Annotated in this window: 47 protein-coding genes; 19 read left to right on the top strand and 28 right to left on the bottom strand. The window is 70.4% G+C overall.

Annotation, left to right across the window (positions count from 1 at the left end; genetic code table 11):
* Positions 1–231 precede the first annotated feature (231 nt).
* From BLS95_RS00005 to BLS95_RS00015, 3 genes are all read right to left on the bottom strand, one after another.
* A complete protein-coding gene (locus tag BLS95_RS00005) occupies positions 232–729 on the bottom strand; it encodes a DUF402 domain-containing protein (RefSeq protein ID WP_090927754.1) in 498 nt (165 codons plus the stop codon).
* A 1,179-nt stretch (positions 730–1,908) separates the two neighbouring features.
* On the bottom strand, positions 1,909–3,210 hold the full coding sequence (locus BLS95_RS55300; protein WP_090927756.1) for a hypothetical protein: 1,302 nt from the start codon (positions 3,208–3,210) through the stop codon (positions 1,909–1,911).
* On the bottom strand, positions 3,207–4,478 hold the full coding sequence (locus tag BLS95_RS00015; protein ID WP_342742653.1) for a glucarate dehydratase family protein: 1,272 nt from the start codon (positions 4,476–4,478) through the stop codon (positions 3,207–3,209). The genes BLS95_RS55300 and BLS95_RS00015 overlap by 4 nt, the downstream gene beginning before the upstream one ends.
* 89 nt (positions 4,479–4,567) lie before the next feature.
* Between BLS95_RS00015 and BLS95_RS00020 the strand changes: the two genes are divergently transcribed.
* Positions 4,568–6,037, top strand: coding sequence for an aldehyde dehydrogenase (NADP(+)) (locus BLS95_RS00020; RefSeq protein WP_090927759.1), 1,470 nt, complete (start codon positions 4,568–4,570; stop codon positions 6,035–6,037).
* 552 nt (positions 6,038–6,589) lie between these two features.
* Positions 6,590–7,198 carry a hypothetical protein gene (locus BLS95_RS00025; protein WP_090927761.1) on the top strand — a complete coding sequence of 203 codons (609 nt, stop codon included), beginning with the start codon at positions 6,590–6,592 and terminating at the stop codon, positions 7,196–7,198.
* 380 nt (positions 7,199–7,578) lie between these two features.
* Here the strand turns inward: BLS95_RS00025 and BLS95_RS00030 are convergent, their stop codons facing one another.
* The 5 genes from BLS95_RS00030 to BLS95_RS00050 all read right to left on the bottom strand — a co-directional run bounded on the left by BLS95_RS00030 (position 7,579) and on the right by BLS95_RS00050 (position 12,425).
* The gene (locus BLS95_RS00030) at positions 7,579–8,484 is read right to left on the bottom strand and encodes a 5-dehydro-4-deoxyglucarate dehydratase (RefSeq protein WP_090927763.1); all 906 of its coding nucleotides are present in this window, start codon (positions 8,482–8,484) and stop codon (positions 7,579–7,581) included.
* 12 nt (positions 8,485–8,496) lie between these two features.
* Entirely contained in the window at positions 8,497–9,258 is a 762-nt protein-coding gene (locus BLS95_RS00035; protein ID WP_090927765.1) for an IclR family transcriptional regulator, read from the bottom strand.
* A 70-nt stretch (positions 9,259–9,328) separates the two neighbouring features.
* Positions 9,329–10,189, bottom strand: a complete 861-nt coding sequence (locus BLS95_RS00040) for a carbohydrate ABC transporter permease (RefSeq protein WP_090927767.1) — start codon at positions 10,187–10,189, stop codon at positions 9,329–9,331.
* Positions 10,186–11,118, bottom strand: a complete 933-nt coding sequence (locus BLS95_RS00045; protein ID WP_090927769.1) for a carbohydrate ABC transporter permease — start codon at positions 11,116–11,118, stop codon at positions 10,186–10,188. The genes BLS95_RS00040 and BLS95_RS00045 overlap by 4 nt, the downstream gene beginning before the upstream one ends.
* Positions 11,115–12,425, bottom strand: a complete 1,311-nt coding sequence (locus tag BLS95_RS00050) for an ABC transporter substrate-binding protein (RefSeq protein WP_090927772.1) — start codon at positions 12,423–12,425, stop codon at positions 11,115–11,117. The genes BLS95_RS00045 and BLS95_RS00050 overlap by 4 nt, the downstream gene beginning before the upstream one ends.
* 136 nt (positions 12,426–12,561) lie before the next feature.
* Here BLS95_RS00050 and BLS95_RS00055 point away from each other — a divergent pair, with 136 nt between their 5' ends.
* The 3 genes from BLS95_RS00055 (at position 12,562) to BLS95_RS00065 (ending at position 15,445) form a co-directional block, all read left to right on the top strand.
* Positions 12,562–13,356, top strand: coding sequence for an NAD-dependent epimerase/dehydratase family protein (locus BLS95_RS00055; protein ID WP_245764728.1), 795 nt, complete (start codon positions 12,562–12,564; stop codon positions 13,354–13,356).
* A 197-nt stretch (positions 13,357–13,553) separates the two neighbouring features.
* Positions 13,554–14,516: a LacI family DNA-binding transcriptional regulator gene (locus BLS95_RS00060; protein ID WP_090927776.1), complete on the top strand. Its 963-nt coding sequence runs from the start codon at positions 13,554–13,556 to the stop codon at positions 14,514–14,516.
* On the top strand, positions 14,513–15,445 hold the full coding sequence (locus BLS95_RS00065) for an aldose epimerase family protein (RefSeq protein ID WP_090927778.1): 933 nt from the start codon (positions 14,513–14,515) through the stop codon (positions 15,443–15,445). Before BLS95_RS00060 ends, BLS95_RS00065 begins: the two co-directional genes overlap by 4 nt.
* Here the strand turns inward: BLS95_RS00065 and BLS95_RS00070 are convergent.
* Complete coding sequence (locus tag BLS95_RS00070) at positions 15,438–17,879, bottom strand: SpoIIE family protein phosphatase (RefSeq protein WP_090927780.1); 2,442 nt, start codon at positions 17,877–17,879, stop codon at positions 15,438–15,440. The two genes, BLS95_RS00065 and BLS95_RS00070, sit on opposite strands and share 8 nt — an antisense overlap.
* Before the next feature lie 159 nt (positions 17,880–18,038).
* The gene (locus tag BLS95_RS00075; protein ID WP_245764729.1) at positions 18,039–18,704 is read right to left on the bottom strand and encodes a tyrosine-protein phosphatase; all 666 of its coding nucleotides are present in this window, start codon (positions 18,702–18,704) and stop codon (positions 18,039–18,041) included.
* A gap of 185 nt (positions 18,705–18,889) precedes the next feature.
* Here BLS95_RS00075 and BLS95_RS00080 point away from each other — a divergent pair, with 185 nt between their 5' ends.
* From BLS95_RS00080 to BLS95_RS00105, 6 genes are all read left to right on the top strand, one after another.
* Entirely contained in the window at positions 18,890–21,397 is a 2,508-nt protein-coding gene (locus tag BLS95_RS00080; protein ID WP_090927784.1) for a DNA translocase FtsK, read from the top strand.
* A gap of 101 nt (positions 21,398–21,498) precedes the next feature.
* The gene (locus BLS95_RS00085) at positions 21,499–22,230 is read left to right on the top strand and encodes a helix-turn-helix domain-containing protein (RefSeq protein WP_281249942.1); all 732 of its coding nucleotides are present in this window, start codon (positions 21,499–21,501) and stop codon (positions 22,228–22,230) included.
* Between the two features lie 58 nt (positions 22,231–22,288).
* Positions 22,289–23,698, top strand: coding sequence for a 30S ribosomal protein S12 methylthiotransferase RimO (gene rimO, locus BLS95_RS00090; RefSeq protein WP_090928999.1), 1,410 nt, complete (start codon positions 22,289–22,291; stop codon positions 23,696–23,698).
* Positions 23,695–24,267 (top strand): CDP-diacylglycerol--glycerol-3-phosphate 3-phosphatidyltransferase, encoded by a 573-nt coding sequence (pgsA, locus tag BLS95_RS00095; protein WP_090927787.1) that lies wholly within the window; start codon positions 23,695–23,697, stop codon positions 24,265–24,267. The genes rimO and pgsA overlap by 4 nt, the downstream gene beginning before the upstream one ends.
* A 3-nt stretch (positions 24,268–24,270) precedes the next feature.
* Positions 24,271–24,762: a CinA family protein gene (locus BLS95_RS00100; RefSeq protein WP_090927788.1), complete on the top strand. Its 492-nt coding sequence runs from the start codon at positions 24,271–24,273 to the stop codon at positions 24,760–24,762.
* A 283-nt stretch (positions 24,763–25,045) separates the two neighbouring features.
* On the top strand, positions 25,046–25,402 hold the full coding sequence (locus tag BLS95_RS00105; protein ID WP_090929002.1) for a helix-turn-helix domain-containing protein: 357 nt from the start codon (positions 25,046–25,048) through the stop codon (positions 25,400–25,402).
* On the opposite strand, the gene BLS95_RS00110 is transcribed toward BLS95_RS00105, so the two are convergent.
* The gene (locus BLS95_RS00110; protein WP_090927790.1) at positions 25,399–26,178 is read right to left on the bottom strand and encodes a DNA-formamidopyrimidine glycosylase family protein; all 780 of its coding nucleotides are present in this window, start codon (positions 26,176–26,178) and stop codon (positions 25,399–25,401) included. The two genes, BLS95_RS00105 and BLS95_RS00110, sit on opposite strands and share 4 nt — an antisense overlap.
* A gap of 88 nt (positions 26,179–26,266) precedes the next feature.
* Here BLS95_RS00110 and BLS95_RS00115 point away from each other — a divergent pair, with 88 nt between their 5' ends.
* Positions 26,267–28,162 (top strand): serine/threonine-protein kinase, encoded by a 1,896-nt coding sequence (locus BLS95_RS00115; RefSeq protein ID WP_090927792.1) that lies wholly within the window; start codon positions 26,267–26,269, stop codon positions 28,160–28,162.
* The gene (locus BLS95_RS58810; protein ID WP_176992950.1) at positions 28,159–30,093 is read left to right on the top strand and encodes a protein kinase domain-containing protein; all 1,935 of its coding nucleotides are present in this window, start codon (positions 28,159–28,161) and stop codon (positions 30,091–30,093) included. Before BLS95_RS00115 ends, BLS95_RS58810 begins: the two co-directional genes overlap by 4 nt.
* Before the next feature lie 22 nt (positions 30,094–30,115).
* On the opposite strand, the gene BLS95_RS00125 is transcribed toward BLS95_RS58810, so the two are convergent.
* Positions 30,116–30,565 carry an RrF2 family transcriptional regulator gene (locus BLS95_RS00125; RefSeq protein ID WP_090927795.1) on the bottom strand — a complete coding sequence of 150 codons (450 nt, stop codon included), beginning with the start codon at positions 30,563–30,565 and terminating at the stop codon, positions 30,116–30,118.
* Positions 30,566–30,789: 224 nt separating this feature from the next.
* Between BLS95_RS00125 and BLS95_RS00130 the strand changes: the two genes are divergently transcribed.
* Positions 30,790–31,971, top strand: coding sequence for an ROK family transcriptional regulator (locus BLS95_RS00130; protein ID WP_090929005.1), 1,182 nt, complete (start codon positions 30,790–30,792; stop codon positions 31,969–31,971).
* A gap of 22 nt (positions 31,972–31,993) precedes the next feature.
* Here the strand turns inward: BLS95_RS00130 and BLS95_RS00135 are convergent, their stop codons facing one another.
* From BLS95_RS00135 to BLS95_RS00150, 4 genes are all read right to left on the bottom strand, one after another.
* Positions 31,994–33,433 carry a glycoside hydrolase family 3 protein gene (locus BLS95_RS00135; protein WP_090927797.1) on the bottom strand — a complete coding sequence of 480 codons (1,440 nt, stop codon included), beginning with the start codon at positions 33,431–33,433 and terminating at the stop codon, positions 31,994–31,996.
* A gap of 67 nt (positions 33,434–33,500) precedes the next feature.
* The gene (locus BLS95_RS00140) at positions 33,501–34,352 is read right to left on the bottom strand and encodes a carbohydrate ABC transporter permease (RefSeq protein ID WP_090927799.1); all 852 of its coding nucleotides are present in this window, start codon (positions 34,350–34,352) and stop codon (positions 33,501–33,503) included.
* Positions 34,349–35,362, bottom strand: coding sequence for a carbohydrate ABC transporter permease (locus BLS95_RS00145; protein WP_090927800.1), 1,014 nt, complete (start codon positions 35,360–35,362; stop codon positions 34,349–34,351). The genes BLS95_RS00140 and BLS95_RS00145 overlap by 4 nt, the downstream gene beginning before the upstream one ends.
* A 2-nt stretch (positions 35,363–35,364) precedes the next feature.
* A complete protein-coding gene (locus BLS95_RS00150; RefSeq protein WP_090927802.1) occupies positions 35,365–36,684 on the bottom strand; it encodes an extracellular solute-binding protein in 1,320 nt (439 codons plus the stop codon).
* A gap of 136 nt (positions 36,685–36,820) precedes the next feature.
* Here BLS95_RS00150 and BLS95_RS00155 point away from each other — a divergent pair, with 136 nt between their 5' ends.
* Genes BLS95_RS00155 through BLS95_RS55305 form a run of 3 tightly spaced genes read left to right on the top strand, consistent with a single transcriptional unit; the run spans position 36,821 to position 38,863 of the window.
* Positions 36,821–37,969: an ROK family transcriptional regulator gene (locus BLS95_RS00155; RefSeq protein WP_090927804.1), complete on the top strand. Its 1,149-nt coding sequence runs from the start codon at positions 36,821–36,823 to the stop codon at positions 37,967–37,969.
* 12 nt (positions 37,970–37,981) lie between these two features.
* Entirely contained in the window at positions 37,982–38,644 is a 663-nt protein-coding gene (locus BLS95_RS00160; RefSeq protein ID WP_090927806.1) for a M15 family metallopeptidase, read from the top strand.
* Positions 38,645–38,701: 57 nt separating this feature from the next.
* Complete coding sequence (locus BLS95_RS55305) at positions 38,702–38,863, top strand: hypothetical protein (protein ID WP_176992951.1); 162 nt, start codon at positions 38,702–38,704, stop codon at positions 38,861–38,863.
* Positions 38,864–38,904: 41 nt separating this feature from the next.
* Here the strand turns inward: BLS95_RS55305 and BLS95_RS00165 are convergent, their stop codons facing one another.
* From BLS95_RS00165 to BLS95_RS00220, 12 genes are all read right to left on the bottom strand, one after another.
* Positions 38,905–39,651 (bottom strand): sulfite exporter TauE/SafE family protein, encoded by a 747-nt coding sequence (locus tag BLS95_RS00165; protein WP_090927808.1) that lies wholly within the window; start codon positions 39,649–39,651, stop codon positions 38,905–38,907.
* Positions 39,648–41,435: a gamma-glutamyltransferase family protein gene (locus BLS95_RS00170; RefSeq protein ID WP_218135562.1), complete on the bottom strand. Its 1,788-nt coding sequence runs from the start codon at positions 41,433–41,435 to the stop codon at positions 39,648–39,650. The genes BLS95_RS00165 and BLS95_RS00170 overlap by 4 nt, the downstream gene beginning before the upstream one ends.
* Before the next feature lie 49 nt (positions 41,436–41,484).
* Positions 41,485–42,453, bottom strand: coding sequence for an ABC transporter ATP-binding protein (locus BLS95_RS59475; RefSeq protein WP_176992948.1), 969 nt, complete (start codon positions 42,451–42,453; stop codon positions 41,485–41,487).
* Positions 42,450–43,415, bottom strand: a complete 966-nt coding sequence (locus tag BLS95_RS59480) for an ABC transporter ATP-binding protein (protein WP_143043528.1) — start codon at positions 43,413–43,415, stop codon at positions 42,450–42,452. The genes BLS95_RS59475 and BLS95_RS59480 overlap by 4 nt, the downstream gene beginning before the upstream one ends.
* Positions 43,412–44,281, bottom strand: a complete 870-nt coding sequence (locus tag BLS95_RS00185; RefSeq protein ID WP_090927814.1) for an ABC transporter permease — start codon at positions 44,279–44,281, stop codon at positions 43,412–43,414. The genes BLS95_RS59480 and BLS95_RS00185 overlap by 4 nt, the downstream gene beginning before the upstream one ends.
* Positions 44,274–45,233, bottom strand: a complete 960-nt coding sequence (locus BLS95_RS00190; RefSeq protein ID WP_090927815.1) for an ABC transporter permease — start codon at positions 45,231–45,233, stop codon at positions 44,274–44,276. The genes BLS95_RS00185 and BLS95_RS00190 overlap by 8 nt, the downstream gene beginning before the upstream one ends.
* On the bottom strand, positions 45,233–46,612 hold the full coding sequence (locus BLS95_RS00195) for an ABC transporter substrate-binding protein (RefSeq protein ID WP_176992952.1): 1,380 nt from the start codon (positions 46,610–46,612) through the stop codon (positions 45,233–45,235). The genes BLS95_RS00190 and BLS95_RS00195 overlap by 1 nt, the downstream gene beginning before the upstream one ends.
* Before the next feature lie 327 nt (positions 46,613–46,939).
* On the bottom strand, positions 46,940–47,617 hold the full coding sequence (locus tag BLS95_RS00200) for a GntR family transcriptional regulator (protein WP_090927818.1): 678 nt from the start codon (positions 47,615–47,617) through the stop codon (positions 46,940–46,942).
* Positions 47,618–47,623: 6 nt separating this feature from the next.
* Entirely contained in the window at positions 47,624–49,360 is a 1,737-nt protein-coding gene (locus BLS95_RS00205; RefSeq protein WP_143043529.1) for a hypothetical protein, read from the bottom strand.
* Positions 49,361–49,377: 17 nt separating this feature from the next.
* A complete protein-coding gene (locus BLS95_RS00210) occupies positions 49,378–50,127 on the bottom strand; it encodes an ABC transporter ATP-binding protein (RefSeq protein ID WP_090927822.1) in 750 nt (249 codons plus the stop codon).
* Entirely contained in the window at positions 50,124–50,729 is a 606-nt protein-coding gene (locus BLS95_RS00215; protein ID WP_176992953.1) for a TetR/AcrR family transcriptional regulator, read from the bottom strand. Before BLS95_RS00215 ends, BLS95_RS00210 begins: the two co-directional genes overlap by 4 nt.
* Positions 50,730–51,673: 944 nt before the next feature.
* Positions 51,674–56,590, bottom strand: coding sequence for an Lhr family helicase (locus BLS95_RS00220; protein WP_425434683.1), 4,917 nt, complete (start codon positions 56,588–56,590; stop codon positions 51,674–51,676).
* A 188-nt stretch (positions 56,591–56,778) separates the two neighbouring features.
* On the opposite strand from BLS95_RS00220, the gene BLS95_RS00225 reads away from it, so the two are divergent.
* The gene (locus BLS95_RS00225; protein WP_245764731.1) at positions 56,779–57,165 is read left to right on the top strand and encodes a VOC family protein; all 387 of its coding nucleotides are present in this window, start codon (positions 56,779–56,781) and stop codon (positions 57,163–57,165) included.
* A 255-nt stretch (positions 57,166–57,420) separates the two neighbouring features.
* Entirely contained in the window at positions 57,421–57,615 is a 195-nt protein-coding gene (locus BLS95_RS00230) for a DUF3046 domain-containing protein (RefSeq protein ID WP_090927830.1), read from the top strand.
* Positions 57,616–57,671 lie beyond the last annotated feature (56 nt).

Below are 57,671 nucleotides of genomic sequence, written 5' to 3' on the forward strand. Positions count from 1 at the left end.
GGCTGACGGCGGAGCCAAGCCTGATGGTGGTTCAGGTGGTAGTGATTAGGCGGCAGGCGAGTGAGGGCGACTGGATGCCGCCGGCTTGGTCGGTAATTGTTTGGGTGTCATTTCTTGCAGTGTTGTGTTGGTGATGAATTAGGTGGTGTTCGATTGGTCGGTGCGGTGCGGTGCGGTGCGGTGCGGTGCGGTGGGTTTTGCATTGGTGACTGATTGCGCTTTGTGAGTGCGTCAGGGGTTTTTCGTGAGCCATTGAAGGTGTGCTTCGCCGAAAGGCTCCTTTCTCTGGCCTACCGCGTTGAGTAGCCAGCGGGCGGTGTTCTCTGCTTGGGTGATCAATGATGGGGGATAATTCAGAAGCAGTTGATGTTCGGCGAATTCGTCTTCGTCGTCGAGGATTAGTCGGCCGTCTCGCATTCTGATGACGTCTAGGTCGAGGTCTAGCATGGTAACCTCTCCGTCGCGCCATTCCGGAACGGTGGTGACGTCTACGTATACTTCGCTTTTGTTGGGTGGGCAGTTGAAGGAGGCTGTCCACCAGGCGTCACGTGGGAACAGCATGATTGTGGTTGCCTTCAGTGTGACTGGTGGTCCTTCGCCCTTGCGAGCGATGGTTCCGCCGGGGACTTTCACCCAGATGCCGTGCTGATCTTCGCCGAGTAAGTGGCCGGGGTGGTTCCAATGCAGTGCTCCGCCGTATTTTCGGTACACGATCCGCACTTCGGTCATTTAAAGAACCTTTCGTGTCGAATGTCGTGCGGGGGACACGTGGCCGATGTGGTTCCCTTGGAGATCAGTTGAGTCGGATGGTGCTCGTTTGGGCTGGTGACTGCTGGCCGGTAGCCGGTGACTCTTGGTTGGTGGTTGGTGGTTGGTGGGCGGTGGGTGGTCGTGGACGGTGGTTGAAGGGGAAGCTGCTACTTCCGTCCATCCGCTGAAGATCCGTTCCTCTGCGTGACATCGCGTGTCCTTCGTACGGCATGCGTTTCTCCGTACGGCATTTCGGGGGTTAGCGCGACCTTGGTGGCACGGGAGCATGTCGATACAGCGGCGGCGGTGATTGTGGAACGGCGATGATGTATTCACATCGGCGCTGGTGGCGTTGATTGTCGCACCAACGGCGGTGACGGCATGGAGGGGGCGGCTTCTATGGCCGGGGCCCATGTCATCGCTATTCCCGCTTGCGCCGATATCTATGGCTGGGGCCTATACGCATCCGCCAGCCTATGCAAGGCCTGTATTGGGTTTGTCCTGGTGTCCAGGGCAAACGCCCGTATCCGGCTCGTATCGGGGTCCGGGGCAGGGCTGGTGTCTGGTTCGTTTCGGGTTCAGGGCGGTGCTGGTGTCTGGTGCGTTACTGTGCGTGGCTGCCTGAGTCCCAGCCGTGTTGTTGGTCGTCTCCAGTGGGTGCCCTTGGTGCCCGTGCTTGCGTCCAGCTACGTCGTGTGCTTGATCGTGAGTGTTCGCTGGTCCTTGATCGGGATCGGGATCGGGATCGGGATCGGGATAGGGGTTGGTGCCGAGGTCGGGGCCAGGACCAGGGGGAGGGGCAGCGTCTGTCTTTGTGTGCGTTCGCTCCCTGTGCACGTTCGTGGTCGTGCTGGTCTCCGGGGCTGTGGATTGGTTCAGTGTCCACGTTCGGGCTTGTGCTGTGCACGTGTTTATGTCCGGAGCTGTGGCTGGCTCGGATCCTGGCCATGAGTGTGGTTCGGGTCAGCATCCGTGGGCTGGTCTTCTCTGGCTCGTACCCCATGCCGTGGCCCGTCGGCTCGGGTTCGGGGCTTGTGGCCGTGTCCACGGTTGCGCCTTTGTGGGGGTCGGGGGGTGTGCTGGGTTGGGTTCTCGGTTGGGTTCGTATAGCGGCTGTGGCCACGTCCGTTTTGTGGGCGTGGCCGGGGGTGCCGGGGGCTACGGGTGATGTTGGTGGAGGGCTTCTGCTAGGGCGGTTAGGCGTTGGGGGGAGGCTAGGCCTGCGTGGTACAGGTGAAACTCGGTGGCTCCTGCCTTGGTGTACGTGCTCAGGTGGTCGGCCAGGACGGCTGGGTCGGCGGGGCGGGGTGGGAGGGCCAGGACGTAGGCGCCTATTCGCTGGCCTGGGGTGGAGAGGTCCTTGAGGCGGGCCAGGCGGATGGCGTCCGTGGTGGGGTCGCCCCAGCAGTTGGCGACCAGGACGTCTGCTTCCGGTTCGCCTGCGGGGAGGGGGGCGAAGGCGCCGGCTGCCCAGGGGTCGGGGTTGGCGTGCAGGGTGATGGGGGTGTCGGGGGCGGTGCTTCGGGCCGTGGCGATGAGGCGTTTGCGGAGGGAGGTGGACAGGGCGACGCGGATGGATCTCACCTCGTCGGCCAGGGGGCCTAGGGCCTGGTCGACGGTGTCGGGGGTGGGGTTGGGGGAGGTCCCTCCGAAGGGTGGGAGGTGGGCGGGGCTTGTTCCGGAGGTGGGGGTGGTGGCGGGGGAGGCTGCCCCGGAGGTGCCGGAGGCTGCCGTGGTAGTGGGGGAGGTTGCTCCGGAGGTGGTGGAAGTTGTTCTGGTGGCGGGGGAGGGCGTTTCGGGGGTGGGGGGTGGGGGGTGGTCTATGGCGGTGCGGACTTGGGCTCTGGTGGGGGAGGGGTAGCGGTCGGCGCAGGCCGTGCAGAAGCACAGAGAGAGGAGGTCGGCGTCGGTCGAGGACCAGTCGGCGCCGGCGGTCTTCTCGTGGATGCTCTGGTGGCCGAAGCCCAGCGGGCCGCAGGCCTCCAGGATGAGGCCGTCCGGCTCGCCCACTTCCAGGATCTCGCGTACGAGGCGCTCGCAGTAGTCGACGACGTCCTCATGGGCCGGGCAGAGGGCGTACGGGTACGGGTCGCCGAAGGCGTTCCTGACCACCAGGTCCGGGTGGGCGGTGCCCAGGTGGGAGTTGTGGGTGAGGACGGTCCAGGCGTGGACCTTGAGGCCGGCGGCCTTCAGGGCGTCCCGGGCCTGGAGGTAGGCGTCCGGTGCGGTCCAGGTGGGGGTGGCCGGGACCAGGCGGGACCAGGCCGACGGGCGGACGGGGAGGTAGAACGCCGAGTACGGGACGTCCAGGACGCGGTGCGAGGGGTGGTACGGCGTGGCGGCGCGGGTCGAGTGGTAGCTGGCGGCCAGGGCCACCGCCTCCACACCGAGGGCTGCCAGGCGGTCGGGGGCCGTCGGGTCGCCGACGACGTCCCAGGGATAGACATAGGCGATGTTCACCAGCGGGGTCTCCTAGTGGAGAAGGTCGGGTCGAAGCGTTGCATGTACGTGGTGTCGTCTCTCGCGACGATCCCGCACTTCTCGTATTGCTCGTGCATGCGCGCCAGGGCGTCACGGTCGAGTTCGACGCCCAGGCCCGGACCGGTCGGTACGGGGACGGCGCCGTCCGCGAAACGCAGCGCGCCGGGTGCGACCACGTCCTGGCCGTCCTGCCAGGGGGTGTGGGTGTCGCAGGCGAAGGTGAGGTTCGGGGTGGCGGCCGCCAGGTGGGTCATGGCGGCCAGGCTGATGCCCAGGTGCGAGTTGGAGTGCATGGACAACGCCAGGCCGAACGTGTCGCACAGGGCGGCGATGTGCGACGAACGTACGAGGCCGCCCCAGTAGTGGTGGTCCAGGAGGAGGACGCCGATCGCGCGGGACGCGATGGCGGGAGGGAGGTGTTCGGGGGTCACGACGCACATGTTCGTGGCCAGGGGCATGGGGACGGCGGCCGCCACTTCCGCCATGCCGGGAATTCCGGGTGTGGGGTCCTCCAGATACTGGAGGGTGCCTTCCAACTCCCGGCCCACGCGGATCGACGTCTCCACCGTCCAGGCCGCGTTCGGGTCGAGGCGGAGCGGTACGTCCGGGAACGCCTCGTGCAGGGCCCGAATCCCTGTGATCTCCTGGTCCGGCGGATAGACGCCGCCCTTGAGCTTGATCGACCGGAAGCCGTACTCCTTGATCAGAAGGTCGGCCTGCGCCACCAGGCCCGCTTCGTCCAGCGCCGCGCCGAACCGGTCCGGGTCCTCACCCGGATGCCCAGCCCACTTGTAGAAGAGGTACGCACTGTAGGGCACCGCGTCCCTGACCTGCCCGCCCAGCAGGTCGGAAACCGGTACCCCTGCCGCCTTGCCGCGAATGTCCAGACAGGCCACCTCGAAGGGGGAGAAGACCCGGTCGATGGACTTCTCCTTGGTGGCGACGCCCGTCAAGCCGTGCAGGTCGGTCACCGCGTCGCCGACGATCGCGCTGATCCTGGCGTACATCGCGTGCGTCGCATGCACCTCCAGGCCGACCAGAGCCTGAGCGCACTGCCGCACCTTGCCCAGGTGCTGCAGGTCACCGTAGGTCTCGCCCAACCCGGTCAAACCTTCGTCGGTGACGACCTCGACAATGGTGCGGAGGGCCCACGGTTCGTGGACCCCGGCGGCGTTCAGAAGGGGCGGATCACGGAAAGCCACAGGGGTTACGTGGATCTGCCTGATGATCATTGAATCCCCGTCCATATATGTGAACAATTTCCAGATTTGTGGACAAGTTGCCGCAACTGTAAGAATCAAGCTGAAGCAGTGTCAAGACTCCGAAGGGCCATTCGATGATCTACGGATACGACCCCAGGACCGGCGCCACCGTGGGTGACGCCCTGCCCGAGACTGACAGTGCCGGGGTCGACATGATCGTTTCTGCCGCGGCGGCAGCGGGTGCCGCCTGGCGGGCGACCCCGGCTGCCGAGCGGGCGGCTGCCCTTGAGGCCGTCGCCGACGCGCTCGCCGCCCACGTGGACGAGCTGTGGCAGTTGGCCGACCAGGAGACCGCCCTCGGCGAGGTACGGCTGCGCGGTGAGGTGGCGCGCACGGCCGGGCAGTTCAGGCTCTTCGCCGAGGTGCTCAGGGACGGTGGTTACCTGGAGGCCATCATCGACCACGCCGATCCCTCGCTCGCGCCGCCCCGGCCCGACGTGCGGCGGATGATGCACCCGCTGCCGGGAGTGGTGGCCGTGTTCGCGGCCAGTAACTTCCCGTTCGCCTTCTCCGTGGCCGGTGGCGACACCGCCTCGGCGCTGGCCGCCGGGTGCCCCGTGGTCGTCAAGGCGCACCCCGGGCACCCGAACACCTCCGCGCGGGTGGCCAAGCTCGTGCGCGACGCGCTGCCGTACCCCGATCTGCTGGGGCTGGTGCAGGGCATGCAGGCCGGGATCGACCTGGTGCGGCACCCCGGGGTGGTCGCGGCCGGGTTCACCGGGTCCGTGGCCGGCGGTAAGGCGATCCAGAAGCTGATCGACGAGCGTGAGGTGCCGATCCCGTTCTTCGGCGAGCTCGGCAGCGTCAACCCCGTGGTCGTGCTTCCTTCGGCGCCGGTCAAGGAGGTGGCGACGGGGTTCGCCGGGTCGCTGACGCTCGGGGTCGGGCAGTTCTGTACGAACCCCGGGCTCATGTTCGTCCCCGAGGGCGAGGAGCTGGAGCAGGCGCTGGCGGAGGCCGTCGAGGGGACCAGTGGTGGTCCCATGCTGGCCGAGCGGATCCGGGACGGGTACCTCGGCGGTGTCGAGCGGCTGGGCGAGCTACGGCTGCTGGCCGAGGGCAAGCCCGGTCAGGGGGCGTGGGCGGTCACGCCGAAGGTGTTCATGACGGATCTGGGCTCGTTCGAGGAGAAGCTGCCGCGTATCGCCGAGGAGTGCTTCGGTCCGGCGTCGATCGTCGTGACATATCGGGAGATTTCCGATCTGCGGCCTGTGCTTGAGCGGCTGGAAGGGTCGCTGACCGCCAGCGTCCACGGCACCGACCCCGGGGAGGCCGGGGAGGTCGTCGAGGTGCTGGGCAGGAAGGCCGGGCGGCTGATCTGGAACGGCTGGCCCACCGGGGTCGCGGTGTGCTGGGCGATGCAGCACGGAGGTCCCTGGCCCGCGGCCACCACGACCTCCACGTCGGTCGGCGCCACGGCCATCGGCCGGTGGCTGGCGCCGACGGCGTACCAGGACTGGCCGGAGGAGTTGCTGCCGGAGGAGCTGAAGGACGGCAACCCGCTGTCGATTCCGCGGCGGGTGGATGGGAGCTTGCAGGTCTGAGCCGGCTCTTGGCAGCCCTTTGAGCGATGGCGGGGCAGGTTGGTGGTCGATCTACCGGCCTGTCCCGTTCTGCGATTGTGGGGAGGTCCGGTGTCCGTTGTGGGCTCGCCATTTGGGGGCAATGAGGGCGGGCGGTGTTCTTGGTGGGCTCGCCCATCGGGCATGTGGGGCTTGGGGGTTCCGCCCGTCGGGGCGATGAGGGATTGGTGGGTTCGTCGTCGGGCGTGTGGCCTTCGTGGCTTCGCCCATCGGGGCGTTGGGGGCGGGGCGTGTTTCGGCAGGTTCGCCCCTTGGTCGTGGGCTCGTTGTTGTGGCAGGGGTGGGGTCTTGGCTCCAAGGGTGCCGGTGAGGGAGGGCTTCGCGGGCGCGGGGATGAGGGCTTCTACTCCCACGGTCTTATGCCGGGTGTCTCTACTCTCCGCGTCGCAGATGAAATGCCCTCCTCTGGCCCGACGACATGAACGGCCCTCCAAGCCATGCTCCTCAGCATGAAGGCAGTTCCCGCCGACGTCAGGTGACGTGTCCGTCGCCACTGGAGGAAGGACGAAGCACATGCTGATCATCGAGATCCTCGTGCCCAAGGGCGTGTTCACCGAGGAGCAGCGCCGGGACCTCGCGACGCGGTTGACGGCGCGGCGACTGCTGGCCGACGTCGAGAAAGAGGCGGGTATCGACGCCGGAGTTCTCGAATGGTACGAATCGCTCACCCACGTGGTGGTCCGTGAGCCGGACGTCTGGATCGCGGGCGGGGCGCCCGCCGCCGGCCCTTGCTACCTGGTGAACGTACATGTCGGTGCCTGGGGCAAGGAGATGAGTGAGCACCTGATCTCGCGGATCACGCAGGTGTTGGCGGAGGGGGAGGACGATCCGCAGCGGCTGTTCCGCGAGCCTCAGGCCATCGTCAACGTCATCGGGATCGCGGAGGGGAGCTACGGGCTCTTCGGGCGGGTGCAGCGGTCCACGGACGTTCTGGCGATGATCGAGAAAGCCAAGGCCCCCGTGCCGGTGGAGGTGCCGCCGGGCATGGTCGTGGACCCTGTCTGCGGTGCGGTCCTGCCCCTGGAGAACGCGGTCACGCTGGAACGCGATGGCGAGACGTTCGCGTTCTGCTGCCCGCATTGCCGGGGGCACTTCGCCAAGCGACAGCGCACTCCCGCCTAGGGGCACGGATTCCCCGCCGTCTCCCGGCCGATGGAGTCCGCGCGGCAGGCCGAGCCCGGTGGTTGAGTGCTGCGGCAGGCGACGCTCGGTGGCAGGCAGGGGTCCCGTGGATGGGGGGTGCGGCCCAGCGGCCGGGGCCGGTGGGCCGGGTCGGGACGAGTTGGGGACGGGTGCGCCGCCGGACGGGACGTCCAAGCGCCGGAGCACGGCGTTGGGTCAGGTGCCGGTAGATGGGGTGGGTCAGGTGCCGACCGGCGGGTGGGTCAGGGGTCGGTGGGTGAGGTAGGTCAGGTGCCGGTGGATGGGGTGGGTCAGGGGCTGGTGGGTGAGGTAAATCAGGGCTGGTGGATGGGTGGGTCAGGGGCCGGTCGGCGGGCTGGTCAGGAGCCGGTGATCTCCAGGCCGGTTGCGATGATCTGCTTCAGGGCCGCCTCGTGTTCGGGCGTGGGATCCACCAGCGGCGCCCGAACGCCTCCCACATCCAGCCCCCTCAACCGCACCCCCGCCTTCACCAGCGACACCGCATAACCCGGTACGAGGTCCCGCAACTCCACCAGCGGCACGTAGAAGTCGGTGAGCAGCCGCCGCACCAGCACCTCATCCCCGCCCGTCACCGCCTTGTAGAAGGCCAGCGCGATCTCGGGTGCGAAGGCGAACACCGCGCTCGAGTACAGATTCACCCCGAGCCCCCGATAGGCGGGCACGGTCAGCTCGGCGGTGGGCAGCCCGTTGAAGAAGGTGAACTCCCTGTCCGTCGACCGCCGCACGGCCAGGATGATCCGCTGCAGCAGGTCGAAGTCACCGAGCCCGTCCTTGAACCCGATCACGTTGGGCACCTGGGCCAGCTCGGCGACGGCCGCGGGGGTGAAGCGGGCGGTGCCGCGCTGGTAGATGACGACCGGGAGGCCGGCGGCCTCGGCGACCTCGCGTACGTACCGGACCAGGCCGGTGGGCGGGCCGCTGACCAGGTAGGGAGGCATCAGCAGCAGCCCGTCGGCGCCCTGTTCGGCCGCCGCGCGGGCGATGGTCCTGGCGGTGGGCAGCGGGCCCCCGGCGCCGCCGAAGACGGGCACGCGCCCGGCGGTGGCGGCGACCGACGTGGCCACGACCTTGGTGTAGTCCTCCAGGTCGAGGGCACTGAACTCACCGGTGCCGCATGCGGTGAACACTCCTCCCGCCCCGGCCGCGACCCCCTGGGCGACGTGCCGGGCCAGTACAGGTTCGGCGAGTGCGCCATCGGCCCCGAAGGGGGTCACCGGAAAGAAGAGAACACCATCTAGCCGCATCAACAGTCCTTTCTAGCGGATGCCCTCCCTGCGGAGAGTGGCAGCCAGCTTGCGGGTGTGCTTGATCACCGCGTCGGTGATCCGCTCGACCTCGGCGGGCGCGAGCGCCGCCGGCATCGAGCAGCTGATCGCGTCCGTGGCCGGGATGCGGTAGTCGACCGCCACGGCCACGCACGCCACTCCTGGTGTGCCCTGCTCGCGCTCGTAGGACCAGCCTCTGGTGCGGACCTGGTCGAGCTCCACCGTCAGCTTGGTCAGGTCGATGATGGTGTGCTCGGTCAGCGACGTCAGCGGGTCGGGCAGCAGTGCCACGACCTCGTCGTCCGTGAGCTGGGCGAGCAGCACCTGGCCGAGGGCCGTGACGTGGGCGGGCAGCCGCCGGCCCACCCTGGGGATCACGTGCTCGGCCTCGCGCGAGTCCCTGGTCGCCAGGTAGAGCACGTGTGCCCCGTCCCTGCGGGCGAAGTGCGCGGTCTGCCCGACCTCCGCCCGCAGGTCCTCCAGCGTCTCCTGGGCGAAGGGCAGCGCGGGGTCCTTGTCCAGGTACGCGGTGCCGGTCAGCAGCGCGTGCGGCCCGATGCCGAACGCCGACCTGGCCGAGTCGGTCTCCACCCAGTTGAGCTCCACCAGCGTCCGCATGAGGGCGTGCAGGCTGCTGCGCGGAAACCCGGTGCGCTGCTGGAGCTCCGACAGCGTCAGGCTGTCGTGCGACTGGGCCAGGGCTTCGAGGATGCGTACCGTCCGCTCGGCGGACTTGACCAACTGGGGCTCCATACTCATCCCATCTCGACGGCGGCGGCTTCTGAGTGTCAGGATATGGGATAGCGTCCATATACATGGACACTTAACCCTTCACCGCCCCGCTTGTCAGACCGCGCATGAACTGCCGCTGGAAGGCCAGGAAGGCGATGATCGACGGCAGCAGCGCCAGCAGCGAGGCCGCCAGCAGGACGCCGATGCCGACCTCCTCGTCCGAGCGCAGCGAGCGCAGGGCGATGGGCAGCGTCCACATGTCCGATTCCGGCGCCACGATCAGGGGCAGCAGATACTGGTCCCAGATCATGGTGAAGCCGAACACGCCGATCACTCCGAGTGCCGGACGGCACAGGGGCAGGATGATCGTGGCGAAGATACGCAGTTCGCCCGCGCCGTCGATGCGCGCGGCCTCCTCCAGCTCGACCGGCACCTCCTTCATGAACTCGGTCATGACGAGGATGGAGAAGCCCCAGGCGCCGACCGGCAGGATCATGCCCGCGTACGTGCCGATGAGGTTCACGTGCAGGAGGGGCATGTCGGCCAGGACGAGCGAGAGGGGGATCGCGATGATCTCCTCGGGCAGCATCATCGTGGCGAGCATGATCAGCATCACGAACGCCATGCCTCTGAACTTCTTGCGCGCCAGCGCGTAGGCGGCGAAGACGCTCACCAGCATCTGCAGCAGCAGGCCGAAGCCCACGACCACGAACGAGTTGAACAGGTAGAGGTAGACGTTCTTGTCCCCGGCCTGGATGAAGTTCTCCAGGGTGAACTCGTCGGGCCACAGGGTGAAGGCCGTCGGATCGAGGGTCTTGCTGAACGCGCTGATCAGCAACCCGACCAGCGGCCCGGTGAAGACCACCACCATAAGCCCATAAATCAGGATTTTTCCGGCGATGGCCAGCGGCCCTCTGTGCGCCTCCAGTCCCAGAGCGCTGTCGAACTTCATGATGCCGCCTGCCTTTTGCGCAACGCCTGCACGATCACCGTGAGCACCAACGTGGCCAGGAACAGCACGATCCCGCCCGCCGAGGCCACCCCCAGCTCGTTCTTCTGGAACCCGAGCTTGTAGATCAAGGTCATCAGCACCTCCGACGAACCGTTGGGCCCGCCGTTCGTGAGCACGTAGACCTCGACGAACACGCGCAGCCCGCGGATGGCGGCCAGCGTGAACAGGATCCAGAACACCGGCCGCAGGGCGGGCAGCGTGATGTGCAGCAGCCGCCGCCAGGTGGAGGCGCCGTCCACGGCCGCCGCCTCGTAGAGCGTGCGGTCCACGCCCACGAGCCCGGCCAGGAAGATCATCATGTCGTACGGCGTCCCGCGCCAGATGCTCATCAGCATGATCGACCACAGCGACGAGTGCTCGCTGGCGAGCCAGGGCTGCGGATCGATGCTCACCCAGCCCAGGATGATGTTGAGCATCCCGCTCTCCGCCGGATGGAACATGATCCGCCACACCTCGGCCACGGCGGCCATCGTGGTGACGACCGGCAGGAAGGCCGCGGTCCTGACGAACCACAGATACCTGGCGGGACCCTCGATGAGCAGCGCGAACCCGAGCCCCAGCACGAGCGAGCCGATCGTGGTGCCCAGGGCCAGTACGGCGCTGTGCGTGATGGCCGCGGCGAACTCGTCGTCCGTGATGATCGTCTGGTAGTTCTGGAGACCCACCCATTCGTCACCGAGGAACGTCTGGACCTTGAAGAGGCTCTTCCACAGGCCCACGAACATCGGGATGAACTTGAAGTACAGAAACAGGATCAACGCGGGCGCCAGGAACAGCCAGGCGATCAGCGTCCCCCGCCACCGCGCCGATCTGGGGCGGTGGCCGGGAGGAGCCGACCGGCTGCGGGCCGGCGTCAGGGTGGAGGTCATGACGCTTTCTGGCTCTGCAGTTCCTGGGTGAGCTTGGCGTTCAGCTCATCCATCTTCGTCTTGACGTCGGCTGCGCAGTCGGCCCAGACGGCGTTGATGGAGTCCGCGGAGTCCTGGCGGATCGGCGTCCAGCTCGGCACCGGCGGGGCGTAGACGGCGTGCGCGTAGGAGTCCTGGAACACCTTCCAGCGCGGGTCCTGCCGCTCGGCGGCCATGTCCACCGTGGTGTTGACCGGCAGGCGGACGATGGCGCCGTCGGCGTCCTTGTTCATGCCGATCCTCTGGCCCTCGGGAGAGATCGCGAACTCGGCGAACTTCTTCTGCGCGTCCTCCATCGTGGACCCGGCCATCATGTAGACGTTCTCGCCCTCGCCGAGGGTGCCGGGGCCGCCGGAGGGGCCCTTGGGCACCGGCAGGACCTCGATCTTGTCGGTGCCGATGCCCTTCACGAACCTGGCCAGCACGTACGGGCCGACGACGTAGATGCCGCCCTGGCCCTTCTCGAACACCTCGTGCGTGACCGTGGTGTCGTTGCTGACCGCGCCCGGGTTGACGGTCTTGGTCTTGCAGAACTGGTCCTGCAGGTACTGGACGGCCTCCACGAACTTGGGGTCGTTGGCGGTGGGCACGTACTTGCCGGGGCCGTTGGCCTTGAGGAAGTCGGAGCCGTTGGCGTAGATGAACGAGGAGGCGTACCAGGAGGCGTAGCCCCGCTTGGTGCCGGCCGGGGCGACGAAGCCGCTGGTGTCCTTCTGGCCGTTGCCGTCGGGGTCGTTCTCGGTGAACGCGGTGGCCAGCTTCGCCAGGTCCTCCCAGGTCTGGGGAGGCTCCATGCCCACCTTCTCGCGCCAGTCCTTGCGCACGATCATCGCGAACGCCTGGCCGGAGAACGGCGCGCCGTAGTATTTGCCGTCACTGCCCTGCGCGGCCGTCCAGGCCCGGTCCGCCAGCTGGTCCCCGCCGGCCAGGGCCGCCTTGTCCACCTCGCGCAGCCAGCCCTGGGTCTGCATGGTGCCGAGCTGGGCGGTGTCATTGATGACGATGTCGGGAAGCTGTTTCTGGGCGGCCTGCTGGTTCAACTTGGTCTCGAAGTCGTCGAAAAGCGCCACGACTTTGGTTTGCACCCCGCTGGCCTTGGTAAATGCGTCAGCGAGCTTCTTGGCCGTCTTGGCGGAAGCCGATTCCGGCGGCTGCCGGATCCAGATCTCCAGGGTGTTGTCCGACGAGCCCGATCCTGCGGAGCCACAGCCGGTCAGCGTTGCGGCCAGAGCCGCTGTTAACGCGACCCCCAGCAGACGACGTGACATCAGACCGCCTCCCGTTCACATACGTGGACATGAGTCGTGCACTTGGATACGTGCCTGTGAACGTAACTACTCGCATGCGGCGCGGTCAATATTCAAGTATGTGAATTTCGATCAGAATCGTGTACAAGGTTGATGCATGCGCATTCTCATGACAGGAGCCGCCGGGAAGGTCGGCACGCTGCTCCGCCCGCGGCTCGCCCGCGAGGGTCGTACGCTGCGGCTTTCCGACATCGTGCCGGTGGAGCCGGGGGCGGGCGAGGAGTGGGTGGCGGGAGATCTGGCCGACCCGGCCGCCATGGCCGCGGCGATGAAGGGCGTGGACGCGATTCTCCACCTGGGCGGCCAGAGCAGGGAGCATCCCTGGGCCGACATCGTGCAGGCCAACATCAACGGCACGCAGGTGTTGCTGGAGGCGGCCCGCGAGGCGGGGGTGGAGCACGTCGTCCTCATGGGCAGCCACCACGCGGCCGGCTTCCACACCCGGCCCGCGGACGGCTCCGACCTGCCCGACTACGTCTTTCCGCGGCCCGACACGTTCTACGGTGTGAGCAAGGTCGTCATGGAGGCGCTCGGCAGCCTCTACCACGACCGTTTCGGCATGAACGTCACCGTGGTCAGGCTCGGCACCTGCAACGAGGGCTCGGCCGACACGCGCGGGCTGGCCACCTGGATCTCCCCGGACGACCTGACCCGTCTGGTCGAGGCGGCGTTCGTGGCGCCCGGTTTCCACGTGGTCTGGGGTGTCTCGGACAACGCCCGCCGCTGGTGGTCGCTGGAGGAGGCCCGCGCGATCGGGTACGTCTCCCAGGACGACTCCGAGTCCCAGGCCGCCGCGCTCATCGCCGAGCAGGGCGAGCCCGACCTGACCGAGCCCCTGCACCACCGGGCGGGCGGCGTCTTCACCCTCAGGGAACTGGGCGGCTCCTGGTAACACCCCGCCCCGGCCGGTGCCCGCGTGCGAGACTCGCGTCGGCGGCGCCTTCGGCACGGCCCGCGTCCGCGGTCCCGGCCGCGTTTCGGCGCGAGTTGGGGAGGGGACCTGGATGGCAACCGGTTGCAAGAACCTTGACGACCGAAGGCATGAAGGTCAAGGTTTGATCTGGCAACCGTTTGCAAGGGAGGGTGGCGATGGCGGCGACGATCAAGGATGTGGCGCGCGCCTGCGGCGTGCACGTGTCCACCGTGTCCCGCACCTTCTCCGCGCCGCACCTGGTCAATCCCGCCACCAGGAGCCGCGTGCTGGCCGCCGCCGACGACCTGGGCTACCGGCCCAACCGGGCGGCCAGGGCGCTCACGACGGGGCGGACGTACAACATGGGGCTGATCGTCGCGGACATCGCCAACCCGTTCTTCCCGCCGCTCATCAAGGCCGCCCAGGCGCAGGCCAGGGGCCGCGACTACCACGTGTTCGTGGCCGACACCGACGAGGACCCGCGGGTCGAGGAGGAGCTGATCAGGACGCTCACCAAGCAGGTGGACGGCGTCCTGCTGTGCAGCCCCCGGCTGTCCAACCGGATGATCGAGCGGCTGGCGGAGGACGTGCCGTTCGTCGTGGTCAACCGGCGGATCAAGGGCATGCCCGCGGTGCTCATGAACGTCGCCCAGGGCGCCAAGCTCGCGCTGGACCACCTGGCCGGGCTCGGCCACCGCAAGATCGCGCTCGTGTCCGGGCCGATCGGCTCGTGGACCAGCAACGAGATGCAGGGCGTGGCCGCCGAGACGCCCGGCCTCGACCTGGTCTTCTTCGGCCCCAACCAGCCGACCGAGACGGGCGGCCTGGCCGTGGCCGCCGACGTGGCGGCCTGCGGGGCCACGGCGGTGCTCGCCTACAACGACCTCGTCGCTCTTGGCCTCATCGAGGGCTTGGCGGCGATGGAGATAGGGGTACCAGACCAGATAAGTGTGGTCGGGTTCGACGACATCCTGCCGGGGCGGCTCAACCGGCCCAAGCTGACGACGGTCGCCATGCCGGCCGTGGCCGCCGGGAGGATGGCCGTCGATCTGCTGCTGCAGTCGGGGGGCGAGGGCGCGACAGTGACCCTCGACACCGCCCTCATCGTCCGCGAGTCCACGGGAAGGGCCCAAAAATGATCTTCGGAACGCTGCCGTCAGGCGAGCAGGTGGAGCGCGTCGAGTTGGCGTCGGGGCGGCTGCGCGCCGAGGTCCTCACCTACGGCGCCGTCGTGCGCTCGCTGGAGGTCTCGGGCGTCAACGTCGTGCTCGGGCTGGACACGCTGGAGGACTACCTGACCCGCAGCCGCTATTTCGGCGCCGTGGTCGGCAGGTACGGCAACCGCATCGCGGGCGGCCGCTTCGTCCTCGACGGGGTCGAGTTCCGCCTGCCCGTCAACAACGGCCCCAACAGCCTGCACGGCGGCACCGAGGGCTTCGACGGCAAGGTCTGGACGATCGCCGATCGCTCCGGCTCGTCGGTCACGCTCACGCTGACCAGCCCGGACGGCGACCAGGGCTACCCGGGCAAGCTGACCGCCTCGGTCACGTACACGCTGGCGGAGGACACCCTCCGCATCGACTACGCGGCCGAGACCGACGCGCCGACCGTGGTCAACCTGACCAACCACTCCTACTTCAACCTCGCCGGCGGCGGCGACGTGCTGGACCACGTCGTCCAGATGGAGGCCGAGCACTACCTGCCGGTGGACGACGACAAGATCCCCACCGGGGAGCTCGCGCCGGTCAAGGGCACGCCGTTCGACTTCACCGAGCCGCACGCCGTGGGCGAGCGCTACGCCGGCGCCTACGACCACTGCTTCGTGCTCGACGGCATCGCCCGGGTGACGGCCGGCGACCTCACCATGGAGGTCACGACCACCGAGCCCGGCGTGCAGTTCTACGCCGGCGGCATGCTGGACGGGACCGCGACGCCGTACGGGCCGTTCGCCGGGTTGTGCCTGGAGACCCAGCACTTCCCCGACTCGCCCAACCAGCCGCAGTTCCCCACGACCGTGCTCCGGCCGGGCGAGCGCCGCACCTCGACCACGAGCTACCGCTTCATCTGACCGCGCGCAGGGCGGCCGACGCCTTGATCACCAGCAGGGCCACGTCGTCCTGCGACGGCTCGGCGGCGAACGACTCGACCGCGTGGCGCACCCGTTCGGCCACCGCGTGGGCGCTCAGCCCCGCGCAGCCGGACAGCAGCGTCGACAGCCCGTCGCCGTCGTCGAGCAGCCGGCCGCCGTTGCGCCGCTCGGTCACGCCGTCGGTGACGCACAGCAGCAACTCCTCCGGCGCCAGCTCGAACTGCTCGACGTAGAACCTGGCGCCGGAGTCCACCCCCAGCAGCAGCTGCGGGCTGGCCACCGGCTCGACCAGTCCGTTCGCCCGCAGCAGCAGGGGCGGGGGATGACCGGCAGAGGCGATCGTGCACAGCGCGCCGCCCTGCGGCAGCGGGGTCAGCTCACCGCACAGCAGGCTCAGGAACCTGCCCTCCTCGTCCTCCTCCAGCAGCGCCTGGTTGAGCCGGTCGAAGATGTCGGCCACCGTGTAACGCTCCTTGGCCAGCAGGCGTACGGCGTGCCGGGCCAGCCCGGTGATCGCGGCCGCCTCCGGCCCGCTGCCGCACACGTCGCCCAGCGCGAAGCACCAGTGGTCGGCCACCGTGAACAGGTCGTAGAAGTCGCCGCCGACGTCCGCGCCCTCCTCGGCGGGCTCGTAGACCACCGCGGACTCCAGGCCGGGCATGGGCGCCACCCGCATCGGCAGCAGACTGCGTTGCAGCACCCGCGACGTGGTCGCCTGCTTGGCGTACAGCATGGCCGTGTGCAGGTGGAGCGCCACCAGGCGGCACAGGTCCGACAGCAGGTCGGCCAGCTCCAGCGGCAGCGTCGGCTCGGCCCGGCCGATCACCAGCGCGCCGTGCGACCTGCCCTGCGTGACCAGCGGGAACGACAGCACGGTCTCGGGGCCGACGGGCCAGCTCGCCTCGTTGAGCGTCGCGCGTGGGATGGTGGGCAGCGACTTGCGCAGGGTGGCGTTGTGCCGCTCCTCGCGGTGCCAGACGTGGGCCAGCCTGGTCATCCCGGTCAGGTCGGTCAGGTAGACGGCCGCCCAGGTCGCGATCTTGGGCACCACGAGCTGCGCGGTCAGCGCCGCGATGAGCTCCTCGTCGTGCACGCCGGCCAGCAGCTCGCCCGCCTCGGCCAGGAACGACAGCCGGCCGCGGTGCGCCCTGTCCTGCTCGGCCAGCCGCTCGCGCTGCACGGGCATGGCCACCTGGTCGGCGATGTGCTGCAGGCTGACCGTCAGCTCCTCGTCGAAGAGGCCGGGCTGCGCGGCCGTCACCACGAGATAGCCGGTCACCTCGCCGGTCACCAGCAGCGGCGCGCACGCCAGCGACCGGGCCCGCAACTGCTGGGCCAGCTCGACGTCGCGGGCGAGCAGGTCCTCGATCATCGTCGGCGTCGTGGCGTCGGCGCCGAACACGCCCGTGGCCAGCACTCCCACCAGCCCCGCCGTCGCGCCCGCGCCCGCCGCCACGCCGAACCGGTTGCCGCCGTCGGCGGCCAGCAGCACGTACGCGGCGTCGCCGCCGCTGGACACCTGCACCATCTGGGCGATCGTGCCGAGCAGCTCGGCGAAGGGCATCTCCTGGTCGAGCAGGTCCTTGACGCGCCGGCCCGCCTCCCTGCGCAGCGGCACGGGCGGCGGCGTGAGGACGTAGCGGTGCTCGTTGCCCACCACCATCCAGATCAGCCGGCGTTCCTGGAGGCGTCCCTTGGTGCGCAGGTGGGAGACGTAGACGGGGACCAGCCGGCCGTCGACGTGCCGCATGCGGGCCTCGCCCCGCCAGCGGCCCAGGCCGAGCGTGTCGGCGAACGACAGCGCGTACGGGCCGTGGCCGCGCCAGGCCACGATGCGCTCCAGCTCCGTCCCGACGACCTGCTCGGGCCGCCAGCCGAGCAGGTGCTCCGCCTCGGAGTTCCACGACCGCACCACCCCGTCCCGGTCGCAGACCACGACGCCGACGTGCAGCGAGTCGGCGAGCTTGGCCGGGACGGGCGGGGGCGGCGCCTCCACCGGTTCGCAGCCGTCCGCCAGCTCCATGCGCACCCACACGCGCTTGGCGGTCTTGGTGTAGGTGACGCCCCAGGCGTCGGCCAACAGGCCCGCCAGCGCGAGCCCGCGCCCCGAGGTGCGCAGCGTGTCCGTCGGCATGCCCTCCTCCGCCAGGATCGTCCTGGTGGGATGGTGATCGTCGACCTCGATCTCCAGCTTGGCCGGGTCGGCGTCCACGTCCAGCCGGCAGGTCAGCTCGATGCCGGTGCCCGCGTGCACGACGGCGTTGGTCACGAGCTCGCTGGCCAGCAGGACGGCGTCCTCCGCCAGGTGGTTCAGGCGCCATTCGCCCAGCACCTGGCGGACGAACTTGCGCGCGTGCGCCGGCGCGTGGGGTGTGCCGTCGAAGGCCGTGCTCGACACCCGGGTCGTGTCCACTTCTGCGTCCTAGAACATCACTCGATGTGGCAGTTCGGTCACTCCAGAGTGACAGAACTGCGCCGTTGATACCTCCGGTTGTGAAGAAGGCAGAGGAACTTCCGCGCACCTAGGTGGCACACGAGGTGAACGGGCGCGGCGGGGCGACCACGGCCCGGGTCAGGGGAGGAGGGCGGTGCGGAGGCGATCGGCGTGGGCGCGGGTGAGGCCGTTGGCCAGCAGGAGCCGCTCGGCGCCGCCCTGCGTGGCCAGCGCCGCCAGGAAGGTGCGCATGGCGCTCTCCGGCGCCTCCAGCAGCGTGGGCGGCATGCCGGGCGAGGCCATCAGGTCGAGCATGGCCAGCACGTCGGGCAGTTCCTTGGCGGTGAGCGCGTAGTCGCGCACGATCGCCTCGTGGTCCACGCCCAGCAGGTCCAGGATCAGGGCCACGACGATGCCGGTGCGGTCCTTGCCCGCGGCGCAGTGGATGAGCGCGGGCAGCCCGTCGGCGATCTCCGCGATGACCCCGGCGAACCAGGCCGTCCGCTGCTGGAGGATTCCCACGTACAGGTCGCCCAGGTCCAGGTCCGGCGGCAGGGCCGCGAGCTGGGCGGGGGAGGAGGTGGAGCCGGCGCCGAGCGGCGCGTGCCGCACGGCCCCGCCCAGGGCGAGCGCCCAGTCGCCGGGGGCGCGCTCGTCGTCGCCGCGCAGGTCGGCGATCAGCCGCAGGCTCGCGACCAGCTCGGCGTCCGCCTGGGTGAGGGTGTGCGGTTGCGCGGAGCGGTAGAGAACGCCGGGGCGCAGCGCGGTCTCCGCCGCGACGTCCCTGAGGTTCAGGAGAGGCATAGGACATGTATACGAACGACCTGTGAGGCGAAATAGGGCCTTTATCTGGACACCGGATGAACCTCTCATCACCTTTGAGGGGGCCATGTCCTCAGAACGTCCGCCGAACCTTTTGTGGAGGTCATGTCCTCCGCGACGGCGAGCCTCCACGCGTTCAGCGGTGTCTCCGACGTACCTTTGGCATCATGGCCACCCGTACGCCGAAAAGCGCATCGAAGGGGCCGGCGAAGCGGTCGACCTCGCCTCGTTCGACCCCTGCCAAGCGCGCTACCGCGTCGGCGGGGCGCTCCCGGGCGAAGGGGACCGCTTCCGGCCGTAAGCCCTCGATGACCCACCATGATCCCATCACCTGGGTGTTCACGATGATCGGCAAGCTGATCGTCGGCCTGTGGATGTTGCTCGCCAACGGCATCGGCAGCACAGCCCGCGCCCTGGGCAAGAACGCCCGCGAGCTCGATCCCGCGCACCGGCGCGACGGGGTCGGCCTGACGGTGCTGGCGGGCGCGATCGTGCTCGCCGCCATGACGTGGCGCGACTCCGCCGGCGCGGTGGCGGGCGTGGTCAACGCGGCCGTGCACGGCGTGTTCGGCTCGCTGGCCTGGGCGCTGCCGCTGCTGCTGGGCCTGCTGGCCTGGCGCTACCTGCGCCACCCCGACCAGAACGCCGACACCGGCCGCATGGTGATCGGCTGGGTCGCGCTGCTGGTGGGCGTGCTCGGTGTCATCCACGTGGCCAACGGCACCCCCTACCCGGCCGGCGAGGGCCAGGGCATGGACAAGGTGTCGCAGGCCGGAGGCATGATCGGGTTCCTCGTGTCGGCGCCGCCGATGAGCATCCTGCCCTCGTGGGTCACGATCCCGCTGCTGCTGATCCTGTCCGGGTTCGGGGTGCTGGTGATCACCGCCACCCCGGTGCACCGCATCCCCGAGCGGCTGTCCGAGCTCAAGCACCTGCTGTTCGAGCGGCACGCCGAGCCGGACCCGCGCGAGCCGGCGAAAAGGCGGGTCAGGGGGGCCAAGAAGCCCGCCGCGGAGGGCGGCGACCTGGTCAAGCCCTATGACACGCCGGTGATCTCCGAGAAGGACAAGCGGGCCGACCACTCGCCGGAGATCGTCCCCGGGCTGACGGAGGAGGAAGAACCGCCCGCTCCCGAGGCTGAGCGCAAGCCTGAGCCCCCGCAGCCGACGCCCGCGCCCCGGAAGGTGGAGCAGCTCGTCCTGTCGCCGCAGGCGGGACCGTACAGCCTGCCGGACCTGCAGTTCCTCAAGCCGGGCACCGCGCCCAAGCCGCAGACCAAGGCCAACACCACCGTGGTCAACGCGCTGACCAGCGTGCTGGAGCAGTTCACCATCGACGCGCAGGTGATCGGGTTCACCCGGGGGCCGACGGTCACCCGCTACGAGATCGAGCTGGGGCCCGCGGTCAAGGTGGAGAAGGTCACGGCGCTCACGAAGAACATCGCGTACGCCGTCAAATCCGCAGATGTCAGGATCCTGTCGCCGATCCCCGGCAAGTCGGCGATCGGGGTGGAGATCCCGAACGCGGACAAGGACCTCGTGGCGCTCGGCGACGTGCTGCGGGCCCAGGTGGCGCAGGCCGACCACCACCCGATGATCGTGGGCCTGGGCAAGGACGTCGAGGGCCGCACCATCGTCGCGAACCTCGCCAAGATGCCCCACCTGCTCATCGCGGGCGCCACGGGCGCCGGTAAGTCGGTCTGCGTCAACGGACTGATCACCAGCATCCTGATGCGGGCCACGCCGGACGAGGTGCGGATGGTGCTGGTGGACCCCAAGCGGGTCGAGCTCAGCGTGTACGAGGGCATCCCCCACCTGATCACCCCGATCATCACGAACCCGAAGAAGGCCGCCGAGGCCCTGGAATGGGTCGTGGGGGAGATGGACCGGCGCTACGACGACCTGGCGGCGTCGGGGTTCCGGCACGTGGACGAGTTCAACAAGGCCGTGCGGGCGGGCAAGCTGCAGCCGCCCCCTGGCAGCGAGCGGGTCTACCAGCCCTACCCGTACCTGCTGGTGATCGTGGACGAGCTGGCCGACCTGATGATGGTGGCCCCGCGCGACGTCGAGGACTCGATCGTGCGCATCACGCAGCTGGCCCGCGCGGCGGGGATCCACCTGGTGATCGCCACCCAGCGTCCCAGCGTGGACGTGGTCACCGGTCTGATCAAGGCGAACGTGCCGTCCCGGCTGGCGTTCGCGGTCTCCTCCCTCACCGACTCGCGGGTCATCCTCGACCAGCCGGGCGCCGACAAGCTGGTCGGCCAGGGCGACGCGCTGTTCCTGCCGATGGGCGCGAGCAAGCCCATCCGGATCCAGAACGCGTTCGTCTCGGAGAAGGAGATCGCCGAGATCGTCGGCCACTGCAAGCAGCAGATGAAGGTCGAATACCGGGACGACGTGGCGGCGGCGCCGGTCAAGAAGGAGATCGACGAGGACATCGGCGACGATCTCGACCTGCTGATCCAGGCCGCGGAGCTGATCGTGACCACCCAGTTCGGCTCGACCTCGATGCTCCAGCGCAAACTGCGGGTCGGGTTCGCGAAGGCGGGGCGGCTCATGGACCTGCTCGAAAGCCGCAATGTCGTGGGCCCCAGCGAAGGTTCCAAGGCGCGCGAAGTGCTGGTGAAACCGGATGATCTGCCGGGATTGCTGGCCGACCTGCGTGGCGAATGACCCCAATGCGTGATCGCACGGCGGTTACTGGTTGAATATGAACCACTACGCAACGTCGTGCTGGGGAGGCGTTCGCTGTGCAGGAGCAGAGCATCGGATCCATGCTGGCCGCGGCCAGACAGTCCGCCGGACTGTCGGTCCCGCAGGTCAGCGCGGCCACAAGGGTCCGCGAGACGATCATCCATCGCATGGAACAGGATGACTACGGTCAATGCGGTGGCCTTTTCTATGCCAGGGGCCATGTCAGATCCGTGGCCAAGGCCGTGGGCCTCGATCCCGAGGCCATGGTTCACCTATTCGACCAGCAGCACGGCGGGGCGCCGGTGCCGGTCAGGGCGGCGGCCGTGTTCCAGGCCGACCGGACGATCAACCTGCCGCAGCGGCGGGGGACCAACTGGACGATGGCGCTGGGGGTGGCGCTGGCGATCGTCGTGGTCTTCGGCATGATGCGGGTGCTGGGGGACGCGAGCGACCAGGCGAAGACCGGTGACGGGCGAGTGGCCTCCGCCCGTCCCGTGGTGCCGCCCAACACGCCGATCACCGAGTCGCCGCAGCCGGCGGCGACGGCGGAGAAGGGCATGGTGACCCTGCAGATCAGGGGGAAGCGGACGTCGTACGTCAACGTGCGCGACGCCGAGGGGCGCAAGCTCTTCGCCGGGACTCTCGAGGCCGGAAAGACTTCGACGTGGCAGGCCGCGGAGAAGGTGCACGTGCTCCTGGCCGACGCCTCGGCCGTGTCACTGCAGGTCAACGGCAAGAAGGTGCGGGGACTCGGCGGTCGCGGGGAGATGGTGCAGCGCTCGTTCGGGCCGCCCAAACCGAAGTCACGGTAGTCACGCGGGTAGCCCGTGCATCGGGTGGTGGCCAACTCCCGATACCGTAGTGTTCACCATGTCATCCCGCCGAACCGCATCGCTGATCACTCTGGGCTGCGCACGCAACGAGGTCGACTCCGAGGAGCTGGCCGCGCGACTCGAGGCTGCCGGCTGGCAGCTGGGCGACGACGACCCCGATGTCGTCGTCGTCAACACGTGTGGCTTCATCGAGTCCGCCAAGAAGGACTCCATCGACACGCTGCTGGCCGCCGCGGACTCCGGCGCGAAGGTGGTCGCCGCGGGCTGCATGGCCGAGCGCTATGGCAACGAGCTGGCCGACGCGCTGCCCGAGGCGAGCGCCGTCCTGTCCTTCGACGACTACACGGAGATCGGCGGCCGCCTCGACGACGTGCTCGAGGGCCGGCCGCTCAAGCCGCACACGCCACGCGACCGCCGTACGCTGCTGCCCATCACGCCGGTGGATCGTGCCACCGCACCCAAGACGAGCATCCCCGGCCACGGGGACCTGCCGCCCGGCGTGGCGCCGGTCAGCGGGCCCCGGGTGCTGCGCAAACGGCTCGACGAGAGCCCGGTGGCCGCGCTCAAGCTGGCCTCGGGCTGCGACCGGCGCTGCACCTTCTGCGCCATCCCGGCCTTCCGCGGCGCCTACGTCTCGCGCGACCCCGAGGAGTTGCTGGCCGAGGCCGACTGGCTGGCCCACCGGGGCGTGCGCGAGCTCGTCCTGGTCAGCGAAAACTCCACCTCCTACGGCAAGGACCTGGGCGACCTGCGGGCGCTGGAGAAGCTGCTGCCGCGGCTGGCGGCCGTCGAGGGCGTCTCCAGGGTGCGGGTCAGCTACCTGCAGCCGGCCGAGCTGCGCCCCGGGCTGATCGAGACGATCACCGGCACCGAGGGCGTGGCCTCCTACTTCGACCTGTCGTTCCAGCACGCCAGCGGCACGGTGCTGCGCCGGATGCGCCGCTTCGGCGACCCCGAGCGCTTCCTGGGCCTGCTGCGGACCGTGCGTGAGCGGGCGCCGGAGGCGGGCGTGCGCTCCAACTTCATCGTGGGCTTCCCCGGCGAGACCGAGGAGGAGTTCGGCGAGCTGGTCGGGTTCCTGGAGCAGGCCAGGCTCGACGTCGTCGGCGTGTTCGGCTACTCCGACGAGGAGGGCACCGAGGCCGCCGCGCTGCCGGGCAAGCTGGACCAGGAGGTCGTGGACGAGCGCGTGCGCGTGCTCACCGAGCTGGCGGAGGAGCTGACGGCGCAGCGCGCGGAAGAGCGGATAGGCACCGAGGTGGACGTGCTGATCGATGAAGACCTGGGCGACGGCGGCTATGAGGGCAGGGCCGCCCACCAGGGTCCCGAGGTCGACGGTTCCGTCACGGTGCAGGGCATCGGCCTGGTCAGGGGGCAGGTCGTGCGCGCGGTGGTGGTCGACTCCGAAGGGGTCGATCTGATCGCGCGCATCAAGGCCGGTCCATGAAGCGGGACGAGCGCCGGGTGGTCAGCCCGTGGAACATCGCCAACGTGCTCACGGTCCTCCGGTTGGCGCTCGTCCCCTTCTTCGTCGTCTGCCTGTTCCTGCCGGGCCCGGGGTGGCGGGTGGCCGCGCTGGCGGTGTTCGCCGTGGCCTCGATCACCGATCACCTCGACGGCGAGCTGGCCAGGCGCTACGGCCTCATCACCGACTTCGGCAAGATCGCCGACCCGATCGCGGACAAGGCGCTCACCGGCGCGGCGCTGGTGTGCCTGTCGATCCTGGGCGAGCTGCCGTGGTGGGTCACGGTCGTGATCCTCGGCAGGGAGCTGGGCATCACGGCCCTCAGGTTCGTGCTGCTGCGGCACGCGGTCATCCCGGCCAGCTACGGCGGCAAGGTCAAGACCGTGCTGCAGATCGCCGCGATCGTGCTCTATCTGCTGCCCTGGGTGCCCGGTCCCGTCCGGTGGGTGGTGATGGGGGCGGCGGTGCTGATCACTGTGGGCACCGGTGTCGACTATGTCATCCGGGCGGTCAAGCTCCGCGGCGTCGCCAGGCAGGCGCGGGGGGAGTGATCGATGGTGGACGTGGCCGAGGTGCTGGCGATGCTGGTGGACCGGTCGGCGACGGTGGCCGTGGCCGAGTCGCTGACCGGGGGGATGATCGGGGCGGCGATCACGGCGGTCTCCGGGTCGTCCAAGGCGTTCCGGGGCGGGGTGATCTCCTACGCCACCGATCTCAAGCGGGAACTGCTGGGCGTGCCGGGGGAGCTGCTGCGGCGCGAGGGGGCCGTGCACCCCGAGGTGGCCGCGGCCATGGCCGCCGGGGTGGCGCGGTTGTGCGGGGCGACCTACGGCCTGGCGGTGACGGGGGTGGCCGGCCCTGAGCCGCAGGACGGCAAGCCGGTCGGCCTCGTCTACGCCGCCGTGTGCGGGCCGGAAGGACGGGTTTGGGCCCGGGAATTGAGCCTTCGAGGGTCGCGCGAACGTATCAGGGTAGAGACGGTGGACGAGGCAGTCGATCTACTGTCAGGTGTGCTGAAGGCGAACATAGGGGAACATTCCGGGTGATTACCGTGTTACGTCCCGAGCGAACATGCGTTGCACGGTCTGACGCGGTGTCGGTCGATACGGGTACGGTGGAGCTGTGAGTGAGGTCCGTGAGCCAACTGCAAGCACCGATCGCCCGGCAGGCGGGCCTGATGAGTCACGCGACGAGACACCAGCGGTGGTTTCGAAGCGGCGGCGCCCCATGATGACGGCGAGGAGTATGTACGAAGCTAAGAAGACCAATGTGCGGCACGATCCGATCGCGCGAGGCGTGGTGAAATCCGCGCCGGGGAGGGAGCGACAGATGATTCTGCTGCGTCAGCTGCTCGGTGACGTGCTGAGGCGGTTGCGGGTGCGGCAGGGACGCACGCTACGTGAGGTGTCCACCCTCGCGCGGGTTTCCCTTGGTTACCTGTCGGAGGTGGAGCGTGGCCAGAAGGAGGCCTCGTCCGAGTTGCTCGCGTCCATCTGTGGCGCGCTCGGAGTGCCGCTTTCGCAGGTGTTGCGTGAGGTGTCCGACCAGTTCGCGCTGGCGGAGCTTCAGGCTGCCCCCGTGCTCGCCGACGTGCCGGAGCACGAGCGTCTCCCCCTTTCGGAGACGGTGCCCGGATCGATCTCCGATTCCGTGTTCCCCGAAGTCAAGGACATGGTGGCTGCCTAAGGCGGTTGGCAGCCATCACACCACAGGATCAGCCGTTCCTGTGGTTGTGCCCCCATCTCCCCGCGGCTGATGCGGGTGCCGCAACGGCGACAGGGCCTCCCCGCCCTGCCATAGACCCAGGTCTGGTTCGCCGGGCGGCGATCACCTGTGGTCACCGTGCCCGCATGACCTTTGTTGGCCTCCAGGAGCCGCTGGGCCAATGACACGAGCCCGTTGAGATCCTCGATCTCCCCGACCTTCCTCCACGGCCAGATCCCGCGCAGGAACAGGGTCTCGGTGCGATAGATCGTGCCTATCCCCGCCAGGTTGCGCTGATCGAGCAGCGCTTCCCCGATGGTCCTGTCGGGCACAGCTCGCAACCTCCGCACGGCCTCTTCCGGGTCCCAGTCCGGGCCGAGCAGGTCCGGTCCCAGGTGGCCGACCAGGCGCGCCTCGTCCGCTGTCCTGACGAGATCGACCATGCCCAGCCTCACCCCCACCGCCTGCCACTGCGCGTTCGCCAGGACCAGCCTGACCCGGTCGCCCGGGGCGGTGCGCCGGCCCGCGGGCATGACCTGCCAGCTCCCCTCCATCCGCAGGTGGGTGTGCACGGTCAGCTCACCCTCGACACGGGTGAGCAGGTGCTTGCCGCGCGAGAGCGTGGTGATGACGGCCCGTCCGCTGAGGTCGGCCGTGGCATGCCGGGGGACGCGGAAGTCCGAGCGGGTGAGCACGCGACCGTCCAGCGCACCGCGCAGCCGGGCCGCCGTACGGTAGACGGCGTCTCCTTCGGGCATCCTTCCAGTCTAAGAAGGTGCCGCGAATGCCGCGTCGTCGCCCATAATGATGATCGATGAGCGAACCTGGCCTGGAGGCTGAGCGGGGATGCCCGAGATCAGTGCTTTACGCGGGGACGAGCCCACCGAGATCGCCGGTTACCGGCTGACCGGGCGCCTCGGCTCCGGCCTCTACGCCGCCCGCTCGCCCTCCGGGGAGGACGTGGTCGTCCGGGTGCTGCCGCCGGACGTCCAGCCCGAGCCGTTCCTGCACGCGATCGAGCCGCTGCGGGGTGTCTCGGCCGTCAGCACCGCGCAGGTCCTGACGACCGGCGTGTTCGACGGGCAGGCCTACGTCGTCAGCGAATACGTCGACGGCCCCACGCTGGAGGAGACCGGCGGGACGCCGGACGCGGTGACCCTCTACCGGCTGGCCGTGGGCACGATCACCGCGCTGGTCGCCATCCACCAGGCGGGGCTGGTCCACGGCGACATCCGGCCCGGCAACGTACTGCTCGGTCCCGACGGCCCCAGGGTGGTCGACGCCGGGCTGGAGCGGGCGCTGGCCGAGACCACGGTGTCCACCCGCAAGGTCGCCGTCCCGGCCTACACCGCGCCAGAACGGCTGCGCGGCGCCGAGCCCGAGCCGCCCGCGGACCTGTTCGCGTGGGCGGCGACCATGGTGTTCGCGGCGGGCGGGTCCTCGCCCTTCGACGGCGGATCGCCGGCCGCGACGGTCGCCCGCATCAAGGACGGCGAGCCGGAGCTGCCGGAGCTGGGCGAGCTGCACGGGCTGATCGCGGCCTGCCTGGCCAAGGACCCGGCCGCCCGGCCCACGGCCAGCGAGGTGCTGCTGTGGCTGGTGGGGCAGACCTCGCTGCTGACCGGCCAGGTGCCGCGCCAGGCGGAGACCGCCCCGTCGCAGCGGCGCCGTACGAGCCTGCTCGCGCTGGTGGCGGCGTTCGTCGTGGGGGCGCTCGTGTCCGGCGCGGGCGTGTACGCGGTGACCGGCACCCGCACACCCGCCAGGGTCGCGGCCGCCGTGACCACGACCCCGCCCGCCACCCCCACGATCACCTCGGAGCACACGGCGGCGCCGCTGGCGAAGGTGGAGAAGAAGGCGACTGCGGACGTCGAGCTGCCTGCCATCGGCGTCACCCTGCACGAGCACCCCAACGATCCGGTACGCGTGGCGTCCTACCTGGAGTCCTCGGGCACATACACGTCCTACGCCAGGGACCGGAGCGGCGCGTTCAAGGCCGTGAGCACGACCGAGCAGCCCGCCGTCGCGCCCGGCGGCGACTGGGTGGCGCTCAACCCCATGATCAAGTTCCAGAGCTCCGAGGTGGACCAGATCAAGTTCACCAGGTTGTCCACCGGCGAGTCATTCGTCGTCAGCACGGTCAGGCGGCCCCTGCAGACGATGATCCCCGTCTGGTCCAGGGACGGCGGCAAGCTGCTCCTGTCGGTCTACGACGACAGCGAGCAGCGGCGGCTGGTGGGCTTCGTGGTCGTCGACGTCACCACCAGGAAGGCCGTGTACGTCGAGACCGAATACCTCGACGACGCCTCACTGAACTACGTCTTCGCCCCGGACGGCACGATCAGCCGGGGATACTGGGACGGCAAGCGGGGCGGGATCGAGTTCTACGACATGTCCGGACAGGTCACCAAGACGATGCACTGGGTGGGCCTGCCGCGCGGCAGCGACTGGTTCGCCCCGGACGGCAAGCGGTTCGCCACCCTCTGCCCGAGCGGCAAGGAGTTCTGCGTCTGGGACCTCCGGACCGGCGCCCGGCGGGCGACGGTGCCTCTCGGGGACCCCGGTGGCCACTTCCTCGGATGGTTCAACGACCAGCATCTGATGATGCAGGATCCGGGCAAGAAGAAGGGCACCCAGGTCATCAAGGTCATCGACCTCTCCGGTGCCACCCAGCGGGTGCTGGCCGACCTCGCGACGACGAAAGCCACCCTCCTGCAGTTCGCCCGCGTGCCCGGCTCATGAAACCGCTGATCGCGACCGACCCCGTCCGGGTCGAGGGCCACCGGATCCTGGGGCGGCTGGGCGAGGGCGGGCAGGGGGTGGTCTACCTCGGCGAGGCCGCCGACGGCAGGCGGGTCGCGATCAAGATGCTGGGCGCGGGGCTGGACGACCCGGACGCGCGGGTGCGCTTCCGGCAGGAGATCGAGTACGCGCGGCGGGTCAAGGCGTTCTGCACGGCTCAGGTGCTGGCCAGCGGGGAGGCCGGCGGGACTCCGTACGTGGTGAGCGAGTTCGTGGACGGGCCGTCCCTGGCGCAGGTGATCGCGGAGCGGGGGGCGCTGCGCGGGGCGGAGCTGCGCCGGCTGGCGATCGGGACGCTGACCGCGCTGGCCGCGATCCACCAGGCGGGGGTCGTGCACCGGGACTTCAAGCCGGGCAACGTGCTGCTCAGCAGGGACGGGCCGCGGGTGATCGACTTCGGCATCTCGCGGGCGCTGGAGGAGGCCGAGCCGGGCGGGGACCACCTGGTGGGGACGCCGCCGTATATGGCTCCTGAGCAGTTCGGCGGGCAGCAGGCGGGGCCGCGGGCCGACATGTTCGCCTGGGCCGCGACCATGGTGGCAGCGGCGAACGGGAGCCCGCCGTTCGGGACGGGAGACGTGCCCGCGCTGATCAACCGGATCATGACCGCCGAGCCGGTGCTCGGCGAGCTCGACGGCGAGCTGCGCGAGCTGGCCGTGCGCTGCCTGGCCAAGGACCCGCGGGAGCGGCCCACCGCGCCGCGGGCGCTGCTGACGCTGCTGGGACACCGCGTGCCGGAGGGGGCGCTGCGAGGCACCGGCGAGCATCGGCTGCTGGCCGAGGGACAGCAGTCCGCCGCTCCTCCCGCGAAAGAGCCCGGGGCGGCCGTGGCCCGGCGGAGGTGGCCGCTGGTGGCCGGGACGGCGGGTCTCGCCGTGGCCGTCACGGCCGCCGTGCTGCTGCTGCGGCCCTCTCCCGCGCCGCCCGCGCCGGTGGCCGCGCCCACGCCGCCGCCGGCCCCGCCGCCGGCCCCGCGGCCGGGTCCGCTGCCGCTCACCTCGACGTCGGAGACGCGGCTCCCCGACACCCGGATCACGCTCCACGAGAACCCCGCCGACCCGGTCTGGGTCTCCTCCTATCACGACCACCGCAAGAGCGGCACGTTCCCCTCCTACGTCCGGGACGCGACCGGCCGGTTCGCGTTCTTCGGCAACCTGGAGGAGCCCATCGTCTCGCCCGGCGGCGGCTACGTGGCCTCCCTGTCGGCCACCCGGTTCCAGCGGACGGGCTTCGAGACCGTCAGGATCCGCGAGCCCGCCACCGGCCGGGACCGCGAGGTACGCACCGTGGACAAGCCCGTCACCCTGTGGGAGCCGGTCTGGTCGCCCGACGGGCGGCGGCTGGTGGCCACCGCCATGGACGTCGGCGGGCAGGAACGCGCCGTGGGCTTCACGGTGGTGGACCCGGCCGCCGGGACCGCCAGGACGGTCAAGGTGGCGGGGGCGGAGTCGGCCAGATACGCCTGGGGGGCCGACGGGGCGAGCCTGGTGCACGGGGCGGCCGGCGGTGCGGTGCGGGTGGTGGATCTGGACGGCCGGCCGCTGCGTACGTTCCGGGGCGTGGGGCAGTTGGCGCCGGGTGGGGTGGAACGCACAGAGCTCGGAACAGTCTTTTCTACGAAATGTCCGGACGACACGAGAAACGTTTGCTTCTGGGACGGGCAGAGCGGCACCAGGAAGGGTATGGCCCGGCTGCCGGCCGGCGGCGACTTCCGGGGCTGGCTCGACGAGGGCCACTTCCTGGCCACCGTCCCCGACGGCCGCGACACCGACGTGGTCCTCATGGGCCTGGACGGCAAGGCCGTGCGCACCCTGGCCACCGGCCCCAGGGCCGAGATCGACGAGATCTCGCTCTGGTTCACCCGGCGCTGACCCGGCCGGTCGGGCGGAGCTATCAGTCCCAGGCCGCGGGGTCGGCGGCGAGCTCGCGGATGCGCTCGGGCAGTGCCCCCGTGGCCACCTGGTCGAGCGTGACCTCCTCCAGGATGGAGCGCTCGGTCGCCCGCAACGCGATCCACACCTGCTGCAACGACTCGGCGGGCCCCCGGTAGCCGACGTGCTCGGGGCGTTCGCCGCGCACGTTGGCCAGCGGCCCGTCCACGGCCCTGATCACGTCGGCCAGCGAGATGTCGGTGGCGGCCCTGGCCAGCACGTAGCCGCCCTCGGGCCCGCGCTGCCCGCGCACCAGCCCGGCGCGGCGCATCTGGAGCAGGATGTTCTCCAGGTATTTGGGAGGCATGTCCTGTTCCTTGGCAAGCTCACCCACCGTGGTCGGGCCGGCACCGGCGGCGGCGAGTTCGGCGGCGGCTCGGAGGGCGTAGTCGACGCGAGCGGAGAGGCGCATGTTCTCGATTATCCCTCCTGGTCAACACTGGTTAGCCGCAAGGTCGTCAGAAGGGACAGCTGGTGGCATTCCGGTGCGACGTGGTTCGGCCGGCGGGACGGCGGGGCTTCGGCCGGGGTGACCACCAGGAATCCTCGTTCACCTGCCGCGGGACGTAAGGTCCAGAGCGCTAAACTTCCAACAACCTTTCCGATAAGCGGTTCGATGTGACGGCGGGATTCAGCGTGGAGCGACGCCCTGGTGTGCCCAGATTGCTCAGGGAGATCAACGACCGGGCCGCGCTGGAGCTACTGCTGGCAACCGGTCCCATGACTCGCGGTCAGATCGGCGATCTGACCGGCCTGTCCAAGGTCACGGCCTCGCAGACGCTGGCCAGGCTGGAGGAGCGCGGCCTGGTCGAGGTGGTGGGCACGCAGGCCGGTGGGCGCGGCCCCAACGCGGCCCTCTACTCGGTGATCCCCTCCAGCGCGTACGTGGCCGGGCTGGAGGTCGGCCCCGAGCTGATCTCCACCGCCGTGGCCGACATCCACGGCCGCACGATCGCCGAGGTCACCGTCGATCCCGGCGGTCATGACGACCCGGTCTCCGTGGTGCACGGCGCGATCGTCAAGGCGTGCCGCAGCGCCAAGGTCAGCCTCGCCAAGCTGCGCGGCGTCGTCATCGGCACCCCGGGCGTGGTGGATCCGCGCAGTGGGGACGTGCGCTTCTCCTTCGACCTGCCCGGCTGGCACGAGGGCATCCACGAGGCCCTGGCAGGCGACCTGCGGCGCGAGGTGACGATCGAGAACGACGTCAACCTCGCCGCCATCGCCGAGCGCGCCGACGGGGCCGCCCGCGGGATCGACGACTTCGTGCTGCTGTGGTCCAGCCGCGGTCTGGGCATGGCCGTCATGCTCGGGGGCAAGCTGCACCGGGGGCGTTCGGGCAGCGCGGGCGAGATCGGCTACCTGCCGGTGCCCGGAGTGCCGTTGCCCGAGGACATCCGTACGATGCCGGGGCGGCTGCCCTCGCTGGCGGGTGGCCTGCAGTCGCTGGTCAGCGCCGAGGCGGTGGCCGAGCTGGCCCAGACGTACGGCTTCGCGGCCGGCAGCGCCGGCGAGTGCGTCAAGGTCGCGATGGCCGCGGGCGCCGCGGGCGAGCCACTGCTGGCCGAGATCGCCCACCGGCTCGCCCTGGGGGTGGCCGCGGTGTGCGTGATCCTCGACCCCGGCCTGGTGGTGCTGGCGGGGGAGGTCGGGCACGCCGGCGGCGCCGCGCTCACCTCCCGCGTGGAGGAGGCCGTCGCCCGGATCTGCCCGGTGCGGCCCCAGGTGGTCACCACGACGGTGACCGACGGGAACCCGGTGCTGCGCGGCGCCGTACTGGCCGCGTTGGACCAGGCGCGCGAGGAGCTGCTCGCGCCTTGAGGAGCTGCTTTGCGGAGCCGGCTCAGGCCGTGAGCAGCTCCACGGCGGCCTGGGCGTTGGCCCTGGCGGCCCCGTACGTGGCGATGTAGGCGGCGCTGGCGGGCCGCCAGACGGGCAGCCCCATCTCGATCACGGTCGTGTCGGGGCGCGCCGCCAGCAGCGCGGAGACCAGGTCCTGGCTCGCCGGATGGCGGTGCGCGTCCTTGACCACGACGACCAGCGACCGGTTCGCGGCCTTGGCCAGCAGGCCCAGGACGTCGGCGTCGGCGGGCCGCATCCGGACGATCTCCGCGTCCGGCAGCCACGGGCCCACTCCCCACGGCACGTCGCCCACGGCGATCGTCGGCGGGGTGTCCACCTCGATCACCAGCGGTGCGACCAGCGGCCCCGGCGCGCCGGTCAGCCGCACGGCGCGGCGCGCGGCGTGCAGGCCGACCCCGTTCTGCTCGGCGGCGACCTCCTGAGGCGCGCCGAACCAGTCCCGCAGCGCCGCCACCCGCGCCGCGGACTCCTCCAGCCGCGCCGCCGGCAGCCGGCCCTCGCGCACCGCGGTGATGATCTCCGCGATGATGTGCCGCACGTCGTCGTGGTCCGGCATCGGGCCCAGGCAGAGCAGGTCGGCCCCGGCCGCGAGGGTCAGCACGGCGCCGCCGGACAGGCCCACGCTCTTGGTGATCGCGTGCATGTCCATGGCGTCGGTGACGACCACGCCGTCGTAACCGAGCTCGCCCCTGAGGAGCCCGGTCAGCGCGGCGGGTGACAGCGTGGCGGGCGCGTCGCCCGTCAGCACCGGCACCGCGACGTGCGCGGTCATCACCGACTTGGCCCCGGCCTCGATCGCCGCGCGGAACGGCGCCAGCTCCCGCGCCCGCAGCACGTCCATGCCGACGTCCACGACGGGGATGGCCAGGTGGGAGTCCACCCGGGTGGCGCCGTGGCCGGGGAAGTGCTTGACGCAGGCGGCCACGTTCGCCGCCTGCAGGCCCAGTACGGCCGCCACGGTGTGCCGGGCGACCAGCTCAGGATCGGTCCCGAACGACCGGGTACCGATGACCGGATTGTCGGCCTCGGTATTGATGTCGGCGCTCGGCGCCATGTCCAGGTTGACGCCGCACGCGGCCAGCTCGGAGGCGATGGCGCGATAGACCCGGCGGGTCAGCTCGACGTCGTCCACCGCGCCCAGCGCCGCGTTCCCCGGGTACGGGCTGCCGACGTGGTACGCCAGCCGCGTCACGTCACCGCCCTCCTCGTCGAGCGAGATGACGGCCTCACCGGCTCCCCGCAGTGCGGTGGTCAGCTCCCGCACCTGGTCGCGGTCGGCGACGTTGAAACCGAAGAGTGTGACGCCCCCCAGGCCGTCCTCCAGCTCCCGCAGCACCCACTCGGGCGCCGTGGTGCCCTGGAAGGCGACGAGCAGCGTGCCGGCCGCAAGACGGCGCAGCCCCCGATCACTCTGACTCATGACTCCCCATCAATTCTGTGCATGGTCAGGCACGGCACCCACGTGCCGTCGCGAGACCGTGTGGTTGTCAGCCCTTCACGGCTCCGGCGACCAGGCCGGAGACCATGCGGCGCTGGACGAGCAGGAAGAAGATAACGACCGGAATCGTCATCAGGGTGGAGCCGGCCATGATGGCGCCCCAGTCGACGCCCTTCTGACCGAAGAAGTACTGCAGGGCGACGGGCATCGTGTACCCCTCCGAGCCCGACATGAGGTAGAGCGCGAACACCAGGTCGTTCCAGGCGGTGATGAACGAGAAGATGCTCGTGGCCACCAGGCCGGGCGCGACCAGCGGGAAGAGCACCTTCCAGAAGGTGGTCATGCGGCTCGCGCCATCGATCCAGGCCGCCTCCTCCAGCGTCTTGGGCACCGCGGCGACGAACGTCCGCAACATCCAGACGCCGAACGGCAACGTCAGCGCGACCTGGGTGATGATCAGACCGATGAGCTGGTCGCCGAGCCCGACCCGCTTGACCATCATGTAGAGCGGGATGAGCAGGCCCTCCGAGGGCAGCATCTGCACGATCAGCAGGGTGACGAGGAAGGCGCCGCGGCCCTTGAACCTGAAGCGGGCGATGGCGGTGGCCGACAGCAGGGCGAAGGCCGAGCCGACGAGCACGGTGCCGAGCGCCACGATCGCGCTGTTGCGCATGTAGAGCCAGATGGAGTTGTTCGCGACGCCCTCGGTCAGCACCTTGGCGAAGTGCTCGAAGGTGAAGTGCGTCGGGAAGGGGATGAACTCCGTGGTGAAGATCTGGTCGTTCGCCTTGAAGCCGGTCGAGACCATCCAGTAGACGGGGAAGACGGCGTACAGGAAGACCAGGACGCCGGCCGTGTTCAGGAGGATCTTGCCGAGCCTCTTGCGTGCGAGCGGGGTCACATCTCCTCCTGCTTCACGATCTGCCTGACGTACACGACGGTGATGACGAGCAGGATGATCGTCAGCACCACCGAGATCGCCGCGCCGGTGCCCAGCTTCTGCGGGGGGCGGAACGCCTCGGCCACGGCGTACATGGACAGGTTGAAGCCGTCACGGTTGGTCGGCCCGTTCATCAGCACGTAGAGCTGGCTGAACACCTTGAAGTCCCAGATGATCGACAGGATCGTCAGGACCGCGAACACCGGCTTGAGCAGCGGCAAGGTGATCTTCCTGAACGTGCGCCACGGCCCGGAGCCGTCCACCCTGGCGGCCTCGTACAACTCTGCGGGGATGCCCTTGAGCCCGGCCAGCACGGAGACCGCGATGAACGGGAAGCCCGCCCAGACCACGCACACGATCAGCGCGACGTAGAGGGAGATGGTGTCGTTGAGCCAGGGCGTGCCGGTCCAGCTCGCCTGGCCGTCCGGCGGGGCGGCCAGCCAGTCGGGCAGCAGGTTCAGAGCCCAGTTGATGATGCCGGCCTCGGCGTCGAAGAGAGAGCGCCAGATGACGCCCTGCGCCACGGGCGGTACGGCCCAGGCGAACATGCAGCCGATGACCACGAAGAGCGACATCTTCTTGCCTAGCCGGTGCAGCAGCACGCCGACCGCGGTCCCCACGACCAGGGTGAGGCTGACGGCGACGAAGGCGAACACCACGGTGTTGCGCAGCGCCGACCAGAAGATGTCGTTGCCGAGGATCCTCTCGAAGTTGTCCAGGCCCACCCATTCGGCCGGCCTGGTTCCTCTGATCTGCGCCAGGCCCACCCGCTGGAAGGCCATGACGCCCAGCTGGAACATCGGGTACAGCAGCAGCGCCGCGATGACCAGCAGGCCGGGGATGAGCAGGACGTACGGGATGCTCCAGACCGGTAGCCCGCTGGCCCGCGCCCGCCCGGCGTTCTGTTTGCGCCGGTGCCCCGGGGCGGGGGAGGAGCCCCCGCCCCGGGCGACCGTAGTCGTGTCCGCCATCGTTACTGGTTCAGGATCTCTTCGAGCTCCTTGTTGGCGTCAGCGAGGGCGGCGGCGGTGTCCTTCTTGCCCTCGATGACGGCCCGCGCCGCGTTCTGCAGCACGGCCTTGGTCGCGTCGGCCTCGGCCCAGTTGGGGTCCGCGGGGAAGGCCCTGGCCTGGGCGAACGCCTGGGCGAACGGGCCCTGGGCCGGGTCCTCGTTGAGCGCGGAGAGCGTGTCGGGGTAGACCGGGAGCAGGCCGCCCTCCTTGGCGTAGCGGTCGGCCCAGGTCTTGCTGGTGGCCAGCTTGATGTACTCCTTGCCGAGGTCGGCCTCCTTGGTGCCGCCCCACAGCGCGATGTCGTTGCCGCCGAAGAAGGACGGCGCCACGCCGCCGGTCTTGGCGGGCAGCGGGAAGAAGCCGAGCTTGTCGCCCTTCAGCTTGCCCTTGGAGTCCTCCTCGATGCCCGGCAGGTCCCAGGCCGCGGTGAGGTACATGGCCACCTTGTCATTGGCGAAGCGCGTGCGGATGTCGACCGTGTTCTGCGTCAGGTTCGCCTTGCCGGACAGGCCGCTGGTGACCAGCCCGGTGTAGGTCTCGAAGCCCTTGGTGAAGCCGGGCTCGGTGAGCTTGCCGACCCACTTGTCGCCTTCCTTGACGGCGTAGTCGCCGCCCTCCGACCAGGCGAAGGCGGCCAGCAGGTGGTTGGCGTCCGAGCCGCCGTTGAAGGCGAAGCCGTCCACCCCCTCGCCCTTCTCCTTCTGGATCTTCTTCGCGGCGGCGACGAGCTCGTCCCAGGTCTTCGGGACCTCGATCTTGAGCTCCTCGAACCAGTCCTTGCGGTAGAGCACCGCGCGGGCGCCGGCGCCCCACGGCACGGCGTAGATCTCGTTGTCCACGGTCTCGTAGCCATAGAGGTTCTGAGGGATCTGCGACCGGTCGCCCTCGCGGGCGATGTCCGTGATCGGCGTCAGCGCGTCCTGGCTCTGCCACATCGGCACCTGGTCGTTGCCGATCTCGGTCACGTCCGGCCCCGTGCCGGTCGCGGCGGCGGCGAACTTGTCGGCCACCTGCGGCCACGGGATCCACTCGAGCTTGACGTCAGCGCCGGTCTGCGTCTTGAACTCGGCGTTGAGCTCTTCCATGTACTTGGCCGCGGCCGGGTTGCTGTCACCTAGACGCCAGACGCTCAGCGTCTTGCCCGCGAATTTGGGGCCGGAGGCGGCGGGGGCCGCCGCGCTGGGTGAGGATGTGGGGGCTCCACCGGACCCACAGGCGGCCAGGCCCACGGCCAGCGCGGCCGTGGTGACCGTAGTGGCTGTGATCTTCGCGATCCTCACAGGGTTCTCCCTTCCCGGGTGCTGGCCTACGGTCCGCACCAGGCTGATCGTCAATGCCGAACGATGCTGCTAAACTAACAAGAAACTTTCTTAAAAAAAACGCTTGTTAGCCGATCGTGACGAGAGGGGCGCGTGCATGAGCCGAGACCCGGGAATCCCCCGGTTGCTGCGTCGGCTGAACGATCGTGCGGCACTCGAACTGCTTCTCGGGGACGGCCCTCTCACCCGCGCCGAGCTTGGCGAGCGGACCGGCCTGTCAAAGGTAACCGCAGGTCAGCTCCTGTCTCGACTGGAGGAGCGGGGGCTGGTGGAGGTCGCGGGGGAGCGGGCGGGCGGCAGGGGGCCGCATGCCGCCCTCTACGCCGTGGTCCCGTCCAGCGCGTACGTCGCCGGGCTCGAAGTCCTGCCCGACATCCTCAGGGTCGGTGTGGCGGACATCACAGGCCGGGTCGTCGTCGAGATCACCCTCAACCCCTCGGACGGCGCCGATCTGGTCAAGGCGGTGCCCGCGGCGCTGCGCCGGGCCTGCGAGGCGGCCGACGTGAGCCTGTCGCGGCTGCGCTCGTTCGTCATCGGCACCCGCGGCGTGGTCGATCCGGCCAGCGGCGACGTGCGCTGGTCGTACGACCTGCCGGCCTGGCACGTCGGCGTGCTGGCCGGCCTGCGCGACACCATCGACGTCCCCGTGACCATCGAGAACGACGTCAACCTGGTGGCCCTCGCCGAGCACCGGCACGGCGCCGCCGTCGGCCACGACGACTTCGTGGTCCTCTGGGCGGGCATCGGCCAGGGCATGGGCGTCATGCTGGGCGGCCGGCTGCACCGCGGCATCACCGGGGGAGCGGGCGAGATCGGCTGGCTGCCGGTCCCGGGCGAGCCGCTGCCCGCCGACGTCTCTCAACCGCAGTCGGGCTCGTTCCAGCGCCTGGTCGGCCATGACGCGCTGCGTGGCCTGGCCGAGGAGCACGGCGTCGCCGGCAAAACGGTGCCCGACCTGGTGCGCGGCGGCCACGAGGACTATCTGGACGCGGTCGCGGCCCGGCTGGCCGTGGGCGCGGCGGCGGTGACCGTCGTGCTCGACCCCGGGCTGATCGTGCTGAGCGGTGAGATCGGCCGGGCCGGGGGCGACCGCCTGGCCGCCAAGGTGCAGGAGGCGGTGGCCCGCGTGTGCCCGAGCCGGCCCACCGTGGTCGCGACCAGGGTCACGGGCAACCCGGTGTTGCGCGGCGCCCTGGTGGCGGCACTGGACCAGGCCCGGGAAGAGGTCTTCTCCGACACTGTGTGAGAATCACTGCCCATGTGGCAGACCCCCGACGACGTCGTGCTCATCTCCGACCCGCGCGTGACCTCCATCCCCGTGATCGAATCCGGCGAGCCACTGGCGGACGTGCGCGGACGGCTGCGCGTGGACAAGCGCCTGGCCGACGCCGCGGGAGCATACGCGCACCTGCGCTCGGGGCTGCTCGACCGGCTGGTGGCCGCCGAGCGCCGGCTGCCGGACGGCTACCATCTGCTGATCGTCGAGGGTTACCGCCCGATCACCGTGCAGCGCCGCATCTTCGACGGGTACCGGGCGGAGCTCCACACCACATTCCCCGAAATGTCTCCCGACGAGTCATATATCGCGGCAAGTCGGTACGTGTCCCCGGTCGAGGTCGCCCCGCACACCGCCGGCGCGGCCGTGGACCTGACCCTGTGCGCCCCCGACGGCACCGAACACGACATGGGCACCCAGGTCAACGACAACCCGGAGGAGAGCCACGGCGCCTGCTACACGGCCGCCCCCGGCATCCCGGCCGCGGCCCGCGAGCACCGCGACCTGCTGGCCTCCGTCCTGGAGCCCGCCGGCCTGGTCAACTACCCGACCGAATGGTGGCACTGGTCGTACGGCGACCGCTACTGGGCCATGTCCACGCGCTCCCCGCACGCCCACTACGGCCCTGTTGAGTTCGCGGGCTGACAACCCTTTGTCCACGTCGCTCCCCGCGCGGCCGAGGTCCTGGCCGCGGTCACGGACGTGCTGGACGTGGTGCAAGAAGCCACCAGATTCCAGGTGGAGGTGCGCACGCCGCCCTCCGCCGACCTGGGCGAGCTCGGCTCGCGACAGGCCCATAAGGACGTGGCGGGCGCCGCCCGGTCGCGCCGCCTCCTGGAGCACGTACGGAGGCGGGCGACCTGACCTTCATCGAGGCGACCGTGGCCTGATCACGGGCAGTCCCTCTAGTGCAGGGCCAGCGCGGCGGCCACCCCCAGCCCGAAGGTGACCACGACGCCGCGCAGCACGGCCGGCGGCATGAGCCGGGCCAGCCGGGTGCCGAGGAAGCCGCCCGCCAGACTGGCCGGCGCGATGACCGCCACCGCCTGCCACTGCACGGGACCGAACAGGGAGAAGGCGACGACCGACACCGTGCTGATGACCAGCGAGAGCATGGCCCGTACGGCGTTGACGCGGTGCAGGTTGTCGTGCAGGAACATGCCGAGCACGGTCAGCAGCAGCACGCCCATGCCGCCGTTGAAGTAGGCGCCGTAGCACCCGCCGAGGAACACCCCGGCGTACACCATCTTGCTGGTCGGCCCGCCGGCCTCGCCGCCGAACCGGCGGCGCAGCCACGGCTGGGCCAGCAGCGCCAGGCTGGCGAAGGCCACCAGCCACGGCACCAGCGACTCGAACAACCTGCTTGGCGTGAGCAGCAATAACGCACTCCCCACGGCCGCCCCGAGCACGGCCGTGAGGGACAGTACCGTCGCGCGGCGCCGCTGGCCGCGCAGCTCGGCCTGGTAGCCGAGCACGCCGCCCAGGTAGCCGGGCCACAGCGCGACCGCGTTCGTCACGGACGCGGTCAGGCTGGGATATCCGAGCGCCACCAGGGCGGGGAAGGAAATGAGCGTGCCGCCGCCGGCCAGGGCGTTGACCACCCCGGCCAGCAGACCGGCCCCTACCAGGAAGAAGAGGTCGGCGAAGGTCATCGTCCGACCGCGTACCCCTGGGCGCCGCGTGGATTGGCGGCGGCCTTGAGGAAGGCGCCGTCACGGGCCACCGCGCTGAGCCTGCCGAGCGTCCAGGAGTCCTGGACCTCGACCTCGTGGCCGCGCCGGCGCAGCTCGGCCAGCACGCCCGGGTCCACCCGGTCCTCGACGTGCAGGACACCGGGGCGGGAGGCGCGCGGGAAGAACGAGCTGGGGAAGTGCTCGGTGTGGAACATGGGGGCGTCGATGGCTTCCTGCAGGTTCAGCTTGCCGTGCACGACGGCCAGGAAGAAGTTCGGGCTCCACTGGTCCTGCTGGTCGCCGCCCGGCGTGCCGAAGGCCAGCCAGGGCTTGCCGTCCCTGAGCGCGAACGACGGCGACAGCGTCGTACGCGGGCGCGTGCCCGGGCGCAGGGCGGCGGCCACGCCCTCCTGCAGCCAGAACATCTGCCCCCGCGTGCCCAGGCAGAAGCCCAGCTCGGGGATGGTGGGCGAGCTCTGCAGCCAGCCGCCGCTGGGAGTGGCGGAGACCATGTTGCCGTGCCGGTCCACCACGTCGAGGTGACAGGTGTCGCCCTTGACCCGCCCGTCGGGGGAGACCACCTGCTCGCCGGTGTTCCTGCCTACCGTGGGCTCGCCGACGCCCTGCGGGGCACGCCGGCCGCCCGAGATGCCGGGCGCGTCGCTGGCCGTGCCGGGCGCGGGGAAGTCGGGCAGCCGGGGCGTGCGCCCGCCGGGGGCGCCGGGGCGCAGCTCGAAGCTGGCCTCCGCGCCGATCAGCCGCCGCCGCTCGGCGTTGTAGGCCGGGTCGAGCAGGTCGGACATGGGGACGTCGGTGTCGCCGTACCAGGCTTCGCGGTCGGCGAAGGCGAGCTTGGCGGCCTCGGTCACCGTGTGGATGTAGTCGGCGCTGAGGTGACCCATCGCGCCCAGGTCGGAGTCCGCCAGCAGCGCGAGCTGCTGCAGGAACGTCGGCCCCTGGCCCCAGGGACCGGTCTTGGCCACGGTGTAGCCGTGGTAGTCGAAGGTCACCGGCTCCTCGACCGTGGCCGACCAGCCGGCCAGGTCGTCGCCGGTGAGCAGGCCGCCGTGCACCTCGCCGGAGCTGTCACGCCAGGCCGTCTTGGCGCTGAAGTCGGCGATGGCCTCGGCGACGAAGCCCTCGTACCAGGCCTTCCTGGCGGCGGCGAGCTGCCCTTCGCGGGTGCTCGACGCGGCCTCGGCCTCGGCGACCAGCTTGCGGTAGGTGGCGGCCAGCACGGGGTTGGCCAGCTTCGAGCCCGGCTCGGGCACGTGGCCGCCCGGCAGCCAGGTCGCCGCCGAGGTGGGCCAGTCCTCCTTGAACATCCCCGCGACGGACTCGATCGTGGCCGAGATCCGCTCCAGCGCCGGCACGCCGTGCTCGGCGTAGTGGATCACGGGCGCCAGCACGTCGGCCAGCTTCCAGGTGCCCCAGCGCTCCAGCATGAGCATCCAGCCACCGAACGCCCCCGGCACCGTCGCCGCCAGCAACCCGGTGCCGGGCACGATGTCCAGGCCCAGCTCGTCGGTGAAACGTTCGATGGTGGCCGCGGCCGGGGCCACGCCCTGGCCGCAGACGACGGAGACCTTCTGCTCGGCCTCGCTCCACAGCAGGATCGGCACCTCGCCGCCGGGGCCGTTCAGATGCGGCTCGGCGACCTGCAGGACGAATCCGGCCGCCACCGCCGCGTCGAAGGCGTTCCCGCCGCGTTCCAGCACGCTCATGCCGGTGGCCGAGGCCAGCCAGTGCGTGCTGGCGACCATGCCGAAGTCGCCCGACAGCTCGGGCCTGGTGGTGAACAAAATCTCTCCTTCATCGATGTGCGGCCGCGTCAGGGACGCGGTCCGCGGTTACCAGATGGCACGCGGCCGGATGGCCGTTGCCACGTGGGTCGTGCAGGGGTGGCTCCTCGGTACGGCAGGCGTCGTACGCCAGCGGGCACCGCGTGTGGAAGCGGCACCCGGCCGGCGGGTCGACCGGGCTCGGCACGTCGCCGCCGAGCACGATCCTGCGCCGGTCCCGCTGCCTGACGGGATCGGCCACCGGCGCCGCCGACAGCAGGGCCTGCGTGTACGGGTGCCGCGGCTCGGCGAAGATCTCGGCCGTCGGCCCCGACTCGACGATCTTGCCCAGGTACATGACGGCGACCCGGTCGGCCAGGAACTCCACGACCGACAGGTCATGCGTGATGAACAGGCACGAGAACCCCATGTCCCGCTGCAGGTCGGTGATCAGGTTGAGCACCGACGCCTGCACCGACACGTCGAGCGCGGAGACGGGTTCGTCGGCCACGACCAGCCTGGGCTCCAGGATCAGCGCCCTGGCCAGCCCCACCCGCTGCCGCTGCCCGCCGGACAGCTCGTGCGGGTAGCGCGAGGCCATCTCCTGGCGCAGCCCCACCTTCTCCAGCATGGCCGACACGCGCCCGGAGACCGTACGCCGGTCGGCCACCTTGTGCCGCAGCAGCGGCTCGCCGACGATCTGCCCGATGGTGAAGCGCGGGTTGAGCGAGGAGTAGGGGTCCTGGAAGACCATGTGGACGTCCCGGCGCAGCGGGCGCATGGCCCGCCGCGACAGGTGGGTGATGTCGCGCCCGTCCAGCTCGATGGCGCCGGCCGTGGGCTCGGTCAGCCGCAGCACACACTTGCCGACCGTGGACTTGCCGCTGCCGGACTCGCCGACCAGGCCGAGCACCTCGCCCTGGCCGATCTCCAGCGACAGGCCGTCCACGGCGCGTACCGGGCCGTAGTGCTTGACCAGGTTGTCGATGCGCAGGATCACGACTTCCCTCCCGGATGGAAGCAGGCGGCCAGGTGCTCCGGCGCGTGCCGTTCGAGCGAGGGCCTGGACAGGCGGCAGTCCGCCTGGGCGCGCGGGCAGCGGGCCTGGAAGGCGCACTCGTCGGGGTCCGACAGCGGCGAGGGCACCATGCCGGGGATCTCGGCCAGGCGGCCGTTCACGGCGGCGGAGGGCAGGGCGTTCATCAGACCCAGCGTGTACGGGTGCCGCGGGTTCGCGAACAACTCGGTCACCGGGGCCTGCTCGACGGCGCGGCCCGCGTACATGACCACGGCCCGGTCGGCGATGTCGGCCACCACGCCCAGGTCGTGCGTGATCAGGATGATCGCGGTGCCGAGCCGGTCGCGCAGGTCGCGGAACACGTCCAGCACGCCCGCCTGGATCGTCACGTCGAGCGCCGTGGTGGGCTCGTCGGCGATCAGCACCCGGGGCGAGCAGGCCACCGCGATGGCGATCATCACGCGCTGGCGCATGCCGCCGGAGAGCTGGTGCGGATACTCCTTCATGCGGCGCTGCGGCGCCGGGATGCCGACTAGCTCCAGCAGCTCGACGGCGCGCCTGCCGGCCGCCTGGCGCGACAGGCCCTCGTGCCGGCGCAGCACCTCGGAGATCTGGTAACCGACGGTGAACGACGGGTTCAGCGAGGTCATCGGCTCCTGGAAGACGACCGACACCTCCTTGCCGCGTACCTGGCGCATCTGCGATTCGGGCAGCGTGGTCAGTTCGCGGCCGTCCAGCTTCACCGAGCCGGACAGGCGGGTCGTGTCGGGCGGCAGCAGCCGGGGCACCGACATCGCGGTGACCGACTTGCCGCAGCCCGACTCGCCGCACAGCGCCAGGATCTCGCCCTCGTCCAGGGTGAGCGAGATGTCCCTGACCGCCTGCACCAGACCGTCCTCGGTGTCGAAGTCGACGGTCAGGTCGCTGATCTCCAGCAGACTCATCGGGCGCTCCTCGGGTCGAGAACGTCGCGCAGCCCGTCGCCGAGCAGGTTGAAGCCGAGCGTGGCCAGCGCGATCATCAGTCCGGGCCAGATGGCCAGCCAGGGCGCGTCACTGAGGTACTGCTGCGCGGTCGTCAGCATCACGCCCCACGACGGCGTCGGCGGTTGCACGCCGAGGCCCAGGAACGACAGCGTGGACTCGCCGATGATGGCGGTCGGGATCGCCACCGTGGCCTGCACGATGAGGGGGCTGGCGCAGTTCGGGAGCACGTATCGGAAGATGATGTGCCCGTCGCCCGCGCCGTCGGCGATGGCGGCGGCCACGTAGTCCATCTCCCTGATCGCCAGCACCTCGCCGCGGGTGATCCGGATGATGGCGGGGAGTTGGGCGAAGCCCAGCGCGATCACCACGCCCTTGAGCGAGGGGCCGATGATGGCCGCCAGGCCCACCGCGAACACCAGGAACGGGAAGGCCAGCGTCACGTCCACCAGGCGCATCACGATCGGGTCCAGCCAGCGCCGGTAGAACCCGGCGACCAGGCCGATCGGGATGCCCACGACCATCGCCAGCAGCATGGACAGCACGCCGGCCTGGAGGGAGACCTGGGCGCCGTGCGCGATCCTGGCGAACGCGTCCCTGCCCAGGTCGTCGGTGCCCATCGGATGCGCGCCGGACGGGGGCGCGAGCGTGGCGAGGTAGTCCTGCTGGGCGGGGTCGCCGGTGACCAGCGGCCCGATCAGCGCCAGCAGCAGGAAGGCGACCACCAGCACCAGCCCGGCCATGGGCATCGGCCGCCGCCGGAAGCGCCGCCACATCCGGCCGCGCCGGGCGGACACGGGTGCGGGAACGGCGAGGGTCTCAGTCATGGCGGGCTCCCGAGAGCCGGATGCGGGGGTTGAGCAGTGCGTACGCGATGTCGACCAGCAGGTTGACCAGCACGTAGCCGACCACCGTGACCAGCACCACCGCCTGGATGACGGGGTAGTTCCTGGTCAGCACGGCGTCCACGGTCAGTTTGCCGAACCCCGGGATGACGAAGATCTGCTCCGTCACCACGGCGCCGCTGATCAGCGCGCCGAGTTGCAGGCCGAGCACGGTGATCACGGTCGTCAGGCTGTTGCGCAGCGCGTGCGCGCCCACGACCTTGACCTCCGACAGGCCCTTGGACCTGGCGGTCCTGACGTAGTCGGCCGACAGCGCGCCCAGCATGGCCGAGCGGGTCTGCCGCATCAGGATGGCCGCGAAGCCGGCGCCGAGCACGAGGGCGGGCAGGATCATGCGCTGGAGGTTCTGGCCGGGGTCCTCGGTGAAGGGGACGTACCCGGAGGCGGGCAGGATCCGCCAGGTGACCGCGAACAGCAGGATGCCCAGCAGGCCCAGCCAGAAGTGCGGGACCGACAGCCCGGCCAGGCCGAAGCCGGTGGCCACGTAGTCGGCGAACCTGCCGCGCCGGACGGCCGCCACGATGCCCGCGCCGACGCCGATGACGATCGCGATCAGCATGGCCAGGGCCGACAGCTCCAGTGTCACCGGCAGGCGCTGGGCGATGATGTCGATCACCGGGAGCTGGTCCTGCGTCGAGCGGCCGAGGTTGCCGCTGAGGGTTTGCGTGACGTAGTCGACGTACTGGGCGGGTAGCGGTTTGTCCAGACCGAACTCGTGCCTGATGGCCTCGACCACGGCGGGCGAGGCCTCCTGACCGGCCATGACCACGGCCGGGTCGCCGGGCAGCGCCCTGATCCCAAGAAAGATCAGGACGCTTCCGAGGAACAGCACGATCACTGCGGAGCCGCAGCGTCGAAGGATGAACCAGAGCATTACGCCGCGAATCCGGCGGTGACGAAGCGCGGCAGGCCGTCCTCGAAGTACTGGATGCCGGCCACGTTCTTCTGCGTGCCCAGGTAGTACTTGTTGTGGTACAGGTAAAGGACCCCCCGCACCTCGGCGGCCTTCTTCATCGCACTGGCGTAGAGCTCGGTCCGCTTGGCCTGGTCGGACTCGGCGGCGGCCTGCTTGATCGGGTCGTCGATGCCCGGGTCGGACATGCCGCTGTAGTTGTTGGTGCCCTTGCTGGTGATCAGGTTGGTCAGGTTGCCGTCCAGGTCCACCCGGCCCGACCAGCCGTTCAGCAGGGTGTCGAACTTGCCGGCCTTGCCCTGCTCCAGCGCGCTGACGAACTCCATGGTCTGCACCTTGACGTCGAAGCCCGCCTCCTTGGTCATCTGCTGGATGACCTGCGCCAGGCGGATGTTGGTGGCGTCGTTGGGAGTGGTGAGCGTCACCGGGATCGGCGTCGGCACTCCGGAGGCCTGCACGAGCTGCTTGGCCTTGGCGATGTCCCGCTTCGCGCACTGCAGGTCAGCGGCGCGGAACGGGCTGTTCATCGGCACCGGCCAGCAGTCCGGCTCGTAGAGGCCGTTGTAGACGGTCTTGTTGATCACGTCGCGGTCGAGGGCCAGGTCGAACGCCTCACGCAGTTCGGGGCTCTTGGCCAGCGGGGTGTCGACCTTGCCGGGCTCCTCGGTGGAGCCGTTGGCGTTGCCGGTGTTGATCGTCAGGCCGTAGTAGCCCAGGCCGCCGCCGGACACGACGGACAGGTTGGGGTCGGACTGCACGCTCTTCACCGTGGTGGTGGCGAGCTGGTCGGCCACCTGCACGTCGCCGGACTTCAGGTTGGCGGCGCGGACGTTGGGGTCGACGATGATTTTGTATACCAGCTTGTCCAGCTTGACCTTGGCCGCGTCGTAGTAGTCCGGGGCCTTGTCCAGCACGATCTCGCTGCCGGACGTGCGGCTGACGAACTTGAACGGCCCGACGCACACCGGGTTGGCGCCGAAGTTGTCACCCTCGGCGTCCAGCGCCTTGGGCGACATGATCATTCCGGCGCGGTCGGCGAGCTGGGCCGTCAGCGGCGTGAACGCCTGCGTCAGCGTGAGCTTCACGGTCGCGGGGTCGACCACGGTCACCTTGGACACCGCGGCCAGGTCGGCCTGCCGCGCGGACTTCTCCCACGTCCGGTGCCGGTCGAGCGACTTCTTGACCGCCTCGGCGTCGAACGGCGTGCCGTCGTTGAACTTCACACCCTCGCGCAGCTTGATCGTCACGTCCTTGCCGTCCTCGGACACCTCGGGCAGGGCCGAGGCGAGCTGCGGGACGAGCGCGGAGTTGGCGTCAATGTCGTAAAGCTTCTCACACATGCTCGCGAACACTTCGCGGCCAACCAGCGTGGTCGCACTGCTCGGATCGAGCGCGTCCGGATCGGCATTGAGCGCGACGTTGAGCGTGCCACCCGCCTTGACCGGTCGGTTGTCAGCCGAGGCGTCGGCAATAGAGGGAGGGGCGGCGGGCGTACTGCTCGTGCCGCCTCCACCGCAAGCCGCCAAGGCTAGGGGGAGAACGGCGAGCACCGCGACAAGCCTGGGGGACGGTCTCATGGGGCCTCCGAAGAAAGGTTTAGGAGACTGTATACAAGACCAGACATTTCAGTGGTGTTTCATGGCACTGTGTTGTTATCTGAGCGTTTTCTAATCGTTCGGGTGTTTCACTGTACGCCCCACCGCGGCGAGGAAGGACCGCCTGGCCGAGGCCACGTGGGCGACCGCCCTGGCCTGTGCCTCGTCCTCGTCACCTGCGATGATGGCCTCGCACAGGCTCACGTGTTCGGTCCAGGAGTGAGGGCCGCGGGCGGCGGCCGTCTGGCTGAAGATCCACTGGGCCCGCTGCAGCATCGGCTTCATCATCAGGCTGAGGTAGGAGTTGCCCGCAGCCTCGCCCACGGCCAGGTGGAACGCGGTGTTGAACTCGGCCACCGCCTCCAGCCGGCCGCCGTCCACCGCCTGCCTGGCCTGGTCCAGCACCTGCCGCAGCCGGGCGGCGGAGTCGGGGGAGCGCTTGCGGGCCGCCAGCCGGGCGGCGAGCCCCTCGATCGCCATGCGGACGTCGAAGAGCTCCTCGCCCTCCTCGGTGGACAGGGTGGCGACGGTGGCGCCGAGCCGGGGGACTACCTGGACGAAACCCTCGGCGGCCAGCACCCTGATGGACTCGCGCACGGGGTTGCGCGACACCCCGAGGGAGGCGGCCAGCCGGTCCTCGACCAGCCGGGTCCCCTGGGCGAGCTCGCCGGACAGGATGCGGCGCCGCAGCTCTTTGGTGACCTCGTCGCGTAAGGTCCGGTGGGCCGCGCCCAGCGTCAGATCAGTCATATCGGACTAATCGTATACAGGGGGAAGCTCCGGCTCCTTCTCCCGCTGCTTCGCCCGCATGTAGAGCCAGGCCCCCGTGCCCATCGCCGCCAGGCCGATGAGCATCATCAGGATGGCCGTGGGCCAGCGCAGCCCCGGGGGCATGTACGTGGCCAGGAACCACGAGTGCCTGAGCTGTCCGTTGGACACGAACACCGCCGCGAGAATCCCCTGCGGGATCAGCGGGATGGCGCCGAACGACCAGCAGAGCATGACGATGACCTCGTGCGTCTTGGACATCTTCGGCATCTTCCATGCCGACGTGCCGCCCTCCGGCGGGCGTCCCGTACGCATCAGCTGCAGCAGCTCCGGGCCCTGCGCCGCCAGCCGCCGCTCCGCCAGCAGGCCGAGGCCCCAGTACCAGAGCACGCCGGTCACGATCCCGATCGGCACGCCCCACCAGCCGAACAGCACCGCCGCCACCACCGCGGGGGCCGCCGTCAGCGCCACCAGGAGCAGCATGAGGTAGGCCATTCCGGTGATCGAGCCCTCGTCCTCGGTCGTGCGCAGCGGGTTGCCGCCGCGGTTGCGCGGGTCGATGCCGGGGATGAGCCCGTACACCGAGACCAGCGGCACCATCCCGGCGCCCCCGCCGAGCAGCGCGCACATCGCGGCCAGGACCAGCGGCCAGGGCCCGCCGGCGGCCAGCGTGAACGCCACCGTCACCAGCACCGCGAGCGGCCCGACCGCGACCAGCCAGGCCAGTTGCCGTCCCCGGACGTCGGAGGCGCCCGGCGTCATCAGCGTGAGCCAGTGGGCGGTGCCGTCGACGCCGTAGGAGTTCGCGGTCATGGCCGCCGACATCGCGATGAAGATCGGCCCCGCCAGCGGCAGCATGGCCGGGATCCCCAGGAGGAGCGGCGTGGCCGCGAAGAACACCCCGTAGGCCAGCGCGAACGTGATCTGGTGGTTGCGCACCAGGTCCCGGGTCCAGGTGCGCAGCTCCTTGGCCATCACCGCCTGCCGCGCCGTGCCGGCCCGCATCGGCCGGCGCCCCCGGGCCGAGCGCCGGTTCGCGCCCGCCCGCCTGGTCAGCAGTGCCGCCCAGGCCGCCAGCAGCAGCACGATCAGTACGGCCATCGCGGCCAGCGCCAGGTAGTCCCCCTGGACGGCGAGCAGCCCCCACCCGGAGGGCAGGTAGCGGACGAACTCCGGAATCTGCCCGCCCTGTCCGAACGCCACCGCGATGACCCAGCTCTGCCCCAGCAGGGCCAGGATGAACCCGTTGAGCACGCCGGTGCCGATCGCGCCGAGCCTGGAGCCCAGCGCGATGCCCAGGGCCGCCACGGTCACCTTCGACAGCAGCACGAACACGGCGACCTGCAGCACCATCGCGGGCACGGCGACCAACGCCGCCACGACGCCGTCCCGCGCCCCCGCGACGACCAGCGCGGCCAGCGCGAGCAGGCTGATCACCGGGGCCAGCCCGGCGAACGCGGCCGCCAGCAGCCCGGTCGCCAGCCGCCCGGGTCCGAGCCCGAGCAGCGAGAAGTATTCGGGGCGCAGCGTCTCGTCGCCGCCGGAGAAGATCGGGCCGACGATCCAGCCGAGCATCCACGCGGCCAGCGCGACGGCCAGCCAGTCGCCCTCCAGGAAGGCCAGGTAGATCGTGCCGGCCGCGAGCAGCACGCCGAGGCTACCTGCCGAGGCCATCATGCTGCCCCGCGGGCCCCTGATCGAGTGCCGCAGGATCGCGATCTTCATCTGGACCATGGTGGCCGCTACAGCCATGACAGCCCCCTGGCGGTGGTGGACTCCGCGCCGACCAGCTCCACGAACCTGTCCTCAAGCGTCGCCGCGCCGCGTACCTCCGCCAGCGGCCCCGCCGCCGCCACGCGGCCCTTGTCGATCACTCCCACGTGGTCACAGAGCTGCTCCACCAGCGCCATCACATGGCTGGAGAGCACGATCGAGCCGCCGCCCGCCACGAAGCCGCGCAGGATCATCTTGATCGTCGCCGCCGACACCGGGTCCACCGCCTCGAACGGCTCGTCCAGCACGAGCAGCCGGGGCGCGTGCAGCAGCGCCGTGGCCAGACCGATCTTCTTGCGCATGCCGGTGGAGTACTCGATGACGAGCGTCTTCTCAGCATCGTCCAGCTCCAGCACCGACAGCAGCTCCTCGGCCCGCTCGGCCACCACCTGCTTGCTCATCCCGCGTAACAGGCCCAGGTACGTCAGCACCTCGCGGCCCGTGAGCCGCTCGGGCATCGCCATCCCGTCGGGCAGCACGCCGACCAGTTGCTTGGCCTTGGCGGGATCCGCCCACACGTCGGCCCCGAAGATCTGCGCCGTGCCGGCGTCGGGCCTGAGCAGGCCGACGGCCATGGACAGCGTGGTCGTCTTGCCCGCGCCGTTCTGTCCCACCAGGCCGTAGAACGACCCCTGCGGGATGGTGAGATCAACGCGGTCCACGGCGATGTTGTCACCGAACGTCTTGGCCAGACCCCGGATCTCTAAGGCGGCTGTCATGCTTGTCTCCTGGTGGCGAGGGCGAAGATGGTGACCAGTTCGCGGGCGAGCAGGTCGAGGTCGAAGTTGGGGTCGTGGAGGAGTCGCCCGGGGACGGCGTCGATCGCGCCCCGGATGGCGATGGCCATGCTGCGCTGGTCGAAGTCGCGGAACTCACCGGCCAGCCGGCCCCACTCCAGCAGCTTCTCCAGGTCGGTGATGGCGACCTCGGACTGCGCCGAATAGGGCCCCGGTCCGCCCTCCTCACCCGGGACGTGGGTGATGATCTCCACCAGGGCCAGCAGGGGCTTGCGGTGGAGCCGCATGAACTCCAGGTTGCTCTCGATGTAGGCCCTGAGGCCCTCGGTCGCGGTGGGCTGGGCGAGGATGCGCGGCAGCATCAGGTCGGTGGCCAGCTTGGCCACCTCAGCGACGACTGCCTCGATGAGCTGCTGCTTACCACCGAAGTGGTACGAGATCACGCCAGTGCTGATCTTCGCCTGCTTGGCGATTCTGGCCAGCGTGGTGTGGGGGTATCCCCGGTCGGCGAGCACTTCGATGGCACAGGTGATGATCTGGGCGCGCCGCGCCTCCTCAATGAAGGTCCGACTTTCTGATGACACCATCAGAATCTTAAACGCCCGTTCAAACCCCTGTGAAGCCCCCCACCCAACCAATCTCCCCACCGCTGGCGGAACCCCCCTTCCGGCTGCAATCCGGACCATGCGGACCGGTCCTGGGCGTCCGTGGGAGAGTCGCGTCGTCCGGCGCGCGATCCGGCCTGCCGCCCAGTCCCAGGGCATGCGCGCTGCTCCCAGCAGCCGCAGCCCAGAGGCCACCCCGTTCCGTCGCTACGGCTGCCGTCAGGAAACCCCCGCAGCTCGGCCCACGCCCCACGACATGCCACGCCCTCGCCTGACCGAGACAGCGCCGGAACGGCAACCGTGGCCGGGGGAGCAGCTACGCCCGACGGACCCCGCGTAGGGCTCGCCGGTCCGACCGCACGTGCAGCTGCGCCCGGACCCCGTCGGGACACCGCGTAGGGCTTGCCGGCTCGACCGCACACGGAGCTCAGCCCCTGCTGCGGCCGGACACCTTACGGGCCTATGGGCTTGACCGCACGCGGAGCTGCACCCCCGACCTGGACTGGAGATCACGCGAGCCTCCCGGCTTGACAGCACGCCGACTGCGCCCCTGCCGCGACCGGACACCATGCGGTCCTGCCGACCCAACCCGCGGGCGGAGTTCCGCCCCGGCCCCGGCCGGACACTTCTCAGGGGCCTCCCGCCCCGATCGCAGAGCTCCGCCCCGCGACCGGACACCGCTCAGGGCCTGCCGACCCGACCGCGTGGGCTGCGCACCGGCCCCGGCCGGACACCGCGCGGGCACGCCAGCCCCACCACACGTGGAGTTGCGCCCCCGGCCCCGACCGGACACTATGCGGTGCTGCTGGCCCGACCACGCGCGGAACTGCGCCTCCGGCCAGACCGGACACCACGCGGGCCTGCCGGCCCGACCGCACGCGGAACCACTGGGTCGGACCGAGGACCACCGAGTTACCGCGTGGTCAGGCGCGTAGGCGGAGGCCGCGCGGTGTTGGGTGGAATCCGGCCGCCTCCAAGGCCGCCGCCAGTGGCGAGTCGACGATGGACGCGCCGTCGGCCCGCTCCACGGTCAGTTTCCCGAGCGCCCCGTCCCGTACGGCCAGGGCCAGCGCGTCCACGGCCGGCTGCAACCGCTCATCGTCGGCGAACGACAGCAGAGTCTTGCCGCCCCGCTCGACATAGAGCACCAGGTAGCCATCCACGAGCACGACCAGCGATCCGGCCTTCCTGCCCGGCTTGTGCCCGACGTCACCAGGGCGTTGCGGCCAGGGCAGCGCGGCCCCGTACGGGCTGGCCGGATCGGCTGCCGCCAGCACCACGGCCCGCCGCCCGCCGCTCCCGCCCCGGCCACCGACCCGGCCGAAGGTCCCGGCGCCGGCCCCACCAGCCGGCCCGCCCCCGGGAACCTCGCCGCCGCTCGTCGGGGCGATGCTGGGTGCCATGGCACGCATCCGATCGACCGCGCCCGGCAGCGCGAACTGCGCACCCCCGAGGCCCTCGACGAAGTAGCCCCGCCGGCAGCGCCCGCTCTCCTCGTAGGCCCGCAGCACCTGATAGACCGGCGTGAACCCGCCCGGCAACCGCTCCGAGGTCACCGACCCCCGGGTCACGACCCCGTGCCGTTCGAGCAGGACCTCGGCCTGCGCATGAGCCCGCTGGGTCGGATCGTCCGCGGGCGAGGGCAGCAGCCACCACCGCCCGGCCACGGTGGGCGGCCCGCTCCGGCTCGGCAGCACGGCCCGCCGCCGCCGCGTCGTGGCGGGCCGGTGAGCCGGGCGCCCGGTGCCGAGCGTCGCCCGCAGCGGCGCGAGTGTGTCCCCCGAAACCCGTCCGGACCACACCAGATCCCACAGCGCCGCCACCAACGCCACGTCGTCCAGCGACCCGAGCTGATCGGAGATGCCGCGGAAGAACAGCGCGCCACCCCCGCCGAGCAGCTCCAGCACCCGCTCGTGTACGGGCGCAATCGTGATCTCGCCCGGCTCGGCCAGCAGCAGCGGCGCGGTGTCGGCGAAGTAGAGCGACACCCATCCGTCACCCCCCGGCAACGATCCCTGCCCCGCCCACATGACCTCGCCCGACGAGGTCAGCTCGTCCAGCAGCGCCGGATGGTAACCGGGCACCCGCGACGGCAGCACCAGCGTCTCCAGCGCCGACGCGGGCACGACAGCCCCCTGCAACTGCTCGATGGAGCGAACGAGCGCGTCCATCGCCCGCCCCGCCCCACCGGAACCGAGCCCCCCGAGTCCAGCTCCACCGGAACCGAACCCGCCGGAGCCGGCCGCACCGACCCCCGCCCCACCGAGTCCCGCCCCACCGGAGCCGAACCCGCCGAGTCCGGCCCCACCGGGACCGACCGCACCGACCCCCGCCCCACCGGGACCGGCCGCCCCCTGGCCCACCCCGGTGATGCCGTGCCAGGCAGGCAGGAACAGTGCCAGGGTCTCCGGCGCGACCGGCTCGACCTCCTTCCGCAACCGGGCCAGCGACCGCCGCCGCAGCATTCGCAGCACCCCGGCGTCGCACCACTCCTCACCCCGTCCCCCGGGCCGGAACTCCCCGCTCACGACCCGGCCGGACGCCGCCAGCCGCCGCAACGCGTCCGTCACGACGGCCACGCCGAGCCCGAACCTGGCGGCGGCCGTACCGGCGTGGAAGGGGCCGCGCGTGCGCGCGTGCCGTGCCACCAGGTCGGCCAGCGGGTCCGCCACCGGCTCCAGGAACGCGTGCGGCACCCCCACCGGCAGCGGCACCCCCAGCGCGTCACGCATCCGGGCGGCGTCCTCGATCGCCGTCCACTGCTCCTCGCCCGCGATGCGTATCCGGATCGCGCGGCGGGCGCGTTCGAGCTCGTCGAGCCAGGCCGGGTCGCCGCCGCGTACGCTCACGTCGAGCGCCGGCAGTGGGCCGTGCGAACGCAGCAGGTCGGCGAGGTCCTCCAGGTCGCGCAGCGGCCGGTCGAGCCGGGCCAGCTCGCGTTCGCTGTCGGAGATCACGTCGGGGTCGAGCAGTTCGCGCAGGTCGGCCTGGCCGAGCAGCTCGGCCAGCAGCCTGGTGTCCAGGGCCAGTGCCTGCGCGCGGCGCTCGGCGAGGGGCGCGTCGCCTTCGTACATGAACGCGCCGATGTAGTGGAACAGCAGGGACGCCGCGAACGGCGAGGCCTGCGAGGTCTCCACCTCCACCAGCCGCACCCGGCGCGCGGCGATGTCCCGCATGAGCCGTACCAGCCCCGGCACGTCGAACACGTCCTGAAGGCACTCGCGCATCGTCTCCAGCACGATCGGGAACGAGGCGTACTGAGAGGCCACCCCCAGCAGGTGGGCGGCCCGCTGCCGCTGCTGCCACAGCGGGCTGCGCCGGCCCGGCGTGCGGCGCGGCAGCAACAGCGCCCGCCCCGCGCACTCCCTGAACCGGGCGGCGAACATGGCCGACCCGCCCAGCTCCTCGGTGACGATCTGCTCGATCTCCTCGGCGTCGAAAGCGGCCACGTCGGTCGGCGGCTCGGCCAGCGTGTCGGGGATGCGCAGCACGATGCCGTCGTCGGAGTGCACGGCCTGTACGTCGATGCCGTAGCGTTCGCGCAGCCGCCGGTTGATCGCCAGGGCCCAGGGGGCGTGCACCCGCGCGCCGTATGGCGAGTGGATGACGACCCGCCAGTCGCCGAGCTCGTCGTGGAAGCGTTCGACGAGGAGGGTGCGGTCGTCGGGGACGTAGCCGGTGGCCTGGCGCTGCTCGTCGAGATAGGCCAGCAGGTTACCGGCGGCGAACTCGTCCAGCCCCGCCTCCCGCATCCGATCCGTCGAGCCCTGCTTGGCCTGCTCGCGCAGGAACTGCCCGATCGCCCGGCCCAGCTCGGCGGGCCGCCCGGGAGTGTCGCCGTGCCAGAACGGCAGCTTGCCCGGCTGGCCGGGCGCGGGGGACACCAGCACCCGGTCGGCCGTGATGTCCTCGATCCGCCAGGAGCTCGCGCCCAGCACGAACACGTCGCCCACGCGCGACTCGTAGACCATCTCCTCGTCCAGCTCACCCACCCTGGACGCCCGCTCACCCACCAGGAACACGCCGAACAGGCCACGATCGGGAATGGTGCCGCCGTTGGTCACCGCCAGCCGCTGCGCGCCCGGGCGTCCTTGGAGGGTGCCCGTCACCCGGTCCCACACGATGCGCGGGCGCAGCTCGGCGAACTCCTCGCTCGGATAGCGGCCCGCCAGCATGTCGAGCGTCGCCTCCAGTGCGCTCCGCGGCAGCGTGGCGTAGGGGGCGGCGCGCTTGACCACCGCCTCCAGCTCGTCGACCGTCCACTCCTCCAGCGCGGTCATCGCCACGATCTGCTGGGCCAGCACGTCGAGCGGATTACGCGGGTAGCGCAGCTCCTCGATCTGCCCGCTCTTCATCCGCTCGGCCACGACAGCCGTCTGCACCAGGTCGCCGCGGTATTTCGGGAAGATCACACCCTTGGAGACCGCCCCGACCTGGTGACCGGCCCGGCCGATGCGCTGGAGCCCGCTGGCCACGCTCGGCGGCGCCTCCACGCACGCGACCAGGTCGACCGCGCCCATGTCGATGCCCAGCTCCAGGCTGGAGGTGGCGACCACGGCGGGCAGGCGGCCCGACTTGAGCGCCTCCTCGATCTGCGCCCGCTCCTCCTTGGACACCGAGCCGTGGTGGGCGCGCACGACCTCGGTGACGACGCCCTTGGCGACCCCGGCCTGCGCCATCAACTCGGCCGGCATCCGCTCAGGCGGCAGCGGCTTGACCGGCATCCGCTCAGGTAGCGTCCGCTCGGGCGGCCCCGTGTCCGGCAGGGGCGTCTCCCAGATGGACAGATCGACGGTGTCCTGTCCCCGCTCCCGGCTGTAGGCCAGCTCGTTGAGCCGGGTGCACAGCCGCTCGGCCAGCCGCCGCGAGTTGGCGAAGACGATCGTCGAGCTGTGCTGCCCGATCAGGTCGAACAGCCGTTCTTCGACATGGGGCCAGATCGACCTGCTCGCGGGCTCCTCGTCCCCCTCCTGCGGCCGTCCGCCGTCCAGCTCCGTCATGTCCTCCACGGGCACGACGACCTCGACCTCGATCTGCTTGTCCGACGGCGGCTGCACCACGGTCGCGGGCCGGCTCCCGCCCAGGAACGCCGCCACCTCGCTCACCGGCCGCACGGTCGCCGACAGCCCCACCCGCTGGGCGGGCCGGTCGAGCAGCGCGTCGAGCCGCTCCAGGGTGAGCGCAAGGTGAGCGCCGCGCTTGGTGGCCGCGACCGCGTGCACCTCGTCCACGATCACCGTCTCCACGCCCCGCAGCGCCTCCCGCGCCTGGCTGGTGAGCAGCAGGAACAGCGACTCGGGCGTCGTGATCAGGATGTCGGACGGATGGGCCGCGAACCGCCTGCGATCCTCGGCAGGCGTGTCACCGGAGCGGATCGCCACGGAGATTTCCGGCACCGGCTGCCCGAGCCTGCGCGCTGTCTGCTTGAGCCCGGCCAGCGGCGCCCGCAGGTTGCGCTCGACGTCAACGGCCAGCGCCTTGAGCGGCGACACATAGAGCACCCGCGTCCCTTTGTGCCCCGCACCGCCGGCCTGCTTGCCCGCCGATCGCCCACCGACAGCTCGCTTCCCGGCGGCCGTCTCGCGACTCCTGGCCTCCCCACTGTCGGGGTCCCCGCTGCTGGATTGCCCCCCGTCTTCCGCGGACGCCGCCGCCAGCCGGTCGAGCGACCACAGGAACGCCGCCAGCGTCTTGCCCGAGCCGGTGGGTGCCACCACCAGCGTGTTGTCGCCGCGCGCGATCGACTCCCACGCCCCCTCCTGGGCGGCCGTGGGCGCTTCGAAGGCTCCAGTGAACCATTGCCTGGTCACCTGGGTGAAGTGGTCTAGCGAGCTCACCAGCTCATATTGCCTCGCGGCACCGACAGAAAACGCATTGGCCCGGCGGCGGGTGGTTGAGCCAGGCCCCTGGCGGACATACAGCGACCGTGACCATTGACTATGCGGCCATCGAAGCTCGCCGAGCTGACATCAGGCAGCGATACGTGTTACAGCATCGCCCGTCGAGCAGCGCACGCGGTCTACATCACATGGCCCTGCTCTCCTCGGACGTGGAGCGTACCATCAGGTTCTACCAGGAGCTTCTGGAGTTCCCGCTGACGGAGATCATCGAAAACCGCGACTACCAGGGTTCCAACCACTTCTTCTTCGACATCGGCAACGGAAACCTGCTGGCGTTCTTCGACTTCCCGGGGCTCGATCTGGGGCCGTACCAGGAGGTGCTGGGCGGGCTGCACCACGTGGCGATCTCGGTGGACCCCGCCACCTGGGAACGGTTGCGCGGGAAGCTGGAGATGGCCGGCGTGCCGCACCACATAGAAAGCGGCGCCTCCATTTACTTCAGGGACCCCGACGGCGCCCGGCTGGAGCTGCTCGCCGACCATCTCGGTGAGATGTACGGCTCGCGGGTGATGTGAGGTTGCTCAACCTCGCCTAACGCCGCGACGCCCGCCGCGTGCGCGGTTTGCCCGCACGGGGCTCCTGCCTGATCGTCGCGTGCCGCTCGGCTCGCTCCGCTTTCTCCTGCTGTACGCCGATCCGCAGCGCGAGCAGTAACCGGCGGCGCTTGGCCCTGTTGGCCTTGGTTCTGGCTGTTTTCGGGGGTGAAGACTTGTGGGTCTTTGGCATGGGGATGTCCTACCCACGCCTGCGGTGATTCCATACTTGAGTCCATGCGCCTGACCGAGTTCTGGAGACGGATGAATGCTCATTTCGGCGAGACGTACGCCGAGTCGTGGGCCCGCGATTACGTGATCGCCCCGCTGGAGGGGCGGACGGTCATGCAGGCGCTGGCCGACGGTGAGAGCGCGAAGACCGTCTGGCGCGCCGTCTGCCAGGTCGAGAACGTCTCACCCAAACTGCGGTAACCCGCCCCCAGCACCCCACACCGTAACCCCTTCCCGCCGAGAGCCGCCTCGCCCGA

It is taken from the genome of Nonomuraea jiangxiensis, assembly GCF_900099965.1.
Lineage (GTDB): Bacteria > Actinomycetota > Actinomycetes > Streptosporangiales > Streptosporangiaceae > Nonomuraea > Nonomuraea jiangxiensis.

Coding starts and splice junctions, on each gene's coding strand:
- BLS95_RS00005 (WP_090927754.1), bottom strand. CDS start 729: ATGACCGAAGTGCGGATCGTGTACCGAAAATACGGCGGAGCACTGCAT.
- BLS95_RS00015 (WP_342742653.1), bottom strand. CDS start 4,478: ATGGACGGGGATTCAATGATCATCAGGCAGATCCACGTAACCCCTGTG.
- BLS95_RS00020 (WP_090927759.1), top strand. CDS start 4,568: ATGATCTACGGATACGACCCCAGGACCGGCGCCACCGTGGGTGACGCC.
- BLS95_RS00025 (WP_090927761.1), top strand. CDS start 6,590: ATGCTGATCATCGAGATCCTCGTGCCCAAGGGCGTGTTCACCGAGGAG.
- BLS95_RS00030 (WP_090927763.1), bottom strand. CDS start 8,484: ATGCGGCTAGATGGTGTTCTCTTCTTTCCGGTGACCCCCTTCGGGGCC.
- BLS95_RS00035 (WP_090927765.1), bottom strand. CDS start 9,258: ATGGAGCCCCAGTTGGTCAAGTCCGCCGAGCGGACGGTACGCATCCTC.
- BLS95_RS00040 (WP_090927767.1), bottom strand. CDS start 10,189: ATGAAGTTCGACAGCGCTCTGGGACTGGAGGCGCACAGAGGGCCGCTG.
- BLS95_RS00045 (WP_090927769.1), bottom strand. CDS start 11,118: ATGACCTCCACCCTGACGCCGGCCCGCAGCCGGTCGGCTCCTCCCGGC.
- BLS95_RS00050 (WP_090927772.1), bottom strand. CDS start 12,425: ATGTCACGTCGTCTGCTGGGGGTCGCGTTAACAGCGGCTCTGGCCGCA.
- BLS95_RS00055 (WP_245764728.1), top strand. CDS start 12,562: ATGCGCATTCTCATGACAGGAGCCGCCGGGAAGGTCGGCACGCTGCTC.
- BLS95_RS00060 (WP_090927776.1), top strand. CDS start 13,554: ATGGCGGCGACGATCAAGGATGTGGCGCGCGCCTGCGGCGTGCACGTG.
- BLS95_RS00065 (WP_090927778.1), top strand. CDS start 14,513: ATGATCTTCGGAACGCTGCCGTCAGGCGAGCAGGTGGAGCGCGTCGAG.
- BLS95_RS00075 (WP_245764729.1), bottom strand. CDS start 18,704: ATGCCTCTCCTGAACCTCAGGGACGTCGCGGCGGAGACCGCGCTGCGC.
- BLS95_RS00080 (WP_090927784.1), top strand. CDS start 18,890: ATGGCCACCCGTACGCCGAAAAGCGCATCGAAGGGGCCGGCGAAGCGG.
- BLS95_RS00085 (WP_281249942.1), top strand. CDS start 21,499: ATGCTGGCCGCGGCCAGACAGTCCGCCGGACTGTCGGTCCCGCAGGTC.
- rimO (WP_090928999.1), top strand. CDS start 22,289: ATGTCATCCCGCCGAACCGCATCGCTGATCACTCTGGGCTGCGCACGC.
- pgsA (WP_090927787.1), top strand. CDS start 23,695: ATGAAGCGGGACGAGCGCCGGGTGGTCAGCCCGTGGAACATCGCCAAC.
- BLS95_RS00100 (WP_090927788.1), top strand. CDS start 24,271: ATGGTGGACGTGGCCGAGGTGCTGGCGATGCTGGTGGACCGGTCGGCG.
- BLS95_RS00105 (WP_090929002.1), top strand. CDS start 25,046: ATGATTCTGCTGCGTCAGCTGCTCGGTGACGTGCTGAGGCGGTTGCGG.
- BLS95_RS00110 (WP_090927790.1), bottom strand. CDS start 26,178: ATGCCCGAAGGAGACGCCGTCTACCGTACGGCGGCCCGGCTGCGCGGT.
- BLS95_RS00115 (WP_090927792.1), top strand. CDS start 26,267: ATGCCCGAGATCAGTGCTTTACGCGGGGACGAGCCCACCGAGATCGCC.
- BLS95_RS58810 (WP_176992950.1), top strand. CDS start 28,159: ATGAAACCGCTGATCGCGACCGACCCCGTCCGGGTCGAGGGCCACCGG.
- BLS95_RS00125 (WP_090927795.1), bottom strand. CDS start 30,565: ATGCGCCTCTCCGCTCGCGTCGACTACGCCCTCCGAGCCGCCGCCGAA.
- BLS95_RS00135 (WP_090927797.1), bottom strand. CDS start 33,433: ATGAGTCAGAGTGATCGGGGGCTGCGCCGTCTTGCGGCCGGCACGCTG.
- BLS95_RS00145 (WP_090927800.1), bottom strand. CDS start 35,362: ATGGCGGACACGACTACGGTCGCCCGGGGCGGGGGCTCCTCCCCCGCC.
- BLS95_RS00155 (WP_090927804.1), top strand. CDS start 36,821: ATGAGCCGAGACCCGGGAATCCCCCGGTTGCTGCGTCGGCTGAACGAT.
- BLS95_RS00160 (WP_090927806.1), top strand. CDS start 37,982: ATGTGGCAGACCCCCGACGACGTCGTGCTCATCTCCGACCCGCGCGTG.
- BLS95_RS00165 (WP_090927808.1), bottom strand. CDS start 39,651: ATGACCTTCGCCGACCTCTTCTTCCTGGTAGGGGCCGGTCTGCTGGCC.
- BLS95_RS00170 (WP_218135562.1), bottom strand. CDS start 41,435: ATGGTCGCCAGCACGCACTGGCTGGCCTCGGCCACCGGCATGAGCGTG.
- BLS95_RS59480 (WP_143043528.1), bottom strand. CDS start 43,415: ATGAGTCTGCTGGAGATCAGCGACCTGACCGTCGACTTCGACACCGAG.
- BLS95_RS00185 (WP_090927814.1), bottom strand. CDS start 44,281: ATGACTGAGACCCTCGCCGTTCCCGCACCCGTGTCCGCCCGGCGCGGC.
- BLS95_RS00190 (WP_090927815.1), bottom strand. CDS start 45,233: ATGCTCTGGTTCATCCTTCGACGCTGCGGCTCCGCAGTGATCGTGCTG.
- BLS95_RS00195 (WP_176992952.1), bottom strand. CDS start 46,612: ATGTGTGAGAAGCTTTACGACATTGACGCCAACTCCGCGCTCGTCCCG.
- BLS95_RS00200 (WP_090927818.1), bottom strand. CDS start 47,617: ATGACTGATCTGACGCTGGGCGCGGCCCACCGGACCTTACGCGACGAG.
- BLS95_RS00205 (WP_143043529.1), bottom strand. CDS start 49,360: ATGAAGATCGCGATCCTGCGGCACTCGATCAGGGGCCCGCGGGGCAGC.
- BLS95_RS00210 (WP_090927822.1), bottom strand. CDS start 50,127: ATGACAGCCGCCTTAGAGATCCGGGGTCTGGCCAAGACGTTCGGTGAC.
- BLS95_RS00225 (WP_245764731.1), top strand. CDS start 56,779: ATGGCCCTGCTCTCCTCGGACGTGGAGCGTACCATCAGGTTCTACCAG.
- BLS95_RS00230 (WP_090927830.1), top strand. CDS start 57,421: ATGCGCCTGACCGAGTTCTGGAGACGGATGAATGCTCATTTCGGCGAG.